We start from the raw sequence: 47394 nt of genomic DNA, 5'->3' as shown, positions 1-47394 counted from the left end.
AGCGTACGGACCAGCATCAATGCGATCTCCTGTTCTTCTCGGCCGTCGGGCCATCGCCAGCGATGTCGCGCCGTCGTATCTTGTGCAACTGGGCAGCTTCGTCCATGACGGCGATCACTTCGCTGTCGGAGAGCTGCGGAAACCGCAGATAGTGATAACCCAACGCACGGAACCGCCCAGGCTGGCTAAGGCATACCACGCGGTCCGCTTCCTGAGCCAGTTCGGCCAAGGTATCCGCTGGAGAAACGGGCACAGCCACGACAATCTCCATGGGCGCGCGATGCCGCAGCGCGCGGATAGCAACCTTCATCGTCGTGCCGGTCGCGGCGCCATCGTCGACAAGGATCACGGTCTTCCCGGCGACTGACAACGACTTGCGATTGCCCTTGTAGGCGATGCGTCGACGTTCGAGTTCGGGGCGTTCGAGAGCCACCAGCGCGGCAAGATCGGCATCGTCGAGCGAATAGGCCTCGACGATCTCCCGGTTGAGCACGACGTCAGGCGGATTGCCGTCCACGACGGCGGCAACGGCCAGTTCCGGATTACCCGGGGCACCGACCTTGCGGACGATGAGCAGGTCGAGTGGCGCTCCGAGCGCTTTGGCGACTTCAGCGGCGACAGGAACCCCACCGCGCGGCAGCGCCAGCACGATTGGTTGGTAAAGGCTGAGCCTGGCCAATTCGATACCGAGCCTTTCTCCAGCCTCCTTGCGGTCGCGGAACATCGGTCAATCCACCGGCCAGAGTTCACGAAGAGACTTCTTCATCGCGTTTCGCACCTGGATGATCTCACCATGTGAAACATGGCGATCGAGCAGCTTGAACACGGCGTTGATGGCGACATCGAAATCGATTTCGTCATCGCAACCGAAACTGGCTTCGACACGGATGATGAAATCGCGCTTCTTGCGCGCGCACGCGTTGGTAGCGGTTGGGGTCCAGCCTTCGAAAAAGACGCCGCGGATCAAGACCGGCAGCTGCGCCGAAAGATCGGCCATCTCGGCCGGCGACAACCCGTCGCGCACTGCGTGGAGAACGGTCTTGAGGAGCCGATATGCGCTCGGCTCACTCCAGCAAAGATCCGTCGCAAGTTCGTTGACCCATTGCTGCGCCTGCTGGGCGGCGTGGGTGAAGCTGGCGAAGGAGGTGTGGGACATGTGACTCATGATGTGCTCCCTTGTGAAGAACCGCATCATTTTCGAGCTTCGCGAACGTCCGCGCATTGCGCCGGATCAATTGGCCTTCTCAACACACCGGCACGCGTTCTCTCAATTCGAGACCAGTCGGTGGATCGATGCGGAAAACGTGCACATGTTGATCCTGATCAACGACACCATCGCCAATGGCGGTAGGTGTTTCCCTGCAGACGTCTTGTTTGCGACTGCCTCACAATGGAGCACCGATCATGCAAACTCATTCCGAGCCGTCGCAATTCGGCATGCAGCCCCTGCCGATGTTGGAAAATGGCCAAAAGTTGATCCTCGCTGCGGCATCCCTGCAAGCGCACGCTTTCAAAACGATGATGCGCTATCAGATCGAAACGCTCGCGTTTTTGAAACATCGTTACGAGCAGGACGTTAAGCTGGCCGAAGATCTGGTCGCCGGTTCCGAGTTCAATGACGCATTCGACGTTTTTTCGAACTTCCTGCAGAACGCGACATCGGAATACGCCACTGAAGCCGGCAAAGTCGCGGCGCTGACCTCGAAACTCACTTCGGAAACAGCCAGGCGCGTGCGCAAGGAGGCCGAGACCGCGATCGAGGATATGGCAGCGAAAACAGTCGCGTAGATCGCAAAGTTCAACCGGCTCGCGGGACGGTTTGGTCGTCCCGCGTCGGCTGGCTCGACTGCCTGATTGGGTCTGGAGACGGTTCGATGGCGACTCGGAGAGAAACTCGAAGCCGATCCCCGGATTCCGTTCCTGCTGCTTCGGACGGTGATGTGGCATTGAAGCCCGTTCATGCAGCACCCGGGCGGTATGCGGCACCCGAGAACCTGGACGACACATTTCGCCAGGTGGACCGTCTCGTTCACGCCGGGATGGCACAGGCGAGTTCCGGCATCTCACCGATCAGCCTTCTGCAGGCCTTGCAGGACTGGGGGCTACATCTGGCGATCTCGCCGGGCAAGCAGTACGAGCTTTGTGTAAAGGCGATCGAAAAATCGGCTCGCCTGGCGACATTCCTGGCCAGCTGTGTCGAAAGGAAGGGGCTTTCCCAGCCTTGCATTTCACCCCTGCCACAGGACCGGCGCTTTGGCCATTCGGGCTGGCAGGTTTATCCGTTCAGCGCTTATCAGCAATCCTTTCTGCTATGGCAGCAATGGTGGCATAACGCGACCAGCGACGTGCACGGCGTTTCGGCAAAGCACGAACGACTGGTCGAGTTCTACAGCCGGCAATTTCTCGACATGATGTCGCCGTCGAATTTCATCGGCAGCAACCCCGAGGTTCTGTCAAAGACAATAGGCGAGGGCGGTTCGAACCTGTGGGCCGGGCTGACGAATCTGGCCGACGATCTGGCCCGGCAGTCGGCAGGCCGCCCGGCGGCCGGCACGGATCATTTCCGGCCAGGCCTGGAGGTGGCGGCGACGCCCGGCGACGTCGTGTATCGCAATGAGTTCATCGAACTGATCCAGTACCGGCCGGTCACGGAGACGGTGAAGTCCGAGCCGATCCTCATCGTGCCGGCCTGGATCATGAAATACTACATTCTCGATCTGTCACCGCACAATTCGCTCATCCGCTATCTGGTCACGCAGGGCTTCACGGTGTTCTGTATCTCCTGGCGCAATCCCGGGCGCGAACAGCGGGAGTGGTCGATCGACCATTACCGCTGGCATGGCGTCATGGCGGCAATTGATGCGGTCTGCGATATCACCAGCGGCGCAAAGGTGCACGCGGTGGGTTACTGCCTGGGTGGAACGCTGCTTTCCATCGCGGCATCGGCGATGGCGCGCGACGGCGACGACCGGCTGAAGTCGCTTTCGCTGATAGCGGCCCAGATCGATTTCGAAGAACCAGGCGAACTCGGCCTGTTTATCGATGAGAGCCAGGTGTCCATGCTCGAGGATCTAATGTGGAGCGAGGGCTTTCTCGATCAGCGGCGCATGGCGGGCGCCTTTCAGATGCTGCGCTCCCAGGATTTGATATGGTCACGCATCGTGCGCGAATACCTGCTCGGCGAACGCCCGGCTATGTCGGATCTGATGACATGGAACGCCGACGCAACGCGCATGCCATACCGGATGCAATCAGAATATCTGCGCCAGCTTTATCTCGGCAATGATCTGTCGCAAGGCCGTTTCCAAGTCGATGGCCGGCCGGTCCATGTCGAGGACATCAAGGTTCCGGTGTTCGCACTGGGAACGGTGACCGACCACGTGGCGCCGTGGCGTTCCGTTTTCAAGCTGACGCACCTGCTCGACACGGATGTCGACTTCGTCCTGACGAGCGGTGGCCACAATGCCGGCGTCGTGTCGGAGCCGGGTCACCCAGACCGGAGCTACAAGCGGCTGCGGCATGTGAGCGGGCAACCTCATCCGGATGCCGAAACCTGGTCGGCATCCGCCGCTGCCGTCGATGGTTCGTGGTGGCGGGAATGGGTGGACTGGCTGGCTCTCCATTCCGGCGCTGTCATTCCGCCGCCGCCCCCAGGCGGAGGCGCCGGGCGTTACCGGCCGGTCTGTGCGGCTCCTGGAACATACGTGTTTGAGCCCTGATACGGCGAAGACGGCTTGACGCCGATCAATGCCCTCTCGAGCGGCAAGTGCTGGGATGGCATTATCGGCAGATCGCCGCAAATCCACGAAATACCTGGAGAACCAGCATGCTCAAGATGAATGTCGGCTTTGTCGATCGCGTTGTGCGCGTGATCGTCGGCCTCGCGCTGCTTTCGCTTTTCTTCATCTATCCGGGCGCTGCCTGGCGCTATGGTCTGCTCGTGGGCCTGGTTCCACTGCTTACGGGATTGTTCGGAACGTGTCCCCTCTACACACTGCTCCGGATCTCGACCTGCCCGGCAGGAAAGGCCTGAATTGACCTAAGCAAGCCATGCTGGCGCTCTTCAGCGCCGGCTCGCCGTTTCAGGCGAGCCCTGATCCCCAAAAACGAAATCAACGCCTGATCCAGATTGGCTGCGAGATGAGGGACGCTCTTGCGAGGACAGTTCGCGGCTATGTGCTGCTGCTGGTGACCATTGCGCTTGCGGGATGTATCCATCAGCAGCAGAAACCCACTTCCATGGGCGCAGCCACATTCGCCGGCAACCTGTCGCAGTGCTGTCTCAACCCCGAGAAGTATCCGGCTTGGCTGGTAGATCTGGTCGAGCCAGCGGCGCCGCTTGTCGGGCGCACGATTGCGCATGTTGTCTGGAGGCAGGGTTATCTCGCCAATGGCATGGCCCAGAGGGCGATTCTGAGTGTGCTGAAACCCCTCGACATCCTTGTTTTGAGTTCAAAAGGCCGAATGTCTGGCCACACCATCCCCGGGCTTTTTGGCCATACCGCCATCTATCTCGGTACCGAGACGGAACTGCGCCAAATGGGCGCCTGGGATGATCCACGCATAGTGCCGTACCAGAAGCGCATACGGGCAGGCGCGATGATGATCGAAGCCGATCAGGACGGGATTCATCTGTCGCCGGCGCGTTCCGTGCTCAATGCCGATCGGGTGGTGGTCCTGCGACCGCATCTGACGAGCAATCGGCGGCGCAGGGAGGTGATCACCGGGTTCGTCGAGCATATAGGCCAGCGCTTCGATTTCCATTTCGATAACGCAAGTTCGGAACGGCTCTACTGTACAGAACTGATCAATCACGTGATGCCGGAAGCCGGGCTGCCTGCCCGTCGCCTCTACGGTCGTCAGAGCACTTTGCCCGACGAGGTCGTTGCCCGGGCCGCTATTGGAAAATCAAATCTCAACCTGGTTCTCTATGTCAGAAGTCTCTCACCCCAATGGGAAAGTGCATCGCGCCGAATGCTGGTCGCCGACATTGCGTCGGCATGTCATTCCAAGGCCGATTGATGGAAATCAAGGCAGGGAACGGCCATGAGCGCAGATTGCCGCAATGAATGCTTCCATCGACGATAACACTGTCCGACATCATTCCTTGCGGGCCTTTGTCCTCGCCCTCTCGCTGGTTGTGCCCGCGCTGCCGGCGCTGGCCGACAGCATAACGGAGCGCGGCAAGGCCTTGGTGGAGTTCAATTGTGCCCGCTGCCACGCCATTGGAAAAACCGACAAGAGCAGCCATCCGGACGCTCCCGCCTTTCGCACCCTGTCAAAGCGCTATCCGCTGACGGATTTGGAGGAGGCCCTCGCAGAAGGCATTTCGACCGGTCATCCCGACATGCCTGAATGGGTCGCCAGCCCCGACCAGATCGATGCGATCATCGCCTACATAGCCAGTGTGCAGCAGCCGTGACCGAAGCCACCGACCAGGCGCAAGGCCGCACCTGACTGGTGTTCGGGCAATCGAGCGGCACATTTGATGGCGATCAAGTCCCCATCTCGCAGCGGGCCTAGAATGGCAACTCCTCCACGGAGCGAGATCATGAAGGATTTCAAGGATAGGACCGCGCTCGTCACACGGGTCGGATCAGGAACCGACGCCGCTCTTGCACGCGGCGCGCATGTCGCCGCCGACGTCGATATGGCGGCCTTTGGCTGCGTCACGCGCTCTCTGGTCGAGGAAAGCGGCATCAACCGCTTCGTGTCGCATTGATGGTGTCTCACACTGTGCCGGGCGATGTTGAACAGCCACCGCGACAGGACGGGCAAACAGGAATTGCGATGCAACCCGTCCCTGCATCGGCGGGCATTCCTGACGAAGATGCCTATTGGTCGATCGAGGCCAATGACCTCCTGAAACGTCTCAAGACATCGGGCTCGGGGCTTGCCACCTCCGAGGCCGCATCCAGGCTTGCAAAATACGGCCGAAACACGCCGGAGGCGCGGTCCGGCACGTCGGCTTTGACCATATTCGTGGGGCAGTTCCGCAGTCCACTGGTCCTGATCCTCATTTTTGCGGCCGGCGTGTCGGCTTTCGTTGGTGAGGGCCAGGAGGCCGTGATCATCGGCGCGATCGTGCTGGCGAGCTGCGTCCTGAGCTTCACCCAGGAATACGGCGCGTCGCGAGCGACAGAAGCACTGAAACAGCGTGTTTCACACAAGGCTATTGTCCTGCGCGACGGTGCCGAATGCGCCATCAATGCCGAAGACATCGTGCCTGGCGACGTGATCCGGCTCTCGGCCGGAAACCTCATTCCCGCGGACGGTGTCATTCTGGATGCGCGTGATTTCAATGTCAGCGAGGCGGTGCTGACCGGCGAGACGTTTCCGGTTGTGAAAACACCGGGCCGATCGGCACCAGAAGCTTCCGTCGCGCAGCGCAGCAACGCCGTCTTCACCGGCACGTCGGTCCGCAGCGGCACCGCGACCGTGGTGGCGGCGGCGACCGGTGAACGCACCGAGTTCGCGTCTATCGCCGCGGCCCTCGAGCGACGTATCCCTGAAACGGGGTTTGCCAGGGGCATCAGACGCTTTGGCTACCTGATGACGGAGATCATGCTGGTGATCGTCATCATCGTGTTCTTCGCCAATCTGCTGCTCCATCGGCCGCTGATTGAATCGATGCTGTTCTCGCTGGCGCTGGCGGTGGGTCTCACGCCGGAACTGCTTCCAGCCATCATCAGCGTGACGCTGGCTCGGGGTGCCCGCGCCATGGCGGCCAACGGCGTCATCGTGCGCCGGCTCGATGCCATCGAAAATTTGGGCAGCATGGACCTGCTTTGCACAGACAAGACGGGAACGCTGACCGAAGGTGTCATCCACCTCGATGGGTGGCTCGACGTCGATGGCAATCCATCGACGGATATCCTGCTCTGGGCACGGCTCAACGCCACCATGCAGACCGGGTTGAAGAACCCACTGGACGAAGCGATAGCCAGTGCCCAGGGCGACGACGGTGCAACATTAAGGTCCTTCACGAAAGTCGATGAGATTCCGTACGATTTCATCCGCAAGCGGCTGTCGGTGGTTGTCCACCACAACGGTGCCGAAGACGACCTCCTGATCACCAAGGGTGCAGTGCAAAATGTCCTCGAAGTCTGCAGGTTCGTTCGAACTGCGAATGGGCTGGAACCCCTGGGGGACACGCATCGTGCCGCGATCGACGAGAAATTCAGACGCTGGAGCGCGGACGGCTATCGGGTCCTGGGTATGGCTATCCGTCGTTTCGAAAGCCGGGAGGCCCTTTCCAGGAAGGACGAGACCGATCTCGCCTTCGCCGGTTTCCTGCTTTTCCTCGATCCGCCGAAGCAGGGGATCAAGCAGGCGCTTTCCGCGCTTGCCCACAGGGGCATCGCCGTAAAGGTCATTTCGGGCGACAACCGCTATGTCACCGCGCATCTCGCCACGGCGGTTGGCTTGCGCGCCGAGAGGATCATGACTGGCGAGGATCTGTCGAAGCTGACAAAAAGCGCTCTCTTCGCAGCCGTGCAACACACCGACCTGTTTGTCGAAATCGACCCCAATCAAAAAGAACGCATTGTCGAGGCATTCCGGAGCCGAGGCCATGTCGTCGGCTATATGGGAGACGGCATCAACGATGCGCCCGCCCTGCACGAAGCTGATATCGGTATCTCGGTCGACACCGCGGTCGATGTCGCCCGCGAGGCTGCCGATATCATCCTTCTCAAACAGGATCTGGGCGTACTCGTGCGCGGCGTCGACGACGGTCGCAAGACCTTCGCCAACACGATGAAATACATCTCCATCACGACCAGCGCCAATTTCGGCAACATGATCAGCATGGCCGTCGCTTCGCTGTTCCTGCCGTTCCTGCCACTACTGGCAACGCAGATCCTGCTCAACAACCTGCTGTCCAGCATTCCCTCGCTGGCGATCGCCACTGACAATGTCGATGCGGAGCAGCTGCACCGACCGCGCCGCTGGGACATCGGCTCGGTGCGGAGGTTTATGCTCAGCTTTGGGCCGATCAGTTCCCTGTTTGACTTTGCGACCTTCGCGTTCCTGTTGTTTATCGCCCATGCAGCGCCCGCCATGTTCCAGACCGCGTGGTTCGTCGAGTCACTCACGACCCAGCTGGCGATCGTGCTTATCGTGCGCACCCACAAGGCGTTCTGGGCGAGCCGTCCCAGCCCGCTGCTTGCCGGGCTTACGCTGGCTGTCGCGATTGTCGCGATCGTCATACCCTACGTGCCCTTCGCCGCGTATTTCGGCTTCGTGCCGCTGCCGCTGCCCGTGCTTGTCGGGCTCGTCGCCATCACCGCGCTCTATCTGTTGGCCTCGGAGGTAACCAAGCGCTGGTTCTTCGATCACGAAAAGCATCATTCCCATCGACCGCGATCCAACAAGACGCCGACGGGTAACAGACTGCCACAATCACCCTGATGGCGACGGGCAGCGCCCAGGTGTGATCCAGAACGGAATGGCGACTAAGAACATCCGCGCAGATGCGCGTTGGCATCTGCTGGCCCCTCCAGTAAGCCCATGTTGGCAAAGCGCTTTCTCGGCTGATGGTTGATTGCCAAGTGTGGACGGCATTGCAACAACTGCACGCCCACGGCGTACTGCCATTTGATGGAAGAAACAGATTGGAGCTTCAGCGATCCGCATCACCAGTTGAGAGGTGCGGTACCCTGCAACGGTTGCATGTCGGGTTTGCAGGACGTGGTTCGCGTGGCCAGCGTCAGTTCATCGAGAGGTGCGAGGGACTAACCGGCAAGGATTTCGTTCCTCGGCCGGCCGAAATTGAATGGCTTTGCCCTGTTCAAGCCCCGACGGTCCAGCGCCATTCGCGGATCTCGGGCATGTCGATGCCGTGGGCGCGAATGTAGCGTTCGTGTTCGACGAGTTTGTCGCGCATGGCCTGCTTGACGTAGACGGCGCTTGCGCCGAGCCCTGGCACGAGGTCGATGACGTCGGCCGCGAGATGGAAGCGGTCAAGCTTGTTGCGAACCACCATGTCGAACGTGGTTGTCGTCGACCCTTCCTCCTGATAGCCGCGCACATGGATGTTATGGTGGTTGGTGCGCTTGTAGGCCAGCCGGTGGATGAGCGTCGGATAGCCGTGATAGGCGAAGACCACGGGCTTGTCCTTCGTGAACAGCGCGTCGAAGTCACCATCGCTCAAGCCGTGCGGATGAGCCGTGTTTGGCTGCAGCGTCATCAAATCCACCACGTTGACCACCCGCACCTTCAATTCCGGAAGGTAGTGGCGCAGCAGGTCCACCGCCGCGAGGGTCTCGAGGGTGGGCACATCGCCGGCGCAGGCCAGAACGACATCGGGCTCACCGCCCCGGTCGTTGCTGGCCCATTCCCATATGCCGACGCCCTGGGTGCAGTGTTTGATCGCCGCGTCCATGTCGAGCCATTGTGGGGCAGGGGCCTTTCCCGCGACGATGACATTGATCCGCCCCCAGCTTCGGAGGCAGTGATCCGTGACGTAAAGCAGCGTGTTGGCGTCCGGCGGCAGGTAGATGCGGACGATATCGGCCTTCTTGTTCGCGACATGGTCGATGAAGCCGGGATCCTGATGGCTGAAACCGTTGTGGTCCTGCTGCCAGACATGGGATGTCAGGAGATAGTTCAGCGATGCAATCGGGCGCCGCCAGGCAACGTCCTGCGAAGTCTTGAGCCACTTCGCGTGCTGATTGAACATGGAATCGACGATGTGGATAAACGCTTCGTAACAGGAAAGCAGGCCGTGACGGCCAGTCAGCAGGTAGCCCTCGAGCCAGCCCTGGCACAGATGCTCGCTGAGGATTTCCATCACGCGGCCAGCCGGCGCCAGATGGTCGTCTTCGGGAATGGTCCGTGCATCCCAAGCCCTGTTCGTGACCTCGAACAGCGCCTGAAGCCGGTTTGACGCGGTCTCGTCCGGACCGAATACGCGAAAGTTCCGGCTTGCCTCGTTCTCCCGCATCACGTCGCGCAGGAACGTGCCCATGATCCGGGTCGCCTCCGCATTGGCTTCTCCGGGGTGCGCGACCGGAATGGCGTAGGACTCGAATCCGGGCAGCCGCAGCGGACGCATCAGCGCTCCGCCATTGGCATGTGGATTGGCGCTCATGCGCTGTTCGCCCGCTGGGGCGAGCGCGGCGATCTCGGCACGTAGAGCGCCCGCTTCATCGAACAGTTCTTCGGGCTTGTAGCTTCGCAACCAATCGTCCAGAAGCTGCAGATGACCGGGCTTGGTCATATCGCTGAAGGGCACCTGATGCGAGCGCCAGAAACCCTCGGTCTTGAGCCCATCGACCGTCTTCGGGCCGGTCCAGCCCTTTGGACTGCGCAGCACGATCATCGGCCATTGAGGCCGCTGGGCCTGGCCGTCTCCGCGCGCGGCCGATTGAATAGCCTCGATGCGTGCGAAAGCCTCTTCCAGCGCACCGGCCATTTCCTGATGCATTATCTCGGGCTCATCGCCTTCCACGAACAGGGGCGCATAGCCGTAGCCGCGCAACAGCGCCTCCAGTTCCTCGGGCGGGATGCGCGCCAGCACCGTGGGGTTCGCGATCTTGTAGCCGTTCAGATGCAGGATCGGCAGAACGGCGCCATCGGCCCCGGGATTGAGAAACTTGTTGGCGTGCCATGACGCCGCCAGCGGGCCGGTTTCGGCTTCCCCGTCGCCGACCACGCACGCCACGACGAGGTCGGGATTGTCGAGCACCGCGCCGTAGGCATGCGCCAGCGAATAGCCGAGTTCGCCACCCTCGTGAATCGAGCCGGGTGTTTCCGGCGCTGCATGGCTCGGTATGCCACCAGGGAAGGAGAACTGGCGAAACAGCCGACAGAGGCCTTCCTCATCGCGAGATATGTCGGGATAGAGCTCGCTATAGGTGCCTTCCAGATAGGTATTGGCCACGACACCCGGAGCCCCGTGCCCCGGGCCGGCAACGAAAAGCACATTGGTGCCCTTGGTCCGGATGATGCGATTGAGATGCACGTAGACAAAGTTCAATCCGGGCGTGGTGCCCCAGTGGCCGAGAAGGCGCGGCTTGACGTGCTCGATCTTGAGTGGTTCTCGCAAGAGGGGATTGGCAAGCAGATAAACCTGACCGACGGACAGATAATTCGCCGCGCGCCACCATGCGTGCATGAGCTTCAATTGATCCGGCGGCAGGACCTGTCCTGTCGGCACCGCGTCCCGTTTCATCGCGTCCATGGGAAATGTTCCCCGTCTCTGGTTGTCAATTGCGTGCGCCGCCGGTTCAGTTCGCGTCGCCGACCGGCTCGATCGGATCGACCTTGCGGTGGGCATGATCCCTTCACATTGATCCCGATCAACAACAAGCGTCCGCGCTCCAATAGGTTGCGTCCGCCGGCCCAAACCGTGTGGCGCGCGGTCGGGAGAGTGTCGGCCTCAGATGATGGACAGGGCCTCCTGCGCGATCACCAGTTCCTCATCGGTTGGGACGACCATGACGACGACCTTGCTGTCGGCTGCCTCGATCCGCGTGGCGTTCCGCGCATTCGCCGCGGCATCGACGACCACGCCGAGCCATCCGAGGTGCTTGCATATGGCTGCACGGATTTCCGGCTGATGCTCGCCGATGCCGGCGGTGAAGACGATGCCGTCGAGTCCGCCCAGCGCTACGGCGATGGCCGCCGTTTCCCGCGCAATGCGAAAGGCGAATAGTTCAAGCGCTTCGCGTGCTTTCGGATCCCTGCTGGAGATCAGATCGCGGCTGTCGGCGCTGATGCCCGAAATGCCCAGCAGGCCGGAACGGTGATAGAGCATGTCCTCGATATCCGCGACGCTCAGACCGCGCTGCTTCAGGAGATGGATGATGACGCCAGGGTCCAGTGCGCCGCAGCGCGTTGCCATCGGAATGCCGTCGAGCGTCGAAAAACTCATGCTGGTGTCGCGGCTGACGCCCGCGGCGAGCCCACACAGGCTCGCGCCGCTGCCGAGATGGGCAACGATGATGCGTCCGGCGGCTGTATCGGGTGCAAGCTCCTGTATCCTGGAAGCGATGAATTTGTAGGAGAGGCCATGGAAGCCGTAGTGCTTGATGCCCTGGTCGAACAGCTCGCGCGGCAGAGCAAAGCGGCGAACCAGATCGCTCTGGCTGCGATGGAAGGCGGTGTCGAAGGACGCGACCTGGCGTAGTCCCGGCCGCAAATGGCCGACGGCGCGGATCAGGCGAATGCTTTGAGGCTGGTGGAGCGGAGCCAACGGCACCAAAGCTTCGATCGCGGCCAACACGTCTTCGCTGACCAATGCCGGTCCGGCAAAACGGTCGCCGCCATGCACCACCCGATGGCCGACCGCGCAAAGTTCGTTCACGGAGAAGTGGTTCTCGATCCACGCCAGAATTTCGTCGATCAAAGCGTGGAGATCGTCGCTCACCGTAGCCTTCAACACGACGTTGAATGCGCTGGTTTCCTCCTCGACGCGCAGCGTCAGGGGCAGGTGCCGCAGATCGACGACTCCCCTGGCCAGTGGCCGCGGCCCGTGCGTGCCGATCGTGAACAAGGCAAGCTTGATGGTGGAGGAGCCGGGGTTGAACGTCAGCACGATCGGACCGCTCATGGTTTCGCCTTCTCAGTGCTTCAATCTGACCCGTCACGAACAGTTTGCACGCGACCGCCCTTGCAAGTCGGGAGTTACCACAAAGATGGAGGGCGCCGGGCACAAGAAAAAGACCCGCTCCAAGGCCGGCCCGCGAACTGGCCTTGCGCCAGTGCTTTCAACTATCGCGACTTCGGAAAATCGTTCCCTGCCGCTTCATTGCAGTCGAACCGCCGTGGTCCCTTTCGGTGCCAGCTCGTCATGGCTCGACAGGATGACGATCCGTTGCCGCAGCCGGTGCAGTAGCGCATCGAGAATGCGCTTGCCCTGTTCGGTATCGAGATGTTCGCTCGGCTCGTCCAGAAGCACGACAGGCCGGTTGGAAAGCCATGCACGGGCGAGGTTCAGCCTTTGCGCCTCGCCGAGCGACAGCACATCCTGCGTGATCCAGCCGTCCAGGCCGCCCGCCGCCCTTATCCGGTCCTGAAGTTCCACGCTGCTCAATGCACTCCACAATTCGTCGTCACTGGCGTGCGGGGCAAACAGGTTCTCGCGCACGGTGTCGGCGAGAACCGTCGCATCGTGGGGGCAAACGCAACTGATGGCGCGACGCGCATCCACTCCGAGACCGATGCCGTCGCTCAAGACGCATCCATCACCGACGTCCAGCCAGCCGGCGATCTGCTTCAACAAGGAGGTCTTGCCGCAGCCGCTGGCGCCATGCAGGACCGTTGGCCTGCCTGCCTCGAAGGTCGCGCTGACCGGCCTTCCGATCAGCCGGCCATCCGGGGCGTGGCGTGGCAACCGGTCTAGCGTCAACGAGGAGATCCGCTCCGGGACATGCTTGCGTGACACGCCGTCCGGGGTATTCCATTTGGCCAGGGTCGACCGGGCTTTCTTCTCGCGCGCGAAGGCGACGACGATCTTCGATGCGCCCAGTACGGATTCCCCAACGGCCAGCCAGGCGAAGCCCAGCAGGGCGGGCACCAAAAGGGCCTCGCCGCGCAGGCCCGACAACCAGGCGGACACCAGGACGCTCAGCATGGCGCATGGCGCCAGGCAGTTGGCCAACGTATCGAACAAGGCCTGCCTGTGGCGAAGCACCAATGCACGCGTCTGGGCATTGGCGTAGCCATCGAACGGCGCTTCAAGCATGGGACCCCAGCGGCGTTCGCCCTGCAATGGCACCACGGCCTGTATCGCGGCGCCAAGCAGGCGGGAGGCCTGTTGCCGGCCTTCGCGCATGGCCGCCAGATCGGCGTCGGCTCGGTTTGCCAGGAAATAGGCCCCGACGATGTTGACCGAGATGAGCAGCAGGATCGGCACGACTGCCAGCGGCGCTATCAACAGGGTCGCTGCGACAAGCAAGAGAATGGCGACGCCAAGGGTCGCTGACGGCAGGCTGACGCGCAGTCGCGCATAGTCCACGTCCTCGACGTCGTCGAGATAGTCGGCAAGGCGATCCTGGTTGCCAAGCTGCCAGCCGGCCTTGCGCACCGAGGGAGCCGCCGCCATCGCGGCGAACAGCGTCGAGCGGCGCCGGACCTGATCGGTGAGGGCCGCCCGGTGGCCGACAACGCGCTCGCCATATTTGGCCGCCGTCCGTGTCAGTGCGAACAGGCGTATCAATGCGGCGGGGACATGGAAGTTGAACGTCAACGCGGCGGGCGTCAGGCCCGCCAGGGCGACCGCGCCGAGAAACCACACAGACACGCCGGTCAGCAGGATTCCGCCCGCCAGGGCGGCGAATGCCAGAACAAGGGCGAGGCGCCACGGTGCCCTGTTTCGGACTGGCTCTTGCGGTGGACCGATCCGCGTCTGCGCGGCGATCGAGGACGCGACGGCATTCATGCGACTTTCTCCCGTGCCTGCCGGTTGTCCGCGCCGAGGTCTATGGTTGTGCCGGCAAGCATGGCCAGGCTTCTGTCATGCGTTGCCACCAGGACGAGCCGGCTGCACGCCGCATCCGCAAGCGCACGACGAACCATCGCGGCGTTGCCGGGATCAAGCTTGGCGGTCGGCTCGTCGGCAAAGATGGATCGGCCCGAGATCAGCGCACGCGCCAGGCCGATGCGCACTCGCTGCCCGCCGGAGAGGTTCTCACCGCCGGCCTGGATCAGCGCGTCGAGCCCGCCGGGCAGAAGCACATCGTCGAGAAGACCGACATTGCCCGCAGCAAGCAACAGCCGGGTCCGGCAACATGGGCCGTTTTGCCAGGCGATGGCAGCGCCAAGCGTGCCTTCCGGCACATAGATGTCGGTGGAGCACCAAGCGATGCCTGGGCGGGAGTCGAGATCCGCTTCGAAAGATGGCGCGGACCCGATCCCGGCGAGGTGGCGCAGCAGGGTCGACTTGCCCGATCCGCTCGGTCCGGTGATGGCCACCAGCCCGGTCCGGGGCAGAAGCGATGCGGCGCCGGCCAGATCGCGGGTCACGATGGCGGCTTCGAAAGCCGACGATTGCGGATGAGCGGCCAGAACGAGCGTGTCGAGCGCGGTGGCGGCGGCGAGGCCCTCGGCCTTGGCGTGATACTGCTCCGCGTAGCGCCGGAACGGGGCGAAATACTCCGGCGCGATCATCAGGATGAACAGGCTCTGCCAGAGCTGGAGGTCGGCGAAGCCGGGGATGTTGACGAGCTTGAGATGGCCGAGGCCGAGAAACACGGCGAGCATCGCGATCGACAGCGACGAGAAGAAGTCGATGATGCCGGCGTTGAGGAAGGCGATCCTGAGCACGCCCATAGTGCCCGAGGCATAGGTATCCAGCCGCACCGCGAGCTTGCGCCTTTCCCGGCTCATCGCGTGGTTTCCAAGAATGGTCGGCAAGGTGCGGATGCGATCGGCGAACTGTGCGGCGAGACGGCCGAACGCTTTTTCCTGAGCCTCGGCTCCGCTACGGATCGCGCCGCCAATCAGAGCGAAAAAGACGATCATCACCGGAGTCAGCACGACGAGCGCCAATGCCGCCTCCCACGAAACGGCGACAATAACGGTTGCGGCAAGCAGGGGGCCCAGCCCCAGCATGGTCGACGCGAGGCGATGCCCGACCGCCAGGCCGGCCACGGCTTGCGGATAGCGTTGCAGTCCAGCGATCAATGTTCCGAGCGGCATCGCCTGGATGTCGACGGGAAGAGCCGCGGCGAGGGCGCGACGCACCGACTCGAGCAGGCCGTTGGCGACCTTCAGTTCCGTATTGGCGACGGCTCGGTCGGCCGCCAGGCCGACGACAGAGCCGAGAATCAGGCTGATCAGCGCCGCGCCAAGCAGCAGCCAGCTTGCATTTCCCGAGATCATGCGGCCCACGAACATTGCCGCCAGACCTGTGAAGGCAAGCCGCAGCACCGCGCGCGCCGCTTGCAATGCAAGGGCGGAACGCAAGCCGGGGGCGGCAAGGCCGCGGGCAACGCAAAGTGTCTTGCCGGGGGCAGACGCCCCTGGCTTGGCCGCTTCCGGCGAATTTGCCTCCGTTGGGCGTTTGCCGCGGTGTTTCAGGACAGTTTCGAGCATGACAGTTCAATCTCATGCCGGGGCCATCAGTGAATTGACGCACATCAAAAGGCGCGACCGCCGAACACGCTATCGAAGGAGACGCTTAACGGAGTTCTCCCATGACCAACCCACTGCTTGTGGAGTTGTCGCGGCTGCAATTTGCGCTGACTGCGATGTACCACTTCCTGTTCGTCCCGCTGACACTGGGTCTCTCCATCATGCTTGCGATGATGGAGACGGTCTACGTCATGACTGGCCGCACGATCTGGCGCGACATGGTCAAATTCTGGGGCGTGCTGTTCGGCATCAATTTCGCCCTCGGTGTCGCCACGGGCATCACCATGGAATTCCAGTTCGGCATGAACTGGGCCTATTATTCGCACTATGTCGGAGACGTGTTCGGCGCCCCTCTCGCGATCGAGGGCCTGATGGCGTTCTTCCTGGAGGCGACCTTCGTCGGGCTGTTCTTCTTCGGCTGGGAAAAGCTCTCGGCGCGCGCGCATCTCGTGGTCACCTGGCTTGTCGCGCTGGGCACCAATTTTTCGGCGCTATGGATCCTGATCGCCAATGGCTGGATGCAGAATCCTGTCGGCTCGGCCTTCAATCCGGACACGATGCGCATGGAAGTGACGGACTTCATGGCCGTCATCTTCAATCCGGTGGCGCAGGCGAAGTTCGTCCACACCGTTTCGGCGGGCTATGTCTGCGGCGCCGTTTTCGTACTCGGTGTCTCGGCCTTCTATATGCTGCGCGGGCGGCATATCGATCTCGCCAAGCGCTCTTTCGTCATCGCCTCGGCCTTCGGCATCGCCTCGTCGCTGTCGGTCATCGTACTCGGTGACGAGAGCGGCTACGACATCACCGACAACCAGAAGATGAAGCTCGCCGCCATGGAGGCGATGTGGGAGACCGAGCCGGCTCCCGCCTCCTTCACCGCGTTCGGCTTTCCCAGCATGAGCGATCGCACGACCTATTTCGCCGTGCATATCCCTTGGGTCATGGGCCTTATCGGCACCCGTTCGATCGACAAGGAGATTCCCGGCATCTTCGAACTCGTCCAGAGGGCCGAGGGGCGGATCCGCAACGGGCTGACAGCCTACGACGCCCTGGAAAAGCTCAAGGTCAACCATGGCGACGCGGCGGCACGCGCCAGCTTCGACGCGACAAGCAGGGATCTTGGCTACGCCCTGCTGCTGAAGCGCTATATCGATGATCCGCGCCAGGCCACTGACGATCAGGTCAAGCAGGCAGCATGGTCGACCGTTCCGGAAGTGCCGGCGATCTTCTTCACCTTCCGGATCATGGTGTTGTGCGCCTTCCTGCTGCTTGCCGTCTTCGCGATCTCGCTTTGGCACACGATGCGCGAGACGCCGGCTCCGCGCTGGCTGTTCCGCATGGCGCTGATCGCGATGCCATTGCCATGGCTTGCCGTGGAGCTCGGTTGGTTCGTCTCCGAATTCGGCCGCCAGCCCTGGATCATCGAGGGCATGCTGCCGACCTTCCTGGCGACGTCCGAGCTCGGCATTCCCGACCTTGTGATTACCATCCTGGGCTTCACCCTCGTCTATGGCGTGCTGGCCGTGATCGAGGTGAAGCTGATGCTGCAGGCGATAGCGAAAGGGCCGACTGTCGGCACAGATATCACGCCTCCCGTCGGCGAAGGCACAAAAATCCATCTGGTCGCCGCCCAGTAAACCGGGACCTGCAAGGAACAACGACGATGATCGATTTCCTCTTTGATTACGAAACGCTGCGGATCACATGGTGGGTGCTGCTTGGCGTTCTTTTGATGGGCTTCGCGGTGACCGACGGCTTTGACATGGGCGTGGGGGCGCTGCTGCCCTTCGTCGCAAAAACCGATATCGAGCGGCGCGTTGCCATCAACACTGTCGGACCGGTCTGGGAAGGCAACCAGGTCTGGTTTATCCTGGGCGGCGGCGCCATCTTCGCTGCTTGGCCGGCGCTCTACGCATTGAGCTTCTCGGGCTTCTACCTCGCCATGTTCCTGGTATTGTTCGCGCTGATCCTGCGGCCGGTCGGCTTCAAATACCGCTCCAAGCGGGAGGATCCCCGCTGGCGATCGAACTGGGACTGGGCGCTGTTCATCGGCGGCGCCGTGCCGGCGCTCATCTTCGGGGTGGCGGTGGGCAATGCGCTGAGAGGCGTGCCGTTCCACTTCTCCACCGACCTGCGGCCATTCTATGAGGGCACCCTGTTCGGCCTGCTCAATCCGGTGGCGCTTTATTGCGGCCTGGTTTCGCTGACCATGCTTGTCATGCACGGCGCGGCCTGGCTGACATTCAAGGCGGAAGGGCCGGTGGCTGACCGCGCCCGTGTCATCGGCGGCAAGGCCGCGCTTGCCACCGCTGCCCTGTTTGCCGGCGGCGGGGTGCTCGTCTGGCTCGGGTTGCTCGGCGGCTATGAGGTGACCAGCGCCATCGTCTGGGATGGTCCGTCCAATCCGCTCGGCAAGACGGTGATCGCGAATTCGAGCGCGTGGCTGCGCAACTTCAATGCCACGCCGGTCCTTTGCCTGGTGCCGGCGCTCGGCATCGTGGCGCCGCTGGTCGCCGCGGCCGGTTTCCGTGCGCGTCGCGAAGGCCTCACCTTCCTTGCATCGAAGCTTGGCGTGCTCTGCATCATCGCGACTGTCGGCCTGGCGATGTTTCCGATCATCCTGCCGTCAAGCAGCAATCCGGGCCATTCGCTTGCCGTGTTCGACGCATCCTCAAGCCGGGCGACGCTGCGCAACATGCTGATCGCAACGGTCATCTTCCTACCGTTGGTCCTTGCCTACACAGCCTGGGTCTACAGCGTGCTTTGGGGCAAGGTCAGCGAAACCTCGGTACGCGGGGCTGGTTCATCGGTGTACTGAAACAGAGATCGGAGATCGCAACGATGTGGTATTTTGCCTGGATCCTCGGCCTCGGACTGGCCGCCACGGTCGGCATCCTGAATGCCCTCTGGTACGAGTTGCGCGCGGTTCGCGCGCAACCGTCAGAACAAATTGAGCACTTGGAAGCACCGTGACACGCCGGCGCGAAAGCGCCGTCGCTATTCAGTTCGCCAACGGGAAACCTTGCGCACGCCAGGCGCTAATGCCGCCGCCCATATGCGTGTCGTGCGGCTGTCCTGCAGCCATGGCGAGGGCAATCGCTTGCGATGACCGGCCGCCGGAGTGGCAATAGAACACGACGGGTTTGTCGGATGGAATTAGGTCCATCTTGTCACGCAGCTTGCCCAACGGAATATGCATGGCGCCGGCTATATGCCCAGACGCCCACTCGGCGTTCTCCCTGACATCTACAAGCGTGACGGCGTCACCCACCTGACGCACTTGCGTGGGTGTCAGCGTCTTGGCTGCCGAGCGCGCTCCAAATCCAAACATTGCACTTCTCCTGTTTTTCCGGAGGCGGCATGCTGTTCCGCCTTTGAGATTTTCGAAGCCTCTTGCTCAATTTGACCAAGCGAGCGACAGCGAGCGTCTATCGCCTCGCTTATCGTCGGGGGCAGAAAGCCGAGTGAAGCGCTTCGACGACCGTAAGCACTTCTGGCCGCGTGATGCGGTAGTAGACGGTCGTGCCATCGCGGCGCGACTCAACCAAACCGTCAGCACGCAACCGCATGAGTTGCTGTGACATCGGCACTTGATCGATGCCCAGCAACTCGCGCAGTTCCGCGACGGAGCGCTCATCTTTCCCCAACGCGCAAAGGACCAGAAGCCGTTGCGGATGGGACAGGCTCCTGAGCAGGTCCGCTGCCTTTCCCGAAGCCGGGATCATCTGCTTTACATTCATACTCTTGAATTTAAAATCTTTGAATGTTAATTGCAAGCCCATCACTCGGTTCGCGAGCGGTGGAGCTCTTGCCGGGGATTTCACGGTCAAGACCGCCACCATCACCGAGATTAAGGCCGTGTACGGCCAGGTCGAGAGCCGCATGATCGTCCCGGCACGCGTACCAGCCCAAAACGACCGACGAACCAACCTCGGTTCCCGCCTGAACCAGCAAGGACAAGATCATGAGCTACTATTTTTCCAAGACGTTGGACACCAGCTTCGATGCGGCGGTCGAACACACGACGGCCGTTCTGAAGGATGCCGGCTTCGGCATCATTACCGAGATCGACGTCAAGGAGACGTTCAAGAAGAAGCTAGGGATCGACTACCGCAACTATCGTATTCTTGGAGCCTGCAATCCCAAAATGGCGCTTGAGGCGCTGTCGATCGAGGACAAGGTTGGTACCATGCTGCCTTGTAACGTCATCGTTCAGGAACTGGGCGAAGGGCAGGTGGAAGTCGCGGCGATCGACCCGGTTGCCTCGATGGCTGCGATCGAGAACACGGCGTTGCACGGCCCGGCCGAGCAGGTGCGCACCATGCTCCGGGGCGTGATCGAAAGCCTTTGAGTTCAACAGATTGAAATGCCTGGGGATTTTGAAATGAACCTAGACTGGAAGGCGTTCACGAACGAGTTGTCGGGCGGGCTGCGCGAACTGCGTGGCGGGACGCCTGAGGTGATGAAGGGATTCTCTGCCATCGCACAGGCAGCGCTGAAGGCCGATGCACTGGACGTCAAGACCAAGGAGTTGATCGCCCTTGCCATCAGTGTCGCGATGCGCTGCGATGACTGTATCGGCTTTCACGCCAAGGCTGCCTTCGACAGAGGCGCAAGCCGCGAAGAGGTCCTTGAGACCCTTGGTATGGCGATCTACATGGGCGCAGGGCCGTCAGTCATGTACGCGGGCCACGCAATAGAAGCGTTCGATCAGTTCAGCAATTCGGGCTGATGAGGTTGATTCTCAACCGGTATGCCGACGGCTCATGATCACGCCTTTCGTGCTCGACAAAGCCTTGCCAACTGGCAGACCCGATGGAAGGTGGACCCGGGTTGCGCAGCATGTGGAACGACATGACGCAGTCGAACGGAAAAGCCGTTCCTCCCCAGGGCGCTCAACGCAGTGGAGGCGCCACAATCTTGCCCGGTTCCGGCCACAATCGATTAATACGGTGATAAACAATTCCTGCGCACAAAGGATCGGGGTTCAAGGCGTCGTTGGTATTCGTCGAGTGAGTGCTTTGGCTCCTCGGATAGTCAAGCAGCGGCGTCTCAGTCGAGACTGTAGGGGACATCAGGAAAATGCAGGCTATGACGCACCCGCGTCTTCGTCGCGCTGCTACAGTCGCGTTGTTCGCCATGTCGGCTGCCTTGCTCGCGGCTTGCGCGTCGCAGCCTGAACCGAAAGCGATGGTCTACAAGAAGACCCGCTCCAAGGAATATTTCTCCGAATCCGAATACGGCGTGAAGGCAAGCCCGCGTGTCACCTTCAAGATGGCTGGCCTGCAACGTGGCGGCGGCCGTGACCAGCTCGGCAAGCCCTATCAGGTCCGCGGCAAGTGGTACTATCCCAAGGAAGACAAGCATTACGCCAAGGTTGGCCTGGCCTCCTGGTATGGCGATGCCTTCCACGGCCGGCTTACAGCCAACGGCGAAGTCTACGACATGACGCACCTGACGGCGGCGCACCCGACCATGCCGCTGCCAAGCTATGCCCGCGTCACCAATCTCAAGACCGGCAGTTCGGTCATCGTGCGCGTCAACGATCGCGGCCCTTATCACGAGGGTCGCATCATCGATGTGTCGGAGCGCGCCGCCCAAATGCTTGACTATGCCAACATCGGCACTGCCGAGGTGAAGGTCGAGTATGTCGGCCGTGCGCCGCTCGACGGCAATGACGACCAGTATCTGATGGCTTCCTATCATCCCGGCAACAGGGCGCCGGATCCGTCGGATGGATTGCCGACCGGCGTCATGGTTGCCATGAATGGCCCGTCGCCAAGCCTCCCCGTCGGTGCCGCCGCCGTACCGTTTCCCGGTCAGTTGACCGATTCAGGGGCGGTTGAGCCGGTCCTGTCGGCGCAGTCGCCAGCCTTTGGCGATCTGGCGCTGCCCGATTTTGGCCCGATCGTGCCGGAGCGCCCGGAGATCAATCTGCCGCCGCAATCGCCGTTTGCCGTGGCCTCGCTGTCCTATGCGGATGAGCGCGTTCGGCGCGCCGATGTCTTTGCCGCGCTGGACGACAACGGCATGTCGCCCGCCGATATCCTGCAGTCGTGGAAGACTTCAAATTCGCGGTCGTCATCGCCCGCTTCTGACTATGTCGCCGCCGGCTCCTTCGATGACGCAGCAGAAGCAAGCCGCCTAGCCGCAGCGCTTGAACCCTTTGGCAAGACCGAAATCCAGCGTTCCGACCTCGATGGCAAGGATTGGTTCTCGGTGAACCTCTATCCGGACGGCCACGGCAGCGTGGATGATTTGTTGCAAGCGGCATGGGCGCATGGCGCACCGGATGCACTGGCTGTGCGTAACTGAACGGAAGCCGGCTCGGATTTTCAGCTACGCGGTTGATCAGTTGTAGAAAAAGCCTGATACTTTTTCCGGGCTTGCCGGACTTTCCGGCCAACGGGTCGAACATCATGTCATTTCGCTTGCTCCAGCCTTTCGCCGGGCTTCTGGCTCTTTGCCTGCTAGTGCTTTCCCTGGCTCCAGCCCACGCGCAGCTTTTCGAGACCAAGGCCACGCAGGTCTTCATGATCGACGCCGAGACCGGCACGGTGCTGTTTTCCAAAGATGCCGACAAGCCGATCCCGCCGGCCTCGATGGCCAAGCTGATGACCATGGAAGTGGTTTTCAACGCCATCAAGTCCGGACGCCTGAAGTTCGACGACACCTTCGTGGTGAGCGAGAACGCCTGGCGCAAAGGCGGTGCGCCCTCGGGAACATCGACGATGTTTGCCAAGCTCAAGTCGTCGATCCGGCTCGAGGACCTCATTCAAGGGGTTACCGTGCAGGCGGCCAATGACGGCTGCATCGTCATCGCCGAAGGCATGGCCGGATCCGAGGACAATTTCGCCGCGCAGATGACCGAACGCGCCCGCCAGATCGGCCTCAAGGTATCGACTTTCGTCAATTCGACCGGCCTGCCGGCCGACGGCCAGCAGACGACCGTGCGCGAGCTGGCGCAGTTGGCCCTGCATCTGTGGCGCGATTATCCGGATTTCTATCGCTACTATGGCCAGAAGGATTTTACCTGGAACAAGATCTCGCAGAGGAACCGCAATCCGCTCCTGGCGATGGACATCGGTGCCGATGGCCTGGCTGTCGGCGCCAGTGAGTCGTCAGGTTTCGGCATCGTCGGTTCGGTCAGCCACAACGGCACGCGGGTGATCGCGGCGATGAGCGGGCTGACCAGCGACAAGGAACGCGCCGAGGAGGCGCGCAAGCTGCTCGACTGGGGTGTTCGCTCTTTCGAGAAGACCGAAATCTTCGCCAAGGACGAGGTGGTCGGCGAAGCCCAGGTTTTTGGTGGCGCGAAATCCGGGGTGATGCTGAAGGCAAAAGGGCCGATCGAAATCTTCCTGCCGATCACCAATCGCGACAAGCTGACAGCCAGGATCGTCTACACCGGCCCGGTTGCCGCGCCAGTGGAGGAGGGGCAGCCAGTGGGCGCACTGCGCGTCTGGATCGGCGACACGCTCAGCCAGGAGACGCCGCTTTTCGCCGCCGAGTCGATCGGTGTCGGCACGCTGCCGCAGCGCGCTCTCGACGCCGTCAAGGAACTGGCGATCGGCTGGCTGCGATAGCACCGACGGCATGGACGTTTTCCCGGACGCGGACTATCTAGAGCGTTACAATCAATCCACTCATGCATGGACAAAGGCCTTTCGATTGGCGCGAGGATTTTTCATCACCTTCGAAGGCGGCGAGGGGGCAGGCAAGTCGACGCAGATCGAGCGGCTGGCGAGCAAGATGCGCGCCAAGAAATATGATGTCCTCCTCACCCGCGAGCCTGGCGGCTCGCCAGGTGCCGAAGCGGTCAGGCACGTGCTGCTTTCGGGCGCCGCCGAACCGTTCGGGCCAAAGATGGAAGCGCTGCTTTTCGCCGCCGCGCGCTCCGACCATGTCGAGCAGGTCATCCGGCCGGCGGTCGAGCGTGGCTCTATCGTGCTTTGTGATCGCTTCCTGGATTCTTCACGTGTCTACCAGGGTGTCACCGGAGGCATCGATCAGGCGTTCATGGACAGGCTGGAGGAGGTCGCCATCAATGGCATGATGCCAGACATGACGCTGATCTTCGACATAGACCCGGCCGAGGGCCTCAGGCGCGCCACGGTGCGCCGCGGCGCCGAAGCGGCAGCCGACCGCTTCGAAAAGGAGACGCTGGCCATCCATCAGGCCCGCCGGGCGGCATTTCTGGCAATTGCGGCGGCCGAGCCGCAACGCTGCATCGTCGTCGACGCATCCGCCGATCCCGATACGGTGGAGAATGTCGTCACCGCCGCTGTGTTCGCGGCGCTCGAGGCAAGAGCGCCGGCGCGCGACAGGCAGGTGACACCGGCATGATCTTCGAACGCATCGCACCGGAGCAGCACGACACGCTGGACGGCGTGCCCGAGCCATCCGAAACGCCACGCCTGGTAGGACACGCACAGGCGGCGAACATGCTGACCGCTGCCTATCGTTCCGGCAAGCTGCCGCATGCGCTGATCTTCGCCGGACCGGTCGGCATCGGCAAGGCGACGCTCGCTTTCCATCTTGCGCATCATCTGTTGAAGCACCCGGCCTTCGAGCAAGCGCCGGAAAGCCTTGCCGTTCCAGATCCGGCCTCGTCGTTGTTTCGCCAGATCGCCACCGGGGCGCACCCTTCCGTACTGCATCTGACCCGCCCGGCGAACGACAAGACCAAGAGCTTCAAGACGGTGGTCACCGTCGACGAGATCCGCAAGGTCAGCCGTTTCCTGTCGCTGACTTCGCATGACGGCAGCTACCGGGTCGTCATCGTCGATCCGGCCGACGACATGAACACCAATGCCGCCAATGCCTTGCTGAAGAATCTCGAGGAGCCGCCGGCACGAACCCTGTTCATTCTCATCGTCCATGCGCCGGGCAGCCTGCTGCCGACGATCCGGTCGCGCTGCCAGGTGGTGCGGTTGACGCCGCTCGGTGCAGACGACCTGATGGCCGTGCTGGAAACGGCCGAACCGCCGCCGCCGGTCGACCCGGCCGCGCGGGCGGCACTGGCCGAGCGGGCAGGGGGCAGCGCGCGCAGTGCGATCCTGTTGACGCAATATGGCGGGTTGGAAATCGCCGAGACGCTCGACGCCCTGGTGGCGGCAAGAAAGAGCGATGTCGGCGGTGCGTTTCGCCTTGCCGAGGCTGTTGCCGGCCGCGACCAGGCGATCCAGTTCGACATCTTCAACCGCCGGGCGCTGGAACTGCTGTCGAACGCCGCGAGCCAGGCGGCATTGGCAGGCGATCTCGCCAGGGCCAAAACGCTGTCGGACACTTGGCATGAAGCGCTGGACGCTATATCTGAGACCGACACCTACAATCTCGACAAGAAGCAGCACGCCCTGACCATGATCGACCGCCTGATTTCTGCAATGCGAATGTGACGGGGTTTCCGGCCTCGGGATGGCAATCGCCGCCCTGATGCGATATCCACCGCCACGCCTTCCATTCAGACATTCATGACGGTTCATTCATGTCACGCGACACATTCTACATCACGACCGCGATTTCCTATCCGAACGGCAAGCCACATATCGGCCATGCCTACGAGTTGATCGCCACAGACGCGCTCGCGCGCTTCCAGCGGCTTGACGGCAAGCAGGTTTTCTTCCTTACCGGCACTGACGAGCACGGCATCAAGATGCTGCAGACGGCGAAGCGGGAAGGCATTTCGGCGCGCGAACTGGCCGACCGCAACTCGGCCGATTTCCAGCGCATGGCGATTGCACTCAACGCCTCAAACGACGATTTCATCCGCACCACCGAAGAACGTCACTATGCGGCCTCGCAGGCGATCTGGAAGGCGATGGCCGCCAATGGCGACATCTACAAGGGCGGCTATGCCGGCTGGTACTCGGTGCGCGACGAAGCCTATTACGGCGAGGAAGAGACAGAGGTCCGCCCCGACAATGTCCGCTACGGGCCGCAGGGAACGCCGGTCGAATGGGTCGAGGAAGAGAGCTATTTCTTCCGCCTCTCGGCCTATCAGGACAAGCTCATCTCGCTTTATGAAAGCCAGCCCGACTTCATCGGCCCGGCCGAGCGGCGCAACGAGGTGATGAGCTTCGTCAAGTCGGGCCTCAAGGACCTGTCGATATCGCGCACCACGTTCGACTGGGGCGTGCCGGTGCCGGGGGACGACAAGCACGTGATGTATGTCTGGGTCGACGCCCTGACAAATTACATCACCGGCGTCGGCTATCCTGATGAAAAAGCTGATAATTGGCGTTTCTGGCCGGCCGATGCCCACATCATCGGCAAGGATATCGTCCGCTTTCATGCCGTCTACTGGCCAGCCTTCCTGATGTCGGCCGGTATCGAACTTCCGAAGCGCGTCTTCGGCCACGGCTTCCTGTTCAACCGCGGCGAGAAGATGTCGAAGTCGGTCGGCAACGTCATCGACCCTTTCACCATGATCGAGCATTACGGTCTCGACCAGGTGCGCTATTTCTTCCTGCGCGAGGTGCCGTTCGGCCAGGACGGCAGTTATAGCCATGAAGCGATCGTCAACCGCACCAATGCCGACCTCGCCAACGGCCTCGGCAATCTGGCGCAGCGCTCGCTATCGATGATCGCCAAGAACTGCGGTGGCGTGGTTCCCAAGCGCGGCGACCTGACGGACGCCGACAAGGCGATCCTCGATCAGGCGGTCAGCGCTCTTGCCATCGCGCGCAAGGCGATGGTCGAGCAGGGCATCCATCTGGCGCTGGCAGCGATCTTCGGCGTGGTGGCCGAAGCCGACCGCTATTTCGCCGGACAGGAACCATGGGCGCTGAAGAAGACCAGCCCGGCGCGCATGGAAACGGTGCTGTGGACAACCGCAGAAGTCGTGCGGCGCGTGGCGGTGCTGTGCCAGCCCTTCATTCCAGGGTCGGCCACCAAGCTGCTCGACCTGCTGGCGGTGCCGGCGGACAGGCGCGATTTCGTGCATGTCCACGCCGACCAAGCGCTGGTGCCTGGCACGGCGTTGCCCGTGCCGGAAGGGGTGTTTCCGCGTTACGTCGAACAGCCGGACGCGAACAGCTGATGCTCGTCGACAGCCATTGCCATCTGGATTTTCCAGATTTCGCCGAGGAGCGGGCGGCCATTGTCGCCCGCGCCAAAGCGGCCGGAGTTGGCCGCATGGTGACAATCTCGACGCGCGTGAAGCGGTTTCAGCAAATCCTTGAAATCGCGGAGACTTTCGACGAAGTCTATTGCTCGGTCGGCACCCATCCGCACAATGCAGCGGAGGAGCTCGACGTCACCGCCGCGGACCTTGTACAGCTGTCGGCTCATCCGAAAGTGGTGGCGATCGGCGAGGCAGGGCTGGATTACTTCTACGACAAAGCGCCGCGCGATACGCAAGCGCGGGTGTTTCGCAATCACATCGCCGCGGCTCGTGAGACAGCACTGCCGCTAGTCATTCATTCGCGCGATGCCGATGACGATATGGCAGCCATTCTCGAGGAAGAAACAGGGAAGGGCGCCTTCCCCTTCATCCTGCACTGTTTTTCCTCCGGACGGCGGCTGGCCGAAATTGGCGTCGCGCTCGGCGGCTACGTGTCCTTCTCGGGCATCCTGACCTTCAAGAACTCAGCCGAATTGCGCGCCATTGCCGCCGATGTGCCGCATGACCGCCTGCTGGTCGAAACCGACGCACCCTACCTGGCGCCCATACCGTTTCGCGGCAAGCGCAACGAGCCGGCCTATGTCGCGCATACGGCCAAGGTGCTGGCGGAAACAATCGGCGTCGGGGAGGCCGAGATCGCGACGCTGACGACGAACAATTTTTTCCGTCTGTTCGGCAAGATGCCGCGACCTGCCGAGCAAAGCGCCTGAACGATGAGTGACCGGCTGCGCGTTACCATTCTCGGCTGCGGCTCGTCGCCAGGTGCGCCGCGCATCACTGGCGACTGGGGCAATTGCGACCCAAACAACCCGAGGAACCGGCGCATGCGCACCGCTGTTCTGGCCGAACGGATCGCGGCGAACGGCGCTCGCACCACCGTTGTCATCGACACCGGACCTGACTTTCGCCAGCAGATGCTGCTGGCATCGGTCAAGCGTCTCGATGCGGTCGTCTACACACATCCGCATGCCGATCATATCCACGGCATCGACGATCTGCGCGGTTTCGTCCTCGAGCAGCGCCAGCTGATCGACATCCATGCCGACAGGGTAACTATGCTTCGGCTGCGGCAAGCGTTCGGATACTGCTTCGAGACGCCGCAAGGCAGTTCCTATCCACCGATCGTCAGGCCACATATCATCGACCATGACAGACCGGTGGTCATCGAAGGAGAGGGGGGTGCCCTCACCCTTGAGCCATTGCCGCAGGTCCACGGCGACATCATCTCGCTCGGTTTTCGCATCGGCGGCATTGCCTATTGCCCTGATATCAGCGACTTTCCGGATACCACCGCCGAGCGACTGCGCGACCTCGACGCACTGATCATCGACGCCCTCCAATACCGGACGCACCCGAGTCACCTGTCGCTTGGCGAGGCACTTGGCTGGATCGAACGGCTGGCGCCAAAACACGCTGTGCTGACGCATATGCATGTGCCGCTCGACTACGCCACGGTGATGGCCGAGACACCCGCGAACGTCGAGCCGGCCTATGACGGAATGGTGATTGAAACTCCTTATAAATCAGCGTGATGCGAATAGCCGCTCATGAGTTCGTTCGGCTCTTTGGTCCGAATATCAGCAGCGTTCCAATCCGCTCATAGCCCATGCGGGGATAAAGCAGCGCTCCGGCATGCGTCGCCAACAGCATCGAGCACCGCGATCCGCGCGCCCGGTCGTCATGCAACATTTTTGACATCAGCGCCTGCCCAATGCCGCGGCGCCGGTGCGAGGGCTCGACATACATGGCCGCGCACCAGGTGGCGCCGACGGCGTCTATGCTGCGCACGCGCCCGACGATAGCGTCACCATCGAGCGCCACGTACTGGCGGAACGGCGCGCTGTCGCCGAGCAGATCGGCCGCGATCGGCCGCCTGCGCACGATCTTTGCCAGCTGCGCCGCCCGTTCGACTGTCCGCACACGCTCGATCGAGATAGCGGCTGGCGGTTCCGGGATCTGACGCAATGGCTGGGCGAAGAAACCTTCCGTCCGCAGCAGCCGGTACCCGAGAGCCTTGTAGGTGGTTCGCACCGGCTGATCCGGTTCGTCACTGGCGATCACGACCGAAACAGCAAAGCTTGACCGCGCGTGCTGCCGCACGATCGCATCGGCTTCCTCGGCAGCGACATCATGGACGATCCATTCTTCGCCGCGATAGTCGCGAGGATTCTTGCGCTCGGCATCGCGCATCAGCCACAACGGTCCGACGCGGCTGGCCTCGTACGGAAAGGTGCCGCTTTTGTCGGTGCTGAAGCCATGCACGAACACTTCGATCGCCGCTTCGATGTCACGCTTTGCTGTTGTCATCCATCCAGCGTAGCGTTGGCCATCAGCTCAAGGCAACACGGATCGATCGTGCCAAGCCTATGAAAATCAGCAGCAATTTCCGGCAACAGCGTAGCGCATTAGTTCCATAATCTATCTTATGCGACTTTCTGATGTCGCGGCTAGCGGCTACGATGGCCCCACCTATCCCGGCCGTGGACCTACGTACCGCGCGGCTTCCATCCACAATGCGAGAGCAATTGCTGGGGAACGTCCCTTCACTTCACAATCGCGGCCTCGATAGCTTCCTGCCGCAATCCATACTGTCTTTGAACGCTGATAGATTTTTATGCCCCGAGCACTCGCCCAATCAAACAAATCATCTACGCTATGCCGATACACTCTCTGACCTCGCCCGTTACCTTCGTCAGACGAGCAATTTCCGAGCTTGAATATGGTTTCCAAAAATCAGAAAACCCAGCCGGCGGGAACCGTCGGGTATGTCCTGGGAGGACGCACCGTGTTGGGTCGACGCTCGTAAATTTGTGACACGGGTCATTCAGCGACTTAGAGAACCGCGCTCCGGTTTCCCGAGATCATGCGCGAGGCAGCCTCCCTACCCTATGGACTTTCGACAAGCTCCGCTGGGTGCACCGGTTGCGCTTGGGCGGCAAGCGGGCGTTCAAGATTTCGTCTCATCGTTGCCAGAAGGGCTTGGCGATTTCTGCCTCGACCTGCAGTCTCGTCAGACCGATGTCGTCGATCAAATGCGGATTATGCTTCGACATTTGCGCGAGCTCCCAGCGAAAGCGTATCCGCTCGCGCCAGGTCCGCTCGCGCCAGGTCGCGATAATGCTTCGCAGGGTCGCCAAGTGCCGGATCGGCACGTCCGCCGGCCTCACTGGCGTTCCCGGCCGCGCTGTCCGATGCGGGGCCGACGCAAGGGTATCGTTCATGGCAACCTCCATGTTGTTTTGGGGCCCAGGGCCCTCGACCTGAAAGAGGTTGAATTTTGCCGGATGCGAACAGCGCCGTAATTAAGCCTTCCCAAATAGTTCTCAAAACTTCCAAACGAGCTATAGATGCGGCCTATGCAAGGAGAGCGCTTTGCCTTTGGTCCGTTCGTGCTCGATTCCGGCGCGGCAACGCTGCTTCGGAACGATATCCCCGTTGCCGTTGGCTATCGGGGGCTAAAGCTGCTTGCGGCGCTCGTCGGACGACCCGGTGAAATCCTGGCCAAGGCCGACTTGATGGACGCGGCCTGGCCGGGCACGGCCGTCGAGGAAGGCAACCTCACCGTCCAGATCGCGCAGCTGCGCAAGCTGCTTGGCCCGGCCGCCGGCGGCGGTGAATGGATCGCCACGGTTCCGCGCGTCGGCTACCGCTTCACGGGAGCCATCGAACAACTCGGTGGCGCGAAACGAAGACCTTTGCCGCTGCCCGGCAAACCATCGATAGCCGTGCTGCCCTTCGTCAATTTCAGCAACGATCCCGAGCAGGACTCCTTCGCCGATGGATTGACCGAAGACCTGATCACCGACCTTTCGAGGATCTCCGGCCTGTTCGTCATCGCGCGCAACTCGACCTTTGCCTACAAAGGCAAGGCGATGGACGTGCGCGCGATCGCTGAGGAGCTTGGCGTGCGCTATCTGCTGGAGGGTAGCGCAAGACGCGCCGCGGAGCGCGTGCGCATCAACGCCCAGTTGGTCGATGCGGTGAGCGGCGAACATTTATGGGCGGAACGCTTTGACCGCAGCCTGGAAGATATCTTTGCCGTTCAGGACGAGGTAACGGCCAAGATCGTGGAGGCGTTGCTCGGCCGGCTGCGCGCACCGCCGCCACGCAACCGGCCCAAGAATCTAGAGGCCTACGATCTCTGCGTGCGGGCGCGCAAGCTGATCGACGACTCGCCGCAGACGGCTCGGGAAGCACATCTCATGCTCACGCGCGCGGTATCGCTCGATCCGGAATACGCCGAGGCCTATCGCTGGCTTGCCATGAACCACTGGATGGGATGGGTGCATTGGGGCGAACCCATCGAGCCAAACCGTGGCATTGCCCTGGAACTGGCGCGCAAAGCCGTGGCGATCGACCCCAACGACGCCGGCTGCCACTGGGTCCTGGCCAACCTGCTTGCCTATGAGCGCAGCTTCGCCGAGGCGGATGCGGAATTCGCCAAGGCGTTCCAGCTCGACCCGAACGAGGCCGACGCGTGGGCGACCTTGTCCGACATCGCGGTCCTGGCCGGGCGGGTCGAAGAGGGTCTCGAGCATATTCGCAAGGCGTTCCGGCTGAACCCGTTTCCGGCAAGCTGGTACTATCTGACGCTCGGCGCGGCACAATATGCGGCACGCGACTATGACGCCGCTGTCGAGACACTGCGCAGGGACGAGACTTATCGTACAAGCTCGCGCCGTTTCCTGGCGGCAAGCCTTGCCCAACTAGGCCGGCTCGACGAAGCGCGCGCGGAGGTCGAAATGTTCCTCGTCAGCAACCCGCATTTCACGACCCGACACTGGGTCGCGACGGAGCCGTTCCGCGACGCAGCGACGCTCGATCATTTCGTCGATGGCTTCCGCAAGGCCGGTCTTCCGGAGTGACGCGCCGGCGTGATCGAAGCCGCGGTCCTCGAGCATCTGGTTCGAAATCTCGATCAAGGCATGGATCTCGTAACGGCGCCTTCGCACCGCCCGTCCCACCTACTCCTCAAAGCGACCCGTGGCGTCACGGTCGCGCTCGTATCGCCTCGTGAGCGGAAACGGCGGCAACCAGGACTCGCGACGCACGATCCAGCTTTCGTAGGTTGGCATCAGTTGGTCAGGGGCATCCAAGGCTCCCAGGTGCACTTCGATCTCGTCCGCGCTGCGTGCGAAAACGGACGAGCCGCAGCGGGGACAGAAAAAACGCCCGGCGTAGTCGCGGGTTTCGCCCTCGATCTTCACCGCATCCTGAGGGAACACGGCGGCAGCGTAGAAAAGCGCGCCATGATGCTTGCGGCAGTCGAGACAGTGACAAATGCCCACCCGGTATGGGAGTCCCGACGCGACAATCCGGACATCGCCGCAAAGGCAACCGCCCGTGAATCGGTCCATGCTGCGTCTCCTCTAAAATCGAGCGGTCGGAATGGTTACAGCGTCCACGATGCTCTGCTCACCGGCTCGCGGGCTCCCTCTCCGCCCCGGTTTTCAAACCGATCCGATCAGCCGGATCTGATAGTTCAGCACGCGCTTCGCTGCTGGCGCGATCAGCATCAGCCCAGGTTTGTCGATGAAGTCGCCATCGAAGTCCGCCGGGCTTGCAATGCCATGCCAGGGTTCGATGCACAGGAACGGCGCGCCGCCGGGCTTTGACCAGATGCCCAGTACAGGAAATCCCTGCCAGGACATCTCGATCGCCGGACCACGCCTGGCGGCGTAACGCACTCCGGTGCTGGCGGGTTGATCGAGAATGATGGCGTCATCGTCGAACAGGCGTTCGGAGAGATCGAGAGTCATGCCTTTGACAGGTGTCGGCTGCGGCGCTGCCGTGAGCAGGCCGTCCTTCAGCCGGCGGATCGGCGCCCGCTCATCGTCGGCAAAAGTCAGCCGGTAATCGGTCTTGGCCAGATCCGGCAGCAACGGCCAGTTGAACGCCGGATGCGCTCCGATTGACGCCGGCAGCGGCTGATCGCCGGTGTTGGTGATGTCGAAGCTCACGCCAAGCTGCTGGCGACCCAGCGTGTAGGTCACCGCCAGGCGAAAGACGAAGGGGTAGTGCGCGCGGGTATCGGCGTCGTCGGTGAGAACCAGCGTGCAGGATTGCGGCCCCCTCTCCGCCCAGGCAAATGGTTTGTCGCGGGCGAAGCCGTGCTGCGTCATCGGGTAGGTTCGGCCGCGATGGCGCAGTTGGTCTGCCTTCAACCGGCCGACGATCGGAAACAGCACTGGCGAATGGCGCCGCCAGGCCGGCCCGGCCTGCCAGAGGAACTCAAATCCTTGCTCGTCTTGCAGCGAAACCAGTTCGGCGCCCTGCGCGACTACGGTCGCCGAAATGCCGTCGCCATGAAGCGTTTGGCTGTCCTGTACCACATGTCCTCGCGGGCCGGTGTTGAAGGCTGGTGCGGTGGGCAGACTAGCAAAAGCTCTTTCGGACTCAAGGCGTGGCCGGGTCTCGGCAGAACGAATTGTGGCCGGAGGATCTCCCCGGCCACCTCTCTACATGTCAGACGATATTCCTCGCCCTCACCCGCAATGGACAGTCGTTACTCGCGTTCGCCGGTGAAATTCAGCAGCAGCTGGAAGATGTTGATGAAGTTCAGATAGAGCGAGAAGGCGCCGAAGACGGCGAGCTTCTGGCGCGATTCCGCGTCGAAATTCTCGGCATACTGCTCCTTGATCGTCTGCGTATCCCACGCGGTCAGGCCGACGAACACGGCGATACCGATCACCGAGATGGCGAACTGCAGCGCCGTCGAGCCAAGGAAGATGTTGACGATGCTGGCGATCACCACGCCGATCAAACCCATGATCAGGAACGACGAGAACTGGGTCAGGTCACGCCTGGTGGTGTAGCCGTAGAGGCTGGTGGCGCCGAACATGGTGGCGGCGATGAAGAAGGTGCGCGCGATGCTGGTTCCGGTGAAGACCAGGAACACGGAGGCCAGCGACAGGCCCATCACCGCGCAGAAGGCCCAGAACATCGCCTGGGCGCTGGCCGCCGACATGGTCTGCATCTTGAACGAGAACAGCATGACGAAAGCGAGCGGCGCCAGCATCACCACCCACTTCAGCGGGCTGGAGAAGATCGGCACGTAAAGCGCGGGCGTCGACGACACCATGAAGGCGACCAGGCCGGTGACCACCAGACCAAGGCCCATGTAGTTGTAAACGCGCAGCATGTGCTGGCGCAGGCCCTCGTCATAGAGGGCTCCGGCTTGGGCGCCGGCGCCCGCGCGGTATCCCAGATTGGGGGTGTTCATTTCTAATTCTCCTTTGTGGATCGGTCAGTAAAGCGTTCTGGCGAGCGTCTCGGCGGCGCGGTCGAGATCGTGGACGTCGCCTCGTGCGACCACCGCATAGGCGACCTCGCCGATCTGGAAATAGGCCGAGGAAATGTCGCCAGAGGGCGCCACCGTCGGCTTGACGACATCGAAGTTTCCCGGCCGGATGGCGAATAGCGACACCAGCCCCATCTCCTTCGTCTCGACCGCCATCTCGACGCTCGGGCCGAAACGCGACGGATAGATCTGCACGTCGCGCACCTTCCAGTCCTTGGGCAGCGACGGCATGACGATAGCGGTCGCGGCACGGATTTCGCCGGCGTTGTAGTTGGGCGCTTCCGGCTGCGACGGCATGCTCTCGCGTACCAGCGTCGTTCTGTGCGCACGAACAGCTTCTTCCAAATAGGTGGGCGGCTGCGGCGAGGCGACGACCTTCGTCACCGACATTGGCCCGATGATCCCGTTCGCCAGCCAGCCGGCGGCAATGAAGGCGGCAATGGCAGCGGCGCGCTGCAACACGCCGAAGACCCGGCCCCGGGCGAGCCCCCTCTCCAGCAGCCGCGCGGCATCCGCGGTCGCCGGCCTCGCCATGCCCCTGGAGCCGGCAAGCGCCACGCGCAGCTCGTCGCGGGTCCTCAGATCCGACATCACGCGCGCCGCAGCCTCCGGACGGGCGGACAGAAACGCCTCGACCTCGATGCGGCGGCTGACGTCGAGCTGGTCGTCGACATAGGCATCGAGGTCGGCATCGGTCACGGGATCGACAGTTGCGATCATGACGGGTCTCCAACGATCCTGAGGTGGTTTTTGGCCTTTGAGGGCGCCGCGTCCTCCATCGCGCGCAGTGCGGCGCGCGCCCTGCCGATACGCGACATCAGCGTGCCCAACGGCACGCCGCTGGCATCGGCGGCCTGGCTGTAGGAAAGGCCTTCGATGGCGACGAGATGCAGTGCCGAACGCTGCTCTTCCGGCAGGCTGAAAAAGGCCTCGCGCACCTGCGCCAGGCGCACCGAATGTTCCTGTGGCGCCGGCGTGCTGCCATCGGCAAGGTATCCGGCCTGATCGAGGCGCGCTGCTTCCGAGCGACGCGCGCGCATGCGGTCGATGAAGGCGTTGTGGACGATCGACAGGAGCCACGCGCGCAGGTTTCCGCCGGAGCGGAAAGTGGCGCGCCGCTCATAGGCGCGTACCAGCGCGTCATGCACGAGATCCTCGGCGTCCGTGCTGTCGCGCGTCAAGGAGCGCGCGTAACGGCGCAGCGACCCGAGTTGTCCAACAATATCGAAGCGTGGCATCGGCCGTTTCATGCCCTGTTTACGGAGCATGTGGGGGTTTTAATCCCTTCCCGTGCGATTTTTTCGCTCGCTGGACGACATCGTTCGCAACTGCCCTCGCCTCACCGGCAAAGCCGGGCGATCCTGCGATGCCGCCGGCGCCGATCTTTTCGCCAGCCGACCGGAGTGCCGCTTTTTGGCTTGGTCTGACCGAAACCGCTGGTGAAGCGCGTTCGATTTCCGTATCACTCCGCCGCGCCAACGGAACCGTCCCCATGTTCGAAGATCTCCAGCCAGCTCCCGCCGACAAGATCCTTGCCTTGATCGGCCTCTATCGTGCCGACCCGCGCCCCGACAAGGTCGATCTTGGCGTCGGCGTCTACAAGGACCGCGACGGCAAAACGCCTGTCATGCGGGCCGTGCGCGAGGCCGAAAAGCGGCTGCTGCAGAGCCAGGACACCAAGACCTATCTCGGCCTTGCCGGCGATACGGCCTTCAACACGGTCATGGCCAAGCTTGCCTTCGGTCCCGGCGCCGACATGACGCGCATCCGCGCGGCACAGGCGCCGGGCGGCTCCGGTGCGCTGCGGCTGGTGGCGGAACTGCTGAAGCGGACACGATCCGATGCGACAATCTGGTTGTCCGACCCGACCTGGCCGAACCACATGCCGGTGATGCGCGCCGCCGGTCTCCAGATCCGCGACTATCCCTATTTCGATGCAGCCTCGGGCGCCGTCCGGTTCGACGACATGCTGGCAGCGCTGCGGACGGCAAAGAGCGGCGACGTGGTGTTGCTGCATGGCTGCTGCCACAACCCGACCGGCGCCAACCTGGACGCGGCTCAGTGGGAGGCTGTTGCCGGTCTGGTCGTCGAGCGCAGCCTGCTGCCGTTTGTCGACATCGCCTATCAGGGCTTTGGCGATGGCCTGGAGGCCGATGCCGTCGGCTTGCGCCTGCTTGCCGCGAAAGTTCCGGAAATGGTTGTCGCCTCCAGCTGCTCGAAGAACTTCGCCGTCTACCGCGACCGCGTCGGCGCCGCGATGATCCTGGCCAGGGATGGCGCACAGGCCGACGTGGCGATGAGCCAGATGCTGTCGGCGGCGCGCGCCATGTATTCGATGCCGCCGGACCATGGTGCGGCCGCCGTGCGCATCGTGCTCGAGGACGCCGCGTTGCGCGCGGACTGGGAAGCCGAGTTGGAGGAGATGCGCCTGCGCATGCTCAGGCTGCGTGTCCAGTTCGCCGAGGCGCTGCGCCGGCAGTCCAACTCCGACCGCTTCGATTTCGTCGCCAGCCATCGCGGCATGTTCTCCCGCCTTGGCCTCACGGAAGCGCAGGTCGAGCGGCTGCGTGCCGAACACGGCGTCTACATGGTCGGCGACAGCCGCATCAACGTGGCCGGCCTGCCCGAGGATGGAATGGACAAGCTCGCCAAGGCAATCGTTTCAGTGCTCGACTGACGAGACCGGCACCGCGCAACTGTGGACAAGCCCCCCTTTCCCGGCTGACAGTGTTGGCCGCGAGATCGGCCGCGCGATAGCATCCGCCACATGACGCCATCGAAAGACATTTCGCGCCTGATCGAGATCATGGCTGCGCTGCGGGCACCGAAGACCGGCTGTCCGTGGGACATCGAACAGGATTTCTCGACCATCGCGCCCTATACGATCGAGGAAGCCTACGAGGTGGCGGACGCCATCGCGCGCGGCGACCTCGACGATCTGCGCGATGAACTCGGCGATCTCCTGTTGCAGGTCGTCTACCACGCGCAAATGGCCGAGGAGGCCGGCGAGTTTGCCTTCGGCGACGTCGTTCAGGCCATCACCACCAAGATGATCCGCCGCCATCCGCATGTGTTCGGCGACGAGAAAGCCCGCAGCGCCGGCATGGCCAAGGGCATGTGGGAAAAGATCAAGGCCGAGGAGAAGGCGCAGAAGCGCAGCGCCCGCCTCGCGCGCGGCCTCGACCCGGAAGACAATGGCAAGGGGTTTCTGGACAGTGTGCCGGTCGCCCTGCCCGCCTTGACGCGCGCCTTGAAGCTTCAGGAGAAGGCGGCCCGCGTCGGTTTCGACTGGAGCGAGGCAGCCCCTATCCTCGACAAGATCGAGGAAGAGATCGGCGAGTTGCGTGAGGCACTGGCCAAGGGCGACACCGCCTCCATCAAGGACGAGTTCGGCGACATGCTGTTTGCCGTCGTCAATCTCGGCCGGCACCTCAAGCTGGATTCGGAAGCGGCGCTGAGCGGCACCAACGAGAAGTTCCGCTCGCGCTTCCACTATGTCGAGCAGGCCCTGGAAAACTCCGGCAACACGCTGGAAAAGGCTGATCTGGCCGAGATGGAAGCGCTCTGGCAGGAAGCAAAAACCGCGAAGTAGTATCCACTACCCGTTGTTTTTGCGATGCAATCTGCTTTCGATCTCTTCACGGGCGGTTCGCGTGGCCTTGAGCGATATGGTGGCGCTGCCGTCGTCATTGTCGGTTCGCGAAACGACATCGCCATTGCGATAAAGCCAGTCGACAAGACCGAACTGGGCCGGCTCGATCGTCACCGTCAGGTCTTCGAGCTCGCCCGCCATCCGGGTTTCGATGATCGCCTTCAGCGCATCGATACCTTCGCCGGTCACAGCCGACACGGCAACCGGCGGCGCCTTGCTGGTGTCGGCGCCGTTGGCAAGCAGCCGGCTCCGGTTGCCTTCGTCCAGCCGGTCAATCTTGTTCCAGACCTCGATGACCCGCTTCGTATCTCCGGCGTCGACGCCGAGGTCGGCCAGGATGCGCTCGACATCCTCGGCCTGGGCGGCGGTGTCGGGATCGGAAATATCGCGCAGGTGAAGGACGAGATCGGCCTCGACCACCTCTTCCAGCGTCGCGCGAAAAGCCGCGATCAGGTGCGTCGGCAGGTCCGAGATGAAACCGACCGTGTCCGAAAGGATGATCGGCGTGCCATGCGGCAGGCGCACGCGGCGAAGCGTCGGATCGAGCGTGGCGAACAGCATGTCCTGAGCCAGGACGCCGGCTCCAGTCAGCCTGTTGAACAAGGTCGACTTGCCGGCATTGGTGTAGCCGACGATCGCCACCACCGGAAACGGCACCTTCTTGCGCTTGGCGCGGTGCAGGTCGCGGGTGCGGCGCACGGTTTCCAGTTCATGCTTCAGCTTGATGATCTTGTCCTGGAGGACGCGCCGGTCCGACTCGATCTGCGTCTCACCGGGACCGCCGAGGAAGCCGGCGCCGCCGCGTTGGCGCTCGAGATGGGTCCAACTGCGTACGAGGCGGCCCTTCTGGTAGTTGAGATGGGCAAGCTCGACCTGCAGCGTGCCTTCCTTGGTGCGGGCGCGTTCGCCGAAGATCTCGAGGATCAGCCCGGTGCGATCCAGCACCTTGGCGTTCAGCTCTTTCTCGAGATTGCGCTGCTGCACCGGCGTCAGTGGGTGGTCGACGATGACCACTTCCGCATGACCCTCTTTGACGATTTCGGCGAACTCAGCGACCTTGCCACTGCCAAGCAAGGTCGCCGGGCGCGGATCGTTGAGGGTAACCACCGCCGTGTGGATCAGGTCAAGGTTGATGGCGCGGGCAAGGCCGACCGCTTCGTCGTGGCGGGCCTCGGCGGAGCGCGTCAGCCGCGGACGGTTGGTATCATCGTCGCCGCGCGGCTGGCGGGTAAGCACCGGCACGATGACGACAGCCCGGGTCGGGCCCTTGGCTTCCGTCCCGGGATGATGCGCTGGTTTTCCGCGAACCGTATCGTCCGCGTCTTTCTCACGAGCCAATCAGGCGCCCTGGCTTTCCTCACCATCGAACATCTGAACCGGCTGGCTCGGCATGATCGTGGAAATGGCGTGCTTGTAGACGAGCTGGGAGTGACCGTCACGGCGCAACAAGACACAGAAATTGTCGAACGAAGTGACCACGCCGGTCAGCTTCACGCCGTTGATGAGAAAGATGGTGAGCGGGTTCTTGCTCTTGCGAACTGAATTCAGGAACAGGTCCTGAAGGTTTTGCGATCGTTCCGCCATTGTTCTTGTCTTTCGCCGATCCCCTTCGGTTTGCAAACCAATGCGCCAAATTGTCAGGCACATGTCAAGCGCGCAAACACCGTCTTGTCGTCAGTAACGACAAGCAGAACGAGATATATTGATGTTCATTCCACCTGTGCGGTTATCAGGCTGGACTTTTTTCCGCAATGTCAAAAAAGGCTTGCCGCAACGAAAGTGTTATCGAGCCGGGGTGGCCATTGGCGACCGGATCGCCGTCGATGGCCACGACCGGCATAGCGATTGTCGTTGCCGAACTGATGAACGCCTCGCGCGCCGCCTTGGCCTCGGTGACGGAAAAGCCACGTTCTTCGATCTTCAAGCCGAGCCTGGCCGCCACTTCAAACATGGTCGTGCGGGTGATGCCGCGCAGGATGCCATGTTCGGCCGGCCTGGTGACCAGGACGCCATCCCGGGTGACGATCCAGGCGTTCGATGATCCGCCTTCCTTGACGTTACCGTCTGTGTCGACGAACCACGCCTCCTGCGCGCCGGCTTCCTTGGCCTTCTGCTTGGCCAATACATTGGGCAGCAGTCCAACGCTCTTGATGTCGACCCGGTCCCAACGATTCTCCGGCACGGTAATGACCGCGATGCCGGTCTCGGCCCGCTTTGCCCCGGCAGCGGGATCGGCCTTCCTGGCGGTCACCACCAGGGACGGCTTGGTATCCGCCGACGGGAAGACAAAGTCGCGGCTGGCGACACCGCGCGTGACCTGGACATAGACCAGACCGTTGGCGACATGATTGCGGTTGACCACTTCGCGCATGATGATCGGCAACACACCTCGCGTGACAGGCCAGGCGATCGACAATTCGGTCAAAGACCGATTGAGCCGGGCAAGGTGGCGCGGCATGTCGACGATGAAGCCACGCGCCACCTCGCAGACCTCGTAGACACCGTCGGCGAACTGATAGCCGCGATCCTCGATGTGCACGGAAGCGTCCGCGTGAGTGACGTAGCGCCCGTTGACATAGGCAATGCGCGGCATTGGCGACCCCTGGAAACTTATCGGGCTTTCTTATGCGATTCCGCCGCTTGCGTAACCGGCAAATGCTTGGCCCAGGCGCTGCCGACTAGACGTGGCGTCAGACGCCCAGCGACTTCAGCTTGCGATGCAGGGCGGAGCGCTCCATGCCGATGAATTCGGCGGTTTTCGAGATGTTGCCGCCAAACCGGTTGATCTGGGCGATCAGATAGTCCTTCTCGAACTGCTCACGCGCCTCGCGCAGCGGAAGCGCCATGATGTGCTGGTCGGATTGATTCGGCGTGCGCGGCATGACATCGCCGATCTCGGACGGCAACAGGTCCGCGGTGATCGGCGCATCGACATCATCGCCGCGCGCCAGGATCATCAGACGCTCGACATTGTTGCGCAGCTGGCGGACGTTGCCCGGCCAGTTGTGCGCCTGCAGCACGGCCAGCGCGTCGTCGCCGATGCGACGCGGCTTGATGCCGGCCTGGCGGGCGATCTGCTTCATGAAATTGTCGACGAGATAGGGAATATCCTCGCGCCGCTCGGCCAGTCCCGGCACCATGACCGGAACCACCGCGAGGCGGTGATAGAGATCCTCGCGGAAACGCCCGTCGGCAATCATCGCCTCCAGGTTCTGCGAGGTCGAGGAAATGATGCGGACATCGACCTTGACCCGCTTGGTGCCCCCTACCCGCTCGAACTGCTGCTCGACCAGCACGCGCAGGATCTTGTTCTGCGTCTCGCGCGGCATGTCGGCCACCTCGTCGATGTAGAGGATGCCGCGATGGGCTTCCTCGAGCGCGCCGACCTTGCGCTCGACGCCGTTCGATTCGGTGCCGAACAGCTCGATCTCCATGCGTTCGGGCGTGATGTTGGCGGCGCTCAGCGTCACGAACGGCCCGCCCTTGCGCGCCGACAGCGTGTGGATGGCGCGCGCGGCCAGTTCCTTGCCCGAGCCGGAGGGGCCGATGATCATCACGCGGCTGTTGGTCGGCGCGACGCGCTCGATGGTCTGGCGCAACTGGCTCATCGCCGACGACATGCCGATCAGATCGAAGGTTTCGCCACTGCGCAGCTTGAGGTCGGAAACCTCGCGCTTCAGTTTCGAGGTTTCGAGCGCCCGCTCGGCGATAAGGATCAGCCGGTCGGCCTTGAACGGCTTCTCGATGAAATCATAGGCGCCACGGCGGATGGCGGAGACCGCCGTTTCGATGTTGCCATGGCCCGAAATCATCACCACCGGCAGGTTTGGGTGCATCGTCTTGATCTCGTCGAGCAGCGCCAGTCCGTCCAGGCGCGAGCCCTGCAGCCAGATGTCGAGGAAAATCAGCCGCGGCGCCCGGTCGGCGATCGCCGCCAGCGCGCTGTCGGCATCGAAGGCCGTGCGGGTTTCGTGACCCTCGTCGCTCAGGATGCCCGCGACGAGTTCACGGATGTCTTCCTCGTCATCGACGATGAGAATATCAGACGCCATTACCGACCTTTTCAGTTTCTCTTTCGTTTTCCGTCCTGCTTTCGCCGCGCGGCGGCGTGGCTGCGGCAGCCGGGGGCAGGATGATGCTGATCATCGCGCCCCGCCCATTGTGGAAATCCGCGGGCGCGTCATGAAGTTCCAGCCTGCCACCGTGGTCCTCCACTATCTTCTTGACGATAGCGAGACCGAGCCCGGTGCCCTTCTCGCGTGTTGTCATATAGGGCTCGAGCAGCCGTTGACGATTCTCGCGCGGCAGGCCTTTGCCATTGTCGATGACGTCGATGCGAATCGCGCCATTCTGGCGCCCGGCTTGAATCCGGATTATGCCGTGCGAACCGTCCTTCTGTTCCAGTCCATCGATCGCTTCGGCGGCGTTCTTGATCACATTGCCGAAAGCCTGCGCCATCAGGCGGCTGTCGAACGTGCCCTTGAGCGGCTCGTTGCCGAACTCGCGTTCGAAAGCAATGTCGGCACGGCTGACTTCGACCAGGAACGAAGCCTCGCGCAGGGATTCGCGCAGGTCGATGACTTTCATCTCGGGCTTTGGCATGCGCGCGAAAGCCGAGAATTCGTCGACCATGCGGCCGATATCCTCCACCTGCCGGATGATTGTGTCGGTGCACTGATCGAAAATCTCGCGATCCTCGGTGATGACCTTTCCGAAGCGTCGCTTGATGCGCTCGGCTGAAAGCTGAATCGGCGTCAGCGGATTCTTGATCTCATGCGCGATGCGCCGCGCCACGTCTGCCCAGGCGGAGGAGCGCTGGGCCTGAACCAGATCCGTGATGTCGTCGACCGTCACGACATAGGATTTTTCCTCCATACCGTCGTCGCCGGCCTCGATGGTGATCTGCACGTTGAAGGTCCGCTCGGCGCCAGCGCGATAGAAGGTCACCTGTTCCCGGTAGACAGGCTTGCCGGACTTGCGGCCGATCTCGAAGACGCGGCCGACATGCGGCAACACGGCGGACAGGTTCTGTCCAAGCGCGGCGCTGGCGGACAATGCCAGCATCGCCTCGGCCGAGCGGTTGACGATGGTGACGATGCCGTAGGGATCGACACCGATGACGCCGGCGGTGACGCCGGCAAGCACGGCCTCCGAGAAGCGGCGCCGTTCATCGATCAGGTCCTTGGCGGACAGGATCTCGTTGCGCTGTGATTTCAGTTCCAGAAGCATCTTGTTGAACGTGTCGCCGAGCGAGGCGACATCGCCATCCGAAGGTCTCACAGGAACCGCAACGTCGAGATTGCCGGTCGCGACCTCATCGGCGGCGCCTATCAGCTGACGAATGGGCCGCACCAGGCGGTCGGCGACGGCGATACCGGTCCAGATGGCCGACAGGATGATGATCAGCGTCAGCGACAGATAGGGCAGCGCGAAGGCCACCTGCGAGGTGCGCCTGTTATCCTCGAGACCGCGATATTCGTCGGTATTGGATCTGACGATCTGCCGCGCCTTGATCACTTCGGGGTCGACGAGGCGAATGGTGTAGAGATAGAGCCCCTCGATCTCGCGCAGCTTGACGATGGCGCCCATGATGTTGCGTGTTTTCGGCTCGATCAGCACCGGCTTGCCGTCGGCGGCGCTGGCCACGGCGCCTTCCGGCGGCTCAGGCATGGCGAAATCCGTGTCGGTCTTGGCGCTCATGACAAAGGAACCGTCCGGCTTGATCAGCGCGGCATGGGCCAGCGACCGGCCTACGGCTTCCTTGTTCATCAGATCGAGAAAGCCAGTGCGATCAAGACCGTAGAGCGTACGCGACGCATCGAGATCATAGGCCATCGACAGCGTCGTGCCCTGGAGGTTACGGGCATTTTCCTGGACATAGGCGTCGGCGATCGACAGCGACGAATTGACGATCGTCTTGGTGCGGATCTCGAACCAGCGGTCGAGGCCGATATCGAGCGTGATCGAGGCGATGATCGCCACCATGATGGCGGGAATTGCGGCGACCAGCGCAAACATGGCGACGATGCGCACATGCAGCCGCGAAGCGGCCTTGCCGTGTCGGCGCGCCATCAGAATGCGATGTACTTCGCGTCCGACCAGCGCGATGAGGAAGAGGACGAAAGCGGCATTGAGCGCAATCAGCGCCAGCGTCGTCGACTCGTTCGGCGTGATCGGCGTGGCGCCAACCAGGATGGTGAAAGAGATCGCCGCCGTGACCAGCGCGCCCGCGACCGCGACGATGCCGGGCAGCGCAAGCAGCCGGCGCCCGTCGCGCGCGCCGGGTTCGCTGAAAAGCGGTTCGTTGAGAGTCGGTGCCTGCGGAGCCATGTCGCCGTCTAGAGCCAGTGATTGCGTCGGATGTATGCAACGCATTGTGGCGATTATGCAACAAGTGTGGCCGCGACGGAAATGTTTCGCGGTCCGTCCCCCGAAAAGAACCTGGGCTCGGATCCGGGTTGATCAGGACTGCCGCGATGATTTGTAGACGTTGACGCCGAGTTCGCGAATCTTCTTGCGCAGCGTGTTGCGGTTGAGCCCCAGCAGTTCGGCGGCCTTGATCTGGTTGCCGCGGGTTGCCGTCATCGAAGCCAGAACCAGCGGATATTCGACCTCGGACAGAATGCGCTGATAGAGGCCCGCAGGCGGCAATTCGCCGGCAAACGATGCGAAATAGCGTTGCAGGAAGTGCTCGACCGCCTGGCCAATCGACAGGTCGTCGGGAATGAGGTTGCCGCCGCCAGGCACCACGGGGCGTTCGCCGGTCTTGAGCTCCGCCTCGATGATCTCGGCGGAAATCTCGTCCTGCGAATAGAGTGCGGCCAGCCTGCGAACGAGGTTTTCCAGCTCTCGCACATTGCCTGGCCATGGATAGCGCTTCATCAACTCGATGCCGCCGGAAGAGATGCGCTTGGTCTGCAGACCTTCCATCTCACCCAGCTTGAAGAAGTGTCGGACGAGATCGGGCACGTCCTCGGAGCGCTCGCGCAGCGCCGGCAGCCGGAGTGGCACGACGTTGAGGCGATAGAAAAGATCCTCGCGGAAAAGCCCCTGATTGATCAGCGTGCGCAGATCCTTGTTGGTGGCGGCGACGATGCGCACGTCGGTCTTGATCGGCGTGCGTCCGCCGACCGTCGTGTACTCGCCCTGCTGCAGGACGCGCAGCAGGCGCGTCTGCGCCTCCATCGGCATGTCGCCGATCTCGTCGAGGAACAATGTGCCCCCCTCGGCCTGTTCGAAACGACCGGTGGAGCGGTTCTGCGCGCCGGTGAAAGCGCCCTTCTCGTGGCCGAACAGTTCCGATTCGATCAGATCGCGCGGGATCGCCGCCATGTTGATGGCAACGAACGGCCCACCACGACGGCGGCCATATTCATGCAGCGCGCGCGCCACCAGTTCCTTGCCGGTGCCGGATTCGCCTGAAATCATCACCGTCAGGTCGGTCTGCATCATGCGCGCCAGCATGCGGTAGATGTCCTGCATGGCCGCCGAGCGGCCGACCAGCGGCATCGCGTCAGGCTGTTCTTCCGGCCGCGCATCGATCTTCGGCCGCCGCGGCTCGGAAAGCGCCCGGTTGACGATGTTGAGGAGCTCGGTCAGGTCGAACGGCTTGGGCAGATATTCGTAGGCGCCGGTTTCGGACGCGCGAATCGCCGTCATGAAGGTGTTCTGGGCGCTCATGACGATGACCGGCAGCTCCGGCCGTGCCTTCTTGATGCGCGGCAGCATGTCGAAAGCGTTCTCGTCCGGCATCACCACGTCTGTGATGACCAGATCGCCCTCGCCCGCCGCCACCCAGCGCCACAATGTCGAGGCGTTGGAGGTGACGCGCACCTCATGGCCGACACGCGACAGGGCCTGGTTGAGGACTGTGCGGATCGCCGCATCGTCGTCGGCGACGAGAATATTGCCGCGAACCGTCATTTGCGGTCTCCTTCACCGTCTTCATCGGCACCGAATGGTGTTTCCTTCCAGGCCGGCATCAGGATGCGGAAAGTGGTTCCGCGCGGTGTCGATTCGCATTCGATGATGCCGCCATGCTCGCCGACGATCTTGGCGACCAGCGCAAGCCCCAGCCCAGAGCCATTCGGCTTGGTGGTGATGAAGGGATCGAAGAGGATCGGCAAGATATCTTCCGAGACGCCGGAGCCATTGTCGCGCACGCAGAATTCCAGCGGCAGCGATACGCGGTCCTGCGTGCCTGGAACGGAAACGCGGATGCCCGGCCGGAAGGCGGTCGACAGGACGATTTCGCCCTGCGGGTCGCTGCCGATCGCCTCGGCGGCGTTCTTGACCAGGTTGAGGAACACCTGGATGAGCTGATCGCGGTTGGCAAACACTGGAGGCAATGATGGATCATAATCCTCCAGGATCTTGATCCTTTTAGCAAAACCGTTCTTGGCAATTGCCTTCACATGATCGAGCACGACATGGATGTTGACGGGGTAGCGATCGATCGGCCGCTCGTCGGAAAACACCTCCATGCGATCGACCAGCGACACGATGCGATCCGTCTCGTCCGTGATCAGCCGGGTCAGCGCGCGATCCTCATCGGAGGCGGACAGTTCGAGCAACTGGGCGGCGCCCCGGATGCCGGAGAGCGGGTTCTTGATTTCATGGGCAAGCATTGCCGCCAGTCCGGTCACCGAGCGCGCGGCGCCGCGATGCGTCATCTGCCGGTCGATCTTGTCGGCCATCGACCGCTCCTGGAACATCACCACGACGGAGCCCGGAAATTCCGGCACGGGCGCGACGTAGAGATCCACGACCTTCTCAATGCCCAGACGCGGCGACGACACGTCGACCCGATACTCGTTGACCGGAGCCCGACGCTCGCGCACCTGATCGACCAGTGTCAGCAGCGGGCTGCCAAAAGGAATGAGTTTGGACAGCGTGTTGCGGGCGAGCATTGTCGCGCTCGAGCGAAAGAAGTCCTCCGCATCGGCGTTGGCGAAGGTGATAAAGCCTTCCTCGCTGATCATGATCACCGGACGGCGGATGGTGTTGAGCACGATCTGGGCGGCATCCGCCATTTCAGCGCCCTGGCCAGCGGCGGCGTTCATGCTGCGCTCCGCAGGTTCAATGGTTGCGGATCGCGCGAAAACACATCGCGAAGCAAGGCAATGACACGGGCGGGCTCGAACGCCGTCAGGATCGCCTTTCGGCTGTCGTCAGCGACAGCGCCGGCATGGCGATCGAGATACCAGATCGGAAACCAAATCGGAGAAGCGTCGTTGT

44 protein-coding genes and 1 pseudogene (1 of these 45 only partly in view) are annotated in these 47394 nt (G+C 62.4%); 22 read left to right on the top strand and 23 right to left on the bottom strand.

The genetic code is table 11. The features are described 5' to 3' along the window. Nucleotides 1–16 precede the first annotated feature (16 nt). A complete protein-coding gene (locus NR193_RS31700; protein WP_256754601.1) occupies nt 17–724 on the bottom strand; it encodes a phosphoribosyltransferase in 708 nt (235 codons plus the stop codon). 3 nt (nt 725–727) lie between these two features. Next, nucleotides 728–1195, bottom strand: a complete 468-nt coding sequence (locus NR193_RS31695) for a DUF2267 domain-containing protein (protein ID WP_256754600.1) — start codon at nt 1193–1195, stop codon at nt 728–730. Between the two features lie 209 nt (nt 1196–1404). Between NR193_RS31695 and NR193_RS31690 the strand changes: the two genes are divergently transcribed. From NR193_RS31690 to mgtA, 7 genes are all read left to right on the top strand, one after another. Next, the gene (locus tag NR193_RS31690) at nt 1405–1788 is read left to right on the top strand and encodes a phasin family protein (protein ID WP_091586155.1); all 384 of its coding nucleotides are present in this window, start codon (nt 1405–1407) and stop codon (nt 1786–1788) included. A gap of 152 nt (nt 1789–1940) precedes the next feature. Continuing rightward, a complete protein-coding gene (locus NR193_RS31685) occupies nt 1941–3719 on the top strand; it encodes an alpha/beta fold hydrolase (RefSeq protein ID WP_256754599.1) in 1779 nt (592 codons plus the stop codon). A gap of 107 nt (nt 3720–3826) precedes the next feature. Next, complete coding sequence (locus NR193_RS31680; protein WP_256754598.1) at nt 3827–4033, top strand: DUF2892 domain-containing protein; 207 nt, start codon at nt 3827–3829, stop codon at nt 4031–4033. 17 nt (nt 4034–4050) lie between these two features. Then, nucleotides 4051–5022 (top strand): YiiX/YebB-like N1pC/P60 family cysteine hydrolase, encoded by a 972-nt coding sequence (locus NR193_RS31675; protein ID WP_256754597.1) that lies wholly within the window; start codon nt 4051–4053, stop codon nt 5020–5022. A gap of 112 nt (nt 5023–5134) precedes the next feature. Then, nucleotides 5135–5422: a cytochrome c gene (locus NR193_RS31670; protein ID WP_256754604.1), complete on the top strand. Its 288-nt coding sequence runs from the start codon at nt 5135–5137 to the stop codon at nt 5420–5422. Between the two features lie 129 nt (nt 5423–5551). Further along, the gene (locus tag NR193_RS31665; RefSeq protein ID WP_256754596.1) at nt 5552–5722 is read left to right on the top strand and encodes a hypothetical protein; all 171 of its coding nucleotides are present in this window, start codon (nt 5552–5554) and stop codon (nt 5720–5722) included. A gap of 68 nt (nt 5723–5790) precedes the next feature. Beyond that, nucleotides 5791–8412, top strand: a complete 2622-nt coding sequence (mgtA, locus tag NR193_RS31660) for a magnesium-translocating P-type ATPase (protein WP_256754595.1) — start codon at nt 5791–5793, stop codon at nt 8410–8412. Between the two features lie 379 nt (nt 8413–8791). Here the strand turns inward: mgtA and NR193_RS31655 are convergent, their stop codons facing one another. From NR193_RS31655 to NR193_RS31640, 4 genes are all read right to left on the bottom strand, one after another. Next, nucleotides 8792–11176 (bottom strand): phosphoketolase, encoded by a 2385-nt coding sequence (locus NR193_RS31655; protein WP_256754603.1) that lies wholly within the window; start codon nt 11174–11176, stop codon nt 8792–8794. Nucleotides 11177–11383: 207 nt separating this feature from the next. Beyond that, the gene (locus NR193_RS31650; protein ID WP_256754594.1) at nt 11384–12556 is read right to left on the bottom strand and encodes an acetate/propionate family kinase; all 1173 of its coding nucleotides are present in this window, start codon (nt 12554–12556) and stop codon (nt 11384–11386) included. A gap of 195 nt (nt 12557–12751) precedes the next feature. Continuing rightward, complete coding sequence (locus NR193_RS31645) at nt 12752–14386, bottom strand: ATP-binding cassette domain-containing protein (RefSeq protein ID WP_256754593.1); 1635 nt, start codon at nt 14384–14386, stop codon at nt 12752–12754. Next, a complete protein-coding gene (locus tag NR193_RS31640) occupies nt 14383–16041 on the bottom strand; it encodes an ABC transporter transmembrane domain-containing protein (protein WP_256754592.1) in 1659 nt (552 codons plus the stop codon). The genes NR193_RS31645 and NR193_RS31640 overlap by 4 nt, the downstream gene beginning before the upstream one ends. Nucleotides 16042–16142: 101 nt before the next feature. On the opposite strand from NR193_RS31640, the gene NR193_RS31635 reads away from it, so the two are divergent. The 3 genes from NR193_RS31635 to cydX are packed head-to-tail and all read left to right on the top strand — an operon-like array spanning nt 16143 to nt 19053. Further along, on the top strand, nt 16143–17717 hold the full coding sequence (locus tag NR193_RS31635; RefSeq protein ID WP_256754591.1) for a cytochrome ubiquinol oxidase subunit I: 1575 nt from the start codon (nt 16143–16145) through the stop codon (nt 17715–17717). 26 nt (nt 17718–17743) lie between these two features. After that, nucleotides 17744–18898: a cytochrome d ubiquinol oxidase subunit II gene (cydB, locus tag NR193_RS31630; protein WP_256754590.1), complete on the top strand. Its 1155-nt coding sequence runs from the start codon at nt 17744–17746 to the stop codon at nt 18896–18898. A 23-nt stretch (nt 18899–18921) separates the two neighbouring features. Continuing rightward, nucleotides 18922–19053 carry a cytochrome bd-I oxidase subunit CydX gene (cydX, locus tag NR193_RS31625; protein WP_256754589.1) on the top strand — a complete coding sequence of 44 codons (132 nt, stop codon included), beginning with the start codon at nt 18922–18924 and terminating at the stop codon, nt 19051–19053. 28 nt (nt 19054–19081) lie between these two features. On the opposite strand, the gene NR193_RS31620 is transcribed toward cydX, so the two are convergent. Continuing rightward, nucleotides 19082–19411 (bottom strand): rhodanese-like domain-containing protein, encoded by a 330-nt coding sequence (locus tag NR193_RS31620; protein WP_256754588.1) that lies wholly within the window; start codon nt 19409–19411, stop codon nt 19082–19084. Between the two features lie 109 nt (nt 19412–19520). Next, nucleotides 19521–19964 (bottom strand): helix-turn-helix transcriptional regulator, encoded by a 444-nt coding sequence (locus NR193_RS31615; RefSeq protein ID WP_256754587.1) that lies wholly within the window; start codon nt 19962–19964, stop codon nt 19521–19523. A gap of 80 nt (nt 19965–20044) precedes the next feature. Between NR193_RS31615 and NR193_RS31610 the strand changes: the two genes are divergently transcribed. The 9 genes from NR193_RS31610 (at nt 20045) to NR193_RS31570 (ending at nt 28737) form a co-directional block, all read left to right on the top strand. Next, nucleotides 20045–20431, top strand: coding sequence for a DUF302 domain-containing protein (locus NR193_RS31610; protein ID WP_256754586.1), 387 nt, complete (start codon nt 20045–20047; stop codon nt 20429–20431). A gap of 33 nt (nt 20432–20464) precedes the next feature. Beyond that, nucleotides 20465–20812, top strand: coding sequence for a carboxymuconolactone decarboxylase family protein (locus NR193_RS31605; protein ID WP_256754602.1), 348 nt, complete (start codon nt 20465–20467; stop codon nt 20810–20812). A gap of 350 nt (nt 20813–21162) precedes the next feature. Then, complete coding sequence (locus NR193_RS31600) at nt 21163–22395, top strand: septal ring lytic transglycosylase RlpA family protein (protein ID WP_256754585.1); 1233 nt, start codon at nt 21163–21165, stop codon at nt 22393–22395. 104 nt (nt 22396–22499) lie between these two features. Continuing rightward, entirely contained in the window at nt 22500–23666 is a 1167-nt protein-coding gene (locus NR193_RS31595) for a D-alanyl-D-alanine carboxypeptidase family protein (protein WP_256754584.1), read from the top strand. 85 nt (nt 23667–23751) lie between these two features. Then, nucleotides 23752–24426 carry a dTMP kinase gene (gene tmk / locus NR193_RS31590; RefSeq protein ID WP_256754583.1) on the top strand — a complete coding sequence of 225 codons (675 nt, stop codon included), beginning with the start codon at nt 23752–23754 and terminating at the stop codon, nt 24424–24426. Continuing rightward, the gene (locus NR193_RS31585; RefSeq protein WP_256754582.1) at nt 24423–25478 is read left to right on the top strand and encodes a DNA polymerase III subunit delta'; all 1056 of its coding nucleotides are present in this window, start codon (nt 24423–24425) and stop codon (nt 25476–25478) included. The genes tmk and NR193_RS31585 overlap by 4 nt, the downstream gene beginning before the upstream one ends. A gap of 89 nt (nt 25479–25567) precedes the next feature. Then, nucleotides 25568–27121, top strand: coding sequence for a methionine--tRNA ligase (gene metG, locus NR193_RS31580; RefSeq protein WP_256754581.1), 1554 nt, complete (start codon nt 25568–25570; stop codon nt 27119–27121). Beyond that, the gene (locus NR193_RS31575; protein ID WP_256754580.1) at nt 27121–27915 is read left to right on the top strand and encodes a TatD family hydrolase; all 795 of its coding nucleotides are present in this window, start codon (nt 27121–27123) and stop codon (nt 27913–27915) included. Before metG ends, NR193_RS31575 begins: the two co-directional genes overlap by 1 nt. Before the next feature lie 3 nt (nt 27916–27918). Beyond that, nucleotides 27919–28737, top strand: coding sequence for an MBL fold metallo-hydrolase (locus NR193_RS31570; protein ID WP_256754579.1), 819 nt, complete (start codon nt 27919–27921; stop codon nt 28735–28737). Nucleotides 28738–28750: 13 nt separating this feature from the next. Here the strand turns inward: NR193_RS31570 and NR193_RS31565 are convergent, their stop codons facing one another. Further along, nucleotides 28751–29512, bottom strand: coding sequence for a GNAT family N-acetyltransferase (locus NR193_RS31565; protein WP_256754578.1), 762 nt, complete (start codon nt 29510–29512; stop codon nt 28751–28753). 653 nt (nt 29513–30165) lie between these two features. Then, nucleotides 30166–30426, bottom strand: a complete 261-nt coding sequence (locus NR193_RS31560; protein WP_256754577.1) for a DUF1127 domain-containing protein — start codon at nt 30424–30426, stop codon at nt 30166–30168. Between the two features lie 126 nt (nt 30427–30552). Here NR193_RS31560 and NR193_RS31555 point away from each other — a divergent pair, with 126 nt between their 5' ends. After that, the gene (locus tag NR193_RS31555) at nt 30553–32070 is read left to right on the top strand and encodes a winged helix-turn-helix domain-containing tetratricopeptide repeat protein (protein ID WP_256754576.1); all 1518 of its coding nucleotides are present in this window, start codon (nt 30553–30555) and stop codon (nt 32068–32070) included. A gap of 99 nt (nt 32071–32169) precedes the next feature. Here the strand turns inward: NR193_RS31555 and NR193_RS31550 are convergent, their stop codons facing one another. The 5 genes from NR193_RS31550 to NR193_RS31530 all read right to left on the bottom strand — a co-directional run bounded on the left by NR193_RS31550 (nt 32170) and on the right by NR193_RS31530 (nt 35755). Further along, nucleotides 32170–32562, bottom strand: a complete 393-nt coding sequence (locus NR193_RS31550) for a GFA family protein (RefSeq protein ID WP_256754575.1) — start codon at nt 32560–32562, stop codon at nt 32170–32172. Between the two features lie 93 nt (nt 32563–32655). Next, nucleotides 32656–33537, bottom strand: coding sequence for an aldose 1-epimerase family protein (locus NR193_RS31545; protein WP_256754574.1), 882 nt, complete (start codon nt 33535–33537; stop codon nt 32656–32658). Between the two features lie 173 nt (nt 33538–33710). Further along, nucleotides 33711–34427, bottom strand: a complete 717-nt coding sequence (locus tag NR193_RS31540; protein ID WP_256754573.1) for a Bax inhibitor-1/YccA family protein — start codon at nt 34425–34427, stop codon at nt 33711–33713. Nucleotides 34428–34451: 24 nt separating this feature from the next. Next, on the bottom strand, nt 34452–35225 hold the full coding sequence (locus NR193_RS31535) for an anti-sigma factor (protein ID WP_256754572.1): 774 nt from the start codon (nt 35223–35225) through the stop codon (nt 34452–34454). Further along, the gene (locus tag NR193_RS31530; protein WP_375162757.1) at nt 35222–35755 is read right to left on the bottom strand and encodes a sigma-70 family RNA polymerase sigma factor; all 534 of its coding nucleotides are present in this window, start codon (nt 35753–35755) and stop codon (nt 35222–35224) included. The genes NR193_RS31535 and NR193_RS31530 overlap by 4 nt, the downstream gene beginning before the upstream one ends. 242 nt (nt 35756–35997) lie before the next feature. Here NR193_RS31530 and NR193_RS31525 point away from each other — a divergent pair, with 242 nt between their 5' ends. Then, complete coding sequence (locus NR193_RS31525; RefSeq protein WP_256754570.1) at nt 35998–37182, top strand: amino acid aminotransferase; 1185 nt, start codon at nt 35998–36000, stop codon at nt 37180–37182. A 90-nt stretch (nt 37183–37272) separates the two neighbouring features. Beyond that, a complete protein-coding gene (mazG, locus tag NR193_RS31520; protein ID WP_256754569.1) occupies nt 37273–38097 on the top strand; it encodes a nucleoside triphosphate pyrophosphohydrolase in 825 nt (274 codons plus the stop codon). A 6-nt stretch (nt 38098–38103) separates the two neighbouring features. Here the strand turns inward: mazG and hflX are convergent, their stop codons facing one another. The 8 genes and pseudogenes from hflX to dusB form a co-directional block, all read right to left on the bottom strand. Next, nucleotides 38104–39495, bottom strand: coding sequence for a GTPase HflX (hflX, locus tag NR193_RS31515; RefSeq protein WP_256754568.1), 1392 nt, complete (start codon nt 39493–39495; stop codon nt 38104–38106). Continuing rightward, nucleotides 39496–39741: an RNA chaperone Hfq gene (gene hfq, locus NR193_RS31510; RefSeq protein WP_006202172.1), complete on the bottom strand. Its 246-nt coding sequence runs from the start codon at nt 39739–39741 to the stop codon at nt 39496–39498. A 145-nt stretch (nt 39742–39886) separates the two neighbouring features. After that, nucleotides 39887–40750 (bottom strand): D-amino-acid transaminase, encoded by an 864-nt coding sequence (locus NR193_RS31505; protein WP_256754567.1) that lies wholly within the window; start codon nt 40748–40750, stop codon nt 39887–39889. 97 nt (nt 40751–40847) lie between these two features. Next, on the bottom strand, nt 40848–42209 hold the full coding sequence (locus NR193_RS31500; protein WP_256754566.1) for a sigma-54 dependent transcriptional regulator: 1362 nt from the start codon (nt 42207–42209) through the stop codon (nt 40848–40850). Next, nucleotides 42199–44487 carry a PAS domain-containing sensor histidine kinase gene (locus NR193_RS31495; protein ID WP_256754565.1) on the bottom strand — a complete coding sequence of 763 codons (2289 nt, stop codon included), beginning with the start codon at nt 44485–44487 and terminating at the stop codon, nt 42199–42201. The genes NR193_RS31500 and NR193_RS31495 overlap by 11 nt, the downstream gene beginning before the upstream one ends. A gap of 132 nt (nt 44488–44619) precedes the next feature. Then, entirely contained in the window at nt 44620–46080 is a 1461-nt protein-coding gene (gene ntrC, locus NR193_RS31490; protein ID WP_091586407.1) for a nitrogen regulation protein NR(I), read from the bottom strand. Continuing rightward, nucleotides 46077–47219, bottom strand: coding sequence for a nitrogen regulation protein NR(II) (locus NR193_RS31485; RefSeq protein WP_256754564.1), 1143 nt, complete (start codon nt 47217–47219; stop codon nt 46077–46079). Before NR193_RS31485 ends, ntrC begins: the two co-directional genes overlap by 4 nt. After that, a pseudogene (dusB, locus tag NR193_RS31480) lies at nt 47216–47394 on the bottom strand (tRNA dihydrouridine synthase DusB) (it continues 908 nt past the right edge of the window). The gene NR193_RS31485 and the pseudogene dusB overlap by 4 nt, the downstream one beginning before the upstream one ends.

This window comes from Mesorhizobium sp. Mes31, assembly GCF_024519675.1.
Taxonomy (GTDB): Bacteria; Pseudomonadota; Alphaproteobacteria; order Rhizobiales; family Rhizobiaceae; genus Mesorhizobium.
Note: the sequence above shows the minus strand (reverse complement) of the source record. Positions and strands in the feature narration are given on the sequence as shown.

Excerpts from the sequence above, each read along its gene's own strand:
- NR193_RS31690 (WP_091586155.1), top strand. The coding sequence starts at position 1,405 with ATGCAAACTCATTCCGAGCCGTCGCAATTCGGCATGCAGCCCCTGCCG.
- mazG (WP_256754569.1), top strand. The coding sequence starts at position 37,273 with ATGACGCCATCGAAAGACATTTCGCGCCTGATCGAGATCATGGCTGCG.
- NR193_RS31595 (WP_256754584.1), top strand. The coding sequence starts at position 22,500 with ATGTCATTTCGCTTGCTCCAGCCTTTCGCCGGGCTTCTGGCTCTTTGC.
- NR193_RS31550 (WP_256754575.1), bottom strand. The coding sequence starts at position 32,562 with ATGGACCGATTCACGGGCGGTTGCCTTTGCGGCGATGTCCGGATTGTC.
- metG (WP_256754581.1), top strand. The coding sequence starts at position 25,568 with ATGTCACGCGACACATTCTACATCACGACCGCGATTTCCTATCCGAAC.
- NR193_RS31530 (WP_375162757.1), bottom strand. The coding sequence starts at position 35,755 with ATGAAACGGCCGATGCCACGCTTCGATATTGTTGGACAACTCGGGTCG.
- NR193_RS31585 (WP_256754582.1), top strand. The coding sequence starts at position 24,423 with ATGATCTTCGAACGCATCGCACCGGAGCAGCACGACACGCTGGACGGC.
- ntrC (WP_091586407.1), bottom strand. The coding sequence starts at position 46,080 with ATGACGGTTCGCGGCAATATTCTCGTCGCCGACGACGATGCGGCGATC.
- NR193_RS31555 (WP_256754576.1), top strand. The coding sequence starts at position 30,553 with ATGCGGCCTATGCAAGGAGAGCGCTTTGCCTTTGGTCCGTTCGTGCTC.
- NR193_RS31610 (WP_256754586.1), top strand. The coding sequence starts at position 20,045 with ATGAGCTACTATTTTTCCAAGACGTTGGACACCAGCTTCGATGCGGCG.
- NR193_RS31535 (WP_256754572.1), bottom strand. The coding sequence starts at position 35,225 with ATGATCGCAACTGTCGATCCCGTGACCGATGCCGACCTCGATGCCTAT.
- NR193_RS31565 (WP_256754578.1), bottom strand. The coding sequence starts at position 29,512 with ATGACAACAGCAAAGCGTGACATCGAAGCGGCGATCGAAGTGTTCGTG.
- NR193_RS31650 (WP_256754594.1), bottom strand. The coding sequence starts at position 12,556 with ATGAGCGGTCCGATCGTGCTGACGTTCAACCCCGGCTCCTCCACCATC.
- NR193_RS31680 (WP_256754598.1), top strand. The coding sequence starts at position 3,827 with ATGCTCAAGATGAATGTCGGCTTTGTCGATCGCGTTGTGCGCGTGATC.
- NR193_RS31655 (WP_256754603.1), bottom strand. The coding sequence starts at position 11,176 with ATGAAACGGGACGCGGTGCCGACAGGACAGGTCCTGCCGCCGGATCAA.
- mgtA (WP_256754595.1), top strand. The coding sequence starts at position 5,791 with ATGCAACCCGTCCCTGCATCGGCGGGCATTCCTGACGAAGATGCCTAT.
- NR193_RS31500 (WP_256754566.1), bottom strand. The coding sequence starts at position 42,209 with ATGGCGTCTGATATTCTCATCGTCGATGACGAGGAAGACATCCGTGAA.
- NR193_RS31675 (WP_256754597.1), top strand. The coding sequence starts at position 4,051 with ATGCTGGCGCTCTTCAGCGCCGGCTCGCCGTTTCAGGCGAGCCCTGAT.
- NR193_RS31560 (WP_256754577.1), bottom strand. The coding sequence starts at position 30,426 with ATGAACGATACCCTTGCGTCGGCCCCGCATCGGACAGCGCGGCCGGGA.
- NR193_RS31645 (WP_256754593.1), bottom strand. The coding sequence starts at position 14,386 with ATGAATGCCGTCGCGTCCTCGATCGCCGCGCAGACGCGGATCGGTCCA.
- NR193_RS31695 (WP_256754600.1), bottom strand. The coding sequence starts at position 1,195 with ATGATGCGGTTCTTCACAAGGGAGCACATCATGAGTCACATGTCCCAC.
- NR193_RS31485 (WP_256754564.1), bottom strand. The coding sequence starts at position 47,219 with ATGAACGCCGCCGCTGGCCAGGGCGCTGAAATGGCGGATGCCGCCCAG.
- NR193_RS31620 (WP_256754588.1), bottom strand. The coding sequence starts at position 19,411 with ATGTTTGGATTTGGAGCGCGCTCGGCAGCCAAGACGCTGACACCCACG.
- cydX (WP_256754589.1), top strand. The coding sequence starts at position 18,922 with ATGTGGTATTTTGCCTGGATCCTCGGCCTCGGACTGGCCGCCACGGTC.
- NR193_RS31635 (WP_256754591.1), top strand. The coding sequence starts at position 16,143 with ATGACCAACCCACTGCTTGTGGAGTTGTCGCGGCTGCAATTTGCGCTG.
- NR193_RS31525 (WP_256754570.1), top strand. The coding sequence starts at position 35,998 with ATGTTCGAAGATCTCCAGCCAGCTCCCGCCGACAAGATCCTTGCCTTG.
- NR193_RS31605 (WP_256754602.1), top strand. The coding sequence starts at position 20,465 with ATGAACCTAGACTGGAAGGCGTTCACGAACGAGTTGTCGGGCGGGCTG.
- NR193_RS31570 (WP_256754579.1), top strand. The coding sequence starts at position 27,919 with ATGAGTGACCGGCTGCGCGTTACCATTCTCGGCTGCGGCTCGTCGCCA.
- NR193_RS31495 (WP_256754565.1), bottom strand. The coding sequence starts at position 44,487 with ATGGCTCCGCAGGCACCGACTCTCAACGAACCGCTTTTCAGCGAACCC.
- NR193_RS31505 (WP_256754567.1), bottom strand. The coding sequence starts at position 40,750 with ATGCCGCGCATTGCCTATGTCAACGGGCGCTACGTCACTCACGCGGAC.
- cydB (WP_256754590.1), top strand. The coding sequence starts at position 17,744 with ATGATCGATTTCCTCTTTGATTACGAAACGCTGCGGATCACATGGTGG.
- NR193_RS31600 (WP_256754585.1), top strand. The coding sequence starts at position 21,163 with ATGCAGGCTATGACGCACCCGCGTCTTCGTCGCGCTGCTACAGTCGCG.
- NR193_RS31575 (WP_256754580.1), top strand. The coding sequence starts at position 27,121 with ATGCTCGTCGACAGCCATTGCCATCTGGATTTTCCAGATTTCGCCGAG.
- NR193_RS31540 (WP_256754573.1), bottom strand. The coding sequence starts at position 34,427 with ATGAACACCCCCAATCTGGGATACCGCGCGGGCGCCGGCGCCCAAGCC.
- NR193_RS31640 (WP_256754592.1), bottom strand. The coding sequence starts at position 16,041 with ATGCTCGAAACTGTCCTGAAACACCGCGGCAAACGCCCAACGGAGGCA.
- hfq (WP_006202172.1), bottom strand. The coding sequence starts at position 39,741 with ATGGCGGAACGATCGCAAAACCTTCAGGACCTGTTCCTGAATTCAGTT.
- NR193_RS31615 (WP_256754587.1), bottom strand. The coding sequence starts at position 19,964 with ATGCGGCTCTCGACCTGGCCGTACACGGCCTTAATCTCGGTGATGGTG.
- NR193_RS31700 (WP_256754601.1), bottom strand. The coding sequence starts at position 724 with ATGTTCCGCGACCGCAAGGAGGCTGGAGAAAGGCTCGGTATCGAATTG.
- NR193_RS31665 (WP_256754596.1), top strand. The coding sequence starts at position 5,552 with ATGAAGGATTTCAAGGATAGGACCGCGCTCGTCACACGGGTCGGATCA.